This window comes from Actinacidiphila polyblastidii, from assembly GCF_036353415.1.
GTDB classification, from domain to species: Bacteria; Actinomycetota; Actinomycetes; order Streptomycetales; family Streptomycetaceae; genus Actinacidiphila; species Actinacidiphila polyblastidii.
In genome coordinates this window covers 115343-172661 of the sequence record NZ_JAZEWV010000008.1, presented here as the reverse complement: position 1 = coordinate 172661, position 57319 = coordinate 115343, and the positions used below count along the sequence as shown (strand labels likewise).

The following is a 57319-nucleotide window of genomic DNA, read 5'->3' as shown; positions in this document are numbered from 1 at the left end:
CCGATCGGCACCGCGCGGTGCTCGGCTCCGTCGGGCTGCCGCTGACCTACCGCGGCGACCAGTGGCCGCGCCTGGTCGAGGCGATGAAGGTCGACAAGAAGTCCCGCGGCGACCTGCTGCGGTTCATCGTGCTCGACGGCCTCGGCAAGCCGACCGTGCTGGAGGGCCCGGACCCGGCGGTGCTGCTCGCCGCCTACGGCGAGGTGTCCGCGTGACCCGCCGGGTGCTGGTGCTCAACGGCCCCAATCTCGGCCGGCTCGGCTCCCGCGAGCCGGACGTCTACGGCTCCACCTCGTACGCCGGGCTGGTCGAGGCGTGCAGCAAGCTGGGCGCGGAGCTGGGCTTCGACGTCGAGGTCCGCGAGACCAACGACGAGGGCGAGATGATCCGCTGGCTGCACGAGGCCGCGGACGGGCGGCTGCCGGTGGTGATCAACCCCGGCGCGTTCACCCACTACTCGTACGGCATGCGCGACGCCGCCGCCCAGCGCACCGCGCCGCTGATCGAGGTGCACATCTCCAACCCGTACGCCCGTGAGGAGTTCCGCCACAACTCGGTGATCGCCGCGGTGGCCTCCGGCACGGTCGCGGGCTTCGGCATCGGCTCCTACCGGCTCGCGCTGCGCGCCCTCGCCGAGGAGCCCGGCGCCTAGGCCGTGTCCGGCACATCCCGTCTGTCCCGCGGCGCCTGGCACGCACAGTCGCCGCGTTGTCGGCCGTCCGCACGGCCCAGGGCCTGTCGTTCGGATCTCGGCGTCGTCGCCGGTGGCACGGGGTGCGCGGGGCGTGCCGGCCGCCGGCGGGCACGCGGAGGGCCACTCGTGCGTTTACCCACGGACGCCCCGGTGGCGGTACCGTTCGCTGTCGACGGCCCGCCACCGGCCGGCGATGTCGCAGAACCTCCGGTACGGGATGGAGTGGGCCGAGATGCAGCACGCTGTGGGAGCGCCGGGAGCGCCGGGAGCGCCGGGAGCGCCGCAGCCGGGCAGCACCACCGGGCACTTCCCGCTGCCCGCGGCGGCGCCGGTGCACCTGCCCACCGTCGCGCAGGGGCCGATCGCGGTGCTGCTGATCGGCGCGGCCGGCGCGGGCAAGACCACCATCGCCCGGCACTGGGCGGACCACCGCGGCGCACCCACCGCGCACATCAGCCTGGACGACGTCCGCGAGTGGGTGCGGGCCGGCTTCGCCGACCCGCAGGCGGGGTGGAACGAGCACTCCGAGGCCCAGTACCGGCTGGCCCGCCGCACCTGCGGCTTCGCCGCCCGCAACTTCCTGGCCAACGGGGTGTCCTGCATCATCGACGACGCGGTCTTCCCGGACTGGCCGGCGGTCGGCCTCGGCGGCTGGAAGCGGCACGTCGGCCCCGGCCTGCTGCCGGTCGTGCTGCTCCCCGGCCTGGACGTCGTGCTCACCCGCAACGCCGAGCGGTCGGGCAACCGGCGGCTGTCGGACGAGGAGGTCGCCAGGATCCACGGCCGGATGGCCGGCTGGTACGGCTCCGGCCTCCCCATCATCGACAACTCGCAGCTCGACGTGCCCGCCGCCGCCGCGGCCCTGGACCGGGTCGTCGCGCGCAGCCTCCAGGGCCCGCCCACCTGGTGAGCCGCAGCGCCGCGCAGGTCCCGGCGGCCGCGTGATCCGGCCGGGTGCACCCCTGCGGCGGAGCCGAAAGGGCCGAAAAGGGGCAGGGCGCTCCCACCGGCCATAAGCTCGCCGCATGGCGGAGGTGCATGCGACTCGCAGAGCCCGGCTGCGCGAGCGGTGCGCGGCGGCGGGGCAGGGCGCAGCCCTGATCACACTCCCGGCGAACGTGCGCTATCTGACCGGCTGCGCGCCACCCGGCGCGGCCCTGCTCGTCGGCCCGGGGCCGCAGGACCTCCTGGTGCATCTGCGGCCGCCGCCGGACGACCCTCGGCAGGACCCGCACCCCGACGACCTGGAGGCGACGGTGCTGCCCTCGCCGGACGGCGACGCGGCGGTCGCCGCGGCCGACCTCGCCCGGGAGCGGCACGCCGACGGCCTCGCCGTCGAGGAGCACCACCTGACGGTGGCCCGGCACCGGGCGCTGCGCTCGGTCACCTCCGGCATCCCGCTGACCGACCTGGCCAGCGCGGTCGAGCAGCTGCGCCTGGTCAAGGACGAGCACGAGATCGCGGCGCTGCGCATCGCCGCCGAGATCGCCGACCAGGCACTCGGCGAGCTGCTGGAGTCGATCCTGGTGGGCCGCACCGAACGGCATCTGGCCCTGGAGCTGGAGCGCCGGCTGGTCGACCACGGCGCGGACGGCCCGGCCTTCCCCACCTCGGTCGGCACCGGCCCGCACTCCGGCACCGCCCGGCACGTCCCCAGCGACCGCAGGGTCGAGGAGGGCGACTTCCTCACCGTCCGGCTGGGCGCCACCTACCGCGGATACCGCTGCGAGGTGGGCCGCACCTTCGTGATCGGCACCGCTCCCGCCGCCTGGCAGATCGAGCTGTACGAGCAGGTCTTCGACGCCCAGCGGGCCGCCCGAGAGGCGCTCGCACCCGGTGTGGCCTGCCGCGACGTGGACCGGGCCAGCCGTGAGCCGCTCACCGCGGCGGGCCACGCCGAGGGCCTCGCGCCCTGGTCCGGGCACGGCGTGGGCCTGGAAATCGACGAGGACCCGCAGTTGTCACCAGCGGCCATGGGTAAACTGGACGCTTGCGTGCCGGTCACCGTCGAGCCGGGGGTCCACCTTCCGGGCCGTGGCGGTGTCCGGATCGACGACACACTCGTCGTACGTCCCCTGGCGGACGGCGGGCCCGAGCTACTCACCATCACGACCAAGGAGCTGCTCGCCCTGTGACGGGCGTGGGCCTCCGTGGTCCCGAAGCAGCACTTTCAGGAGATTCCGCAACCGTGGCCACCACGAACGACCTCAAGAACGGCCTCGTGCTCAAGCTCGACAGCGGTCAGCTCTGGACCGTAGTGGAGTTCCAGCACGTCAAGCCCGGCAAGGGCCCCGCCTTCGTGCGCACCAAGCTCAAGCACGTGCTCTCCGGGAAGGTCGTCGACAAGACCTTCAACGCCGGGGTGAAGGTCGAGACGGCCAACGTCGACAAGCGCGGCATGCAGTTCTCCTACAAGGACGGCGCCGACTTCGTCTTCATGGACACCGAGACGTACGACCAGATCACCGTCAGCCCCGAGGTCGTCGGCGATGCCGCCAACTACCTGCTGGAGGGGTTCGAGGCGGTCGTCGCCATGTACGAGGGCGCGCCGCTGTACATCGAACTGCCCGCCTCCGTCGAGCTGGTCATCGAGTACACCGAGCCCGGTGTGCAGGGCGACCGTTCCACCGGCGGCTCCAAGCCGGCCCGCCTGGAGACCGGTTACGAGATCGGTGTGCCGCTGTTCATCACCACGGGTGAAAAGGTGAAGGTCGACACTCGTACGGGCGACTACCTCGGCCGGGTGAACAGCTAACCGTGGCTGCCCGCAACAAGGCCCGTAAGCGCGCATTCCAGATCCTCTTCGAGGCGGAGCAGCGGGGGGCCGCCCCGAAGACCGTCATGGCGGACTGGATCCGGCTCGCCCGGACCGACGACCGGCAGCCGCCGGTCACCGAGTACACGATGCAGCTGGTCGAGGGCTACGCGGCGCACGCCGCGCGGATCGACGAGCTGCTCGCGGGCCACTCGGTCGGCTGGACGCTCGACCGGATGCCCGCCGTGGACCGCAACGTGCTGCGGCTCGGCACGTACGAGCTGATCTGGGAGGACGACGTCCCGGACGCGGTCGTGGTGGACGAGGCCGTACAGCTGGCCAAGGAGTTCTCCACCGACGAGTCCCCGTCCTTCGTCAACGGCCTGCTCGGCCGCCTGCTGGAGCTGAAGCCGACCCTGGGACGGTGACCCGGCGCGGAGCCGGGCGCCGTACCACCCCGTGACCAGGCCCGACAGCAGAAGGTGAACAATATTCTGCTTCGGGCCTGGTGTGCGCCCGCACCCCGGCCCTAGATTCCGGCCCATGGACCAGGACCGGCTCCCCGACCCCCTGCTGGCACGGCTGGCCGCGCTGCGCGCCGCCGACCTGCCCGTACGCGGCGGCCGCACGATGGCGTACGTCTACGACTCGGGGCTCGCCGGCCTCGACGAGCTGGCGGCCGCCGCGCAGGCCGCCTTCGCCGGCGTCAACGGCCTGGACATGACCGCCTTCCCCAGCGTCGTCACGCTGGAGAACGACGTGGTGGCGCAGACCGCGCGGCTGCTCGGCGGCGGCCCCGGGACCGCCGGGACCTTCACCAGCGGCGGCACCGAGAGCTGCCTGCTGGCCGTGCTGACCGCGCGCGAGCACGCGCGGGCCGCCCGCGGCGTCACCGCTCCCGAACTCGTGCTGCCGGTCACCGCGCACGCCGCCTTCCACAAGGCCGCCCGGCTCTTCGGGCTGACCGTGGTGAGCGTCCCGGTCGACCCGGCGACCTTCCGGGTCCGCGCGCAGGACATGGCCGCCGCCCTCAGCGAGCGCACCGCCCTCGCCGTGGTCTCCGCGCCCTCCTACGCGCACGGCGTGCTCGACCCGGTCGCCGAGGTGGCCGCGGCGGCCGCCGAGCGGGACGTGCTGTGCCACGTGGACGCCTGCATCGGCGGCTGGCACCTCGGCCATCTGCGGCTCGCCGAGGGGCACGGCACGACGGCGCCCTTCGACCTGTCGGTGCCCGGGGTCAGCTCGCTCTCGGTGGACCTGCACAAGTACGCGTACACCCCGAAGGGCGCCTCGGTGCTGCTGTTCCGCGACGCCGCACTGCGCCGCCACGGCTGGTTCGCCCACGCCTCCTGGCCGGGCTACCCGGTGGTGAACGCGACCCTCCAGGGCACCAAGTCCGCCGGGCCGCTCGCCGCCGCCTGGGCGGTGCTCCAGCGCGTCGGCACCGCCGGCTACGTCCGGCTCGCCGAGCGCGTCCACGCGGCGACGGCGCGGCTCACCGACGGCATCGGGCGGATCGACGGGCTGCGGGTGCTCGGCGCCCCGGACGCCTCCCTGGTGGCGGTGGCGTCCACCGATCCGGCGCTGCACCCCTTCGTGCTCGCCGACGAGATGCGGCTGCGCGGCTGGTACCTGCAACCCCAACCGGCCTTCGGCGGATCGCCGGCCAACCTGCACCTGACGATGACCGCGGCGGCCGCCGACCCCGACCGTGTCGACGCCCTGCTGGCCGAGCTGGCCGCGGCGGCCGGCCGCGCCCGCCGGGCAGGACCCCCCGGCGTCGACCCGGCACTCGTCGAGCTGGCCGCCGCCCTCGACCCCGCCACCCTGGGCCCCGCCGAGGTCGCCCTCGCGCTGGAAGCGGCGGGCGTGGCCGCGGACGGCGCCCTGCCCGCCCGGATGGCGCCGGTCCTGGCGGTGCTTGAGGCGCTCCCCGCGGCCCTGACGGAGCGGCTGCTCCCTGAGGTGGTCTCCCGGCTGTACGCCGTCTGAGCCCGCCGCGCAGGGCCGCTCGGAGCCGCGCCTCGCCGCGCAGAGCAGCCGGGTGCCGCGGGCCCGCACGGGCCCGCGCAGGCAGGCGCCGCGCGGGCTGCCGGCCCGTCCGGGCCACGCAGACCGCCGCCCGGGACGCGGCCGGGAAAGGCCGCGTCCCGGGCGGCGGGACGTTTCTGCAGTTTTCGGGCGAGCCGGTCGTCAGCCCTCGTCGTGCTGGACGGCGCGGCGCGCGTCCGCGTCGAGCACACCCCAGCCGATGAGCTGCTCGGTCAGGACCGAGGGCGACTGGTCGTAGATCACGGCCAGCGTGCGCAGGTCGTCCTGGCGGATCGAGAGGACCTTGCCGTTGTAGTCGCCGCGCTGGCTCTGGATCGTCGCCGCGTAGCGCTGCAGCGGGCCGGCCTTCTCCGGCGGCACCTGGGACAGCCGCTCCAGGTCGAGGACCAGCTTCGGCGGCGGCTCGGCGGCCCCGCCGGGCGTGGTGCCGGGCAGCAGCTCCTGGACCGGGACGCCGTAGAAGTCGGCGAGCTCGGCGAGACGCTGCACGGTCACGGCGCGGTCCCCGCGCTCGTACGAACCGACGACCACTGCCTTCCAGCGGCCCTGGGACTTCTCCTCGACGCCGTGCAGGGACAGCCCCTGCTGTGTGCGGATGGCGCGGAGCTTGGCTCCGAGCTGCTTGGCGTAATCGCTGGACATATGGCTCCCCGGACGGAAACTCGGTGACTCACTGTGAGGTTACGCAGCGTAATCCGGCGTCGTCAAGCCGAATAGGGCCGACCGGTCTCTGACCTGGGCCGTCCGAGCTCCCGGAAGGCCACCTGATAAGGTCGGGTCATACCCCTGACGTCCTTTAATGCCCGTCCTGTGAGGCGGGGAAGGAGGTCCGACGACCCATGGTCGACGACCGCACCACCTCCCAGGCGGCGCCCGGCGCGCCCGCCCGTCCGGTGCTCGAGGCACCGGACATCGCCCGGGTGCTCACCCGGATCGCGCACGAGATCGTCGAACGCGCCAAGGGCGCCGACGACGTGGTCCTGCTCGGCATCCCGACCCGCGGTGTCTTCCTGGCCCGCAGGCTCGCCGACAAGCTCGCCGAGATCACCGGCCGCGCCGCCCCCGTCGGCTCGCTGGACATCACGATGTACCGCGACGACCTGCGCCTGCACCCGCCGCGCGCGCTGGCCCGCACCGAGATCCCCGGCGACGGGATCGACGGCCGCCTGGTCGTGCTCGTGGACGACGTGCTCTTCTCCGGCCGGACCATCCGCGCCGCCCTCGACGCCCTCGGCGACATCGGCCGCCCCCGCGCGGTGCAGCTCGCCGTGCTGGTCGACCGGGGCCACCGCGAGCTGCCGATCAGGGCCGACTACGTGGGCAAGAACCTGCCGACCTCGCTGCGCGAGACCGTCCGGGTCCTGCTGACCGAGGAGGACGGCCGCGACAGCGTGCTGCTCGGCCAGAAGGACGCCCGCAAGGACGACGAGCGGGCCGCCGCGGGCCCGGCCGGCGCCGCCGCGGGACCCGCAGCCGACCGGTAGCGACCGCAGAACCGGGACCCGCCGCGGTCCCGCGCCCGCGCACGCCCCCGACCGTCCGGCCCGACCGCGCCCGGCCCCGGCGCCCGTCCGTGAGGACCCCGCCGGCCACCGCCGCCGCCCGGCCCCGCCCAGCACCCCGGAGTGACCCTTGAAGCGCCACCTGATCTCGGCCGCCGACCTCACCCGCGACGACGCCCTCCTCGTGCTCGACACCGCGGAGGAGATGGCCCGCGTCGCCGACCGTCCCATCAAGAAGCTGCCGACGCTGCGCGGCCGCACCGTCGTCAACCTCTTCTTCGAGGACTCGACCCGCACCCGCATCTCCTTCGAGGCGGCCGCCAAGCGGCTGTCCGCCGACGTCATCAACTTCTCCGCCAAGGGCTCCTCGGTCTCCAAGGGCGAGTCGCTGAAGGACACCGCGCTCACCCTGGAGGCGATGGGCGCCGACGCGGTCGTCATCCGCCACCACTCCTCCGGCGCCCCCCACCGGCTGGCCGGCTCCGGCTGGATCAACGCGTCGGTGGTCAACGCCGGCGACGGCACCCACGAGCACCCCACCCAGGCGCTGCTGGACGCCCTCACCATGCGCCGCCACCTGTCCGCCCCCGGCAGGGACCTGGCGGGCCGCCGCATCACGATCGTCGGCGACGTCCTGCACAGCCGGGTCGCCCGCTCCAACGTGCTGCTGCTCACCACGCTCGGCGCCGAGGTCACCCTGGTCGCCCCGCCCACCCTGCTGCCGATCGGCGTCGAGCAGTGGCCGTGCACGGTCTCCTACGACCTCGACGCGGTCCTCACCACGTCCGACGCGGTGATGATGCTGCGGGTGCAGCGCGAGCGGATGAACGCCGCGTTCTTCCCCACCGAGCGGGAGTACGCCCGCCGCTACGGCCTGGACGGGCTGCGGATGGCGGCGCTGCCCGAGCACGCCATCGTGATGCACCCGGGCCCGATGAACCGCGGCATGGAGATCACCGCCGAGGTCGCCGACTCCCCGCGCTGCACCGCCGTCGAGCAGGTCGCCAACGGCGTGAGCACCCGGATGGCGGTCCTCTACCTGCTGCTCGGCGGCTCCGAGCCGGCCCTCGCCGGCGCGCGCCCCGAACCCGCCGCCGCCGAACCCGCGACCGTATCCGCCGCCGGCTCCGACCCGACCGAGCCGGCCCGGCCGGCCGGCGCGCCGAACGCCACCGCCGCCCGTACCGAGGAGAGCAAGTGACCACGAGCAAGACCCTGATCCGCGGCGCGAGGATCCTCGGCGGCGAGCCACGCGACGTCCTCCTCGACGGCGAGAGCGTCGCGGCGATCGGCTCCGGCCTGTCCGCCGAGGGCGCGGCCGTGATCGAGGCGGGCGGCGAGATGGTGCTGCTCCCCGGCCTGGTGGACCTCCACACCCACCTGCGCGAGCCCGGCCGCGAGGACTCCGAGACGGTGCTGACCGGCACCAGGGCCGCCGCCGTCGGCGGCTACACCGCGGTGCACGCGATGGCCAACACCTTCCCCGTCGCGGACACCGCCGGCGTGGTCGAGCAGGTGTGGCGGCTCGGCAGGGAGTCGGGCTACTGCGACGTGCAGCCGGTCGGCGCGGTCACCGTCGGCCTCGACGGCAAGCAGCTCGCCGAGCTGGGCGCGATGGCCGACTCCGCGGCCCAGGTGCGGGTCTTCTCCGACGACGGCAAGTGCGTGGACGACGCGGTGATCATGCGCCGCGCCCTGGAGTACGTGAAGGCGTTCGACGGCGTCGTCGCCCAGCACGCCCAGGAGCCCCGGCTGACCGAGGGCGCCCAGATGAACGAGGGCACCGTCTCCGGCGAGCTGGGCCTGACCGGCTGGCCCGCCGTCGCCGAGGAGTCGATCATCGCCCGCGACGTGCTGCTGGCCGCGCACGTCGGCTCCCGCGTGCACATCTGCCACCTGTCCACCGCCGGCTCGGTGGAGATCGTGCGCTGGGCCAAGTCCAAGGGCTGGGACGTCACCGCCGAGGTCACCCCGCACCACCTGCTGCTGACCGACGAGCTGGTCCGCACGTACGACCCGGTCTACAAGGTCAACCCGCCGCTGCGCACCGAGGCCGACGTCATGGCGCTGCGCGAGGCGCTGGCCGACGGCACCATCGACTGCGTGGCCACCGACCACGCGCCGCACCCGCACGAGGACAAGGACTGCGAGTGGGCGGCCGCCGCCATGGGCATGGTCGGCCTGGAGACGGCGCTGTCGGTCGTGCAGCACACCATGGTCGACACCGGGCTGCTGGACTGGGCGGGCGTCGCCGACCGGATGTCCGCCCGGCCGGCGGTCATCGGGCGGCTCGCCGGGCACGGCCGCCCGATCGCGGTCGGCGAGCCCGCGAACCTGGTGCTCGTCCACCCCGCATACCGTGGAACGGTCAATCCCGCGGAGTTCGCCTCCCGCAGCCGCAACACCCCGTACGCGGGCCGCGAGCTGCCCGGCAAGGTGGTCGCCACCTTCCTGCGGGGCCACGCGACGGTGAGGGACGGGAAGCTCACGTGACGACTCCTGCGAGCCTGCTGGCGGCTGTGACCGCACAGGGCGACGGCAAGCACTCCGCGAAGGTCACCGACTGGACCGACCGGATCGGCTGGATCGTCGGCCTGCTCCTGGTCATCGGCCTCGTCTACTGGCTGATGCGCCAGGGCTGGCAGTGGCGCCGGACCCTGCAGGGCGGCCTGCCCGAGCTGCCCCAGGCCCCCGCGCAGGCGGGCCCGCCACTGCTGACCCTCGACGGCCGCTACCACGGCTCGACCACCTCGGGGCAGTGGCTGGACCGGATCGTGGCGCACGGCCTGGGCGTGCGCAGCAAGGTCACGCTCACCCTGACCGAGGCCGGCCTGGACGTGGACCGCACCGGCGCCCCCGGCTTCTTCATCCCCGCCGCCGCGCTGCGCGGCGCCCGCCTGGACCGGGCGATCGCGGGCAAGGTGCTGCCCGAGGGCGGCCTGCTCGTGGTCGTCTGGGAGCACGGCGGCACCCTCATCGACTCCGGCTTCCGCTCCGAGCGCGCCGCAGAACACCCGCAGTGGGTGGCGCGCGTCGACGCCCTGGCCGGCGAGACCCTGCACGACAAGGAAGGCGCACGATGACCACCTCCACCCGGGCGGCCGAGCCCGCCGTACTCGTCCTGGAGGACGGCCGCGTCTTCCGCGGCCGCGCCTACGGAGCCGTGGGGGAGACCTTCGGCGAGGCCGTGTTCTCCACCGGCATGACCGGCTACCAGGAGACCCTGACCGACCCCTCGTACCACCGGCAGGTCGTCGTCATGACCGCGCCGCACGTCGGCAACACCGGCGTCAACGACGAGGACCCCGAGTCGTCCCGCATCTGGGTGGCCGGCTACGTGGTCCGCGACCCGGCCCGCACCCCGTCCAACTGGCGCTCCCGGCGCTCCCTGGACGACGAGCTGACCGCCCAGGGCGTCGTCGGCATCAGCGGCGTCGACACCCGCGCGCTCACCCGCCACCTGCGCGAGCGCGGCGCCATGCGGGTCGGCATCTTCTCCGCCGGCGCGCTGGCCGACGACGCCGCGCTGCTCGCCAGGGTCCGGCAGGCCCCCCAGATGACCGGCGCCGACCTGTCCGCCGAGGTCGCCACCGCGGAGCCGTACGTCGTGCCCGCGATCGGCGCGAAGCGGTTCACCGTGGCCGCCCTGGACCTGGGCATCAAGGGCATGACGCCGCACCGGATGGCCCAGCGCGGCATCGAGGTGCACGTGCTGCCCGCCACCGCGAGCGTCGAGGAGGTCTACGCGGCCGGCCCGGACGGGGTGTTCCTGTCCAACGGCCCCGGCGACCCCGCCACCGCCGACCTGAGCGTCATCAAGGCCGTCCTGGAGCGCTCCACCCCGCTGTTCGGCATCTGCTTCGGCAACCAGCTGCTCGGCCGGGCGCTCGGCTTCGGCACGTACAAGCTGAAGTACGGCCACCGCGGCATCAACCAGCCGGTGCAGGACCGCGCCACCGGCAAGGTCGAGGTCACCGCGCACAACCACGGCTTCGCCGTGGACGCCCCGCTCGACGCGGTCAGCGACACGCCGTACGGGCGCGCCGAGGTCAGCCACGTGTGCCTGAACGACGACGTGGTCGAGGGCCTGCGGCTGCTGGACCGCCCGGCCTTCAGCGTCCAGTACCACCCGGAGGCGGCCGCCGGCCCGCACGACGCCGCGTACCTCTTCGACCGCTTCGTCCAGCTCATGGCAGAACAGGGAGCCAAGCGTGCCTAAGCGCACCGATATCCAGTCCGTCCTGGTCATCGGCTCCGGTCCGATCGTCATCGGCCAGGCCGCCGAGTTCGACTACTCCGGCACCCAGGCGTGCCGGGTGCTCAAGGCCGAGGGCCTGCGGGTGATCCTGGTCAACTCCAACCCGGCGACGATCATGACCGACCCGGAGATCGCCGACGCCACCTACGTCGAGCCGATCACCCCCGAGTACGTCGAGAAGATCATCGCCAAGGAGCGGCCCGACGCGCTGCTGCCCACCCTCGGCGGCCAGACCGCGCTCAACACCGCGATCGCGCTGCACGAGAGCGGCGTGCTCACCGAGTACGCGGTCGAGCTGATCGGCGCCGACGTCGAGGCGATCAACAAGGGCGAGGACCGCGAGCTGTTCAAGGGCGTCGTCGAGGCGGTCCGGGCCCGGATCGGCCACGGCGAGTCGGCCCGGTCGGTGATCTGCCACTCCATGGACGACGTGCTGGCCGGCGTCGACACCCTCGGCGGCTACCCGGTCGTGGTCCGGCCCTCCTTCACCATGGGCGGCGCCGGCTCCGGCTTCGCCCACGACGAGGAGGAGCTGCGCCGCATCGCCGGCCAGGGCCTGACGCTCTCCCCGACCACCGAGGTGCTCCTGGAGGAGTCCATCCTCGGCTGGAAGGAGTACGAGCTGGAGCTGATGCGCGACAAGAACGACAACGTCGTGGTCGTCTGCTCCATCGAGAACTTCGACCCGATGGGCGTGCACACCGGCGACTCCATCACGGTGGCGCCCGCCATGACGCTCACCGACCGCGAGTACCAGATCCTGCGGGACGTCGGCATCGCGGTGATCCGCGAGGTCGGCGTCGACACCGGCGGCTGCAACATCCAGTTCGCCGTCAACCCCGAGGACGGCCGGGTCATCGTCATCGAGATGAACCCCCGCGTCTCCCGCTCGTCCGCGCTCGCCTCCAAGGCCACCGGCTTCCCGATCGCCAAGATCGCCGCGCGGCTCGCGGTCGGCTACACGCTCGACGAGATCCCCAACGACATCACCGAGCAGACCCCGGCGTCCTTCGAGCCGACGCTCGACTACGTCGTGGTCAAGGTGCCGCGGTTCGCCTTCGAGAAGTTCCCGGCCGCCGACGCCACCCTCACCACCACCATGAAGTCGGTCGGCGAGGCGATGGCCATCGGCCGCAACTTCACCGAGGCGCTCAACAAGGCGCTGCGCTCGCTGGAGAAGAAGGGCTCGCAGTTCGACTTCGCGACCCCGGTGGACCCCGCGGACAAGGACGCGCTGCTGGTGAAGGCCGGCGTGCCCACCGACGGCCGGATCAACACGGTGATGACGGCGATCCGGGCCGGCGCCACCCCGCAGGAGGTCTTCGACGCCACCAGGATCGACCCCTGGTTCGTCGACCAGCTCTTCCTGGTCAAGGAGTACGCGGACGAGCTGGCCGCCGCCGACCGGCTCGACCCGCGGCTGCTCGCCGAGGCCAAGCGGCACGGCTTCTCCGACGCGCAGATCGCCGGCATCAGGAACCTGCGCGAGGACGTCGTCCGCGAGGTGCGGCACGCGCTGGGCATCCGCCCGGTGTACAAGACCGTCGACACCTGCGCCGCCGAGTTCGCCGCCCGCACCCCGTACTTCTACTCGTCCTACGACGAGGAGAACGAGGTCGCGCCGCGCGAGAAGCCCGCCGTCATCATCCTCGGCTCGGGCCCGAACCGGATCGGCCAGGGCATCGAGTTCGACTACTCCTGCGTCCACGCGTCCTTCGCGCTGCACGACGCCGGGTACGAGACCGTGATGGTCAACTGCAACCCGGAGACCGTCTCCACCGACTACGACACCTCCGACCGGCTGTACTTCGAGCCGCTCACCCTGGAGGACGTGCTGGAGATCGTCCACGCCGAGACGGTGGCAGGGCCGGTCGCGGGCGTCATCGTCCAGCTCGGCGGGCAGACCCCGCTCGGCCTGGCCCAGGCGCTCAAGGACAACGGCGTGCCGGTGGTCGGCACCTCGCCCGAGGCGATCCACCTCGCCGAGGACCGCGGCGCCTTCGGCCGGGTGCTCGCCGAGGCCGGGCTGCCCGCGCCCAAGCACGGCACCGCGACCTCCTTCCCCGGCGCCAAGGCCATCGCCGACGAGATCGGCTACCCGGTGCTGGTCCGGCCGTCCTACGTGCTCGGCGGCCGCGGCATGGAGATCGTCTACGACGAGGCCAGGCTCGCCGCGTACATCGCCGAGTCCACCGAGATCAGCCAGGACCGGCCGGTGCTGGTCGACCGGTTCCTCGACGACGCCATCGAGATCGACGTGGACGCCCTCTACGACGGCCACGAGCTGTACCTCGGCGGCGTCATGGAGCACATCGAGGAGGCCGGCATCCACTCCGGCGACTCCGCGTGCGCGCTGCCGCCGATCACGCTGGGCGGCCACGACATCAAGCGGCTGCGCGCCTCCACCGAGGCGATCGCCCGCGGCGTCGGCGTCCAGGGCCTGATCAACATCCAGTTCGCGCTGGCCGGGGACATCCTCTACGTCCTGGAGGCCAACCCGCGCGCCTCCCGCACGGTGCCCTTCACCTCCAAGGCGACCGCGGTGCCGCTGGCCAAGGCGGCCGCCCGGATCTCGCTCGGCGCCACCATCGCCGAGCTGCGCGCCGAGGGCCTGCTGCCGGCCTCGGGCGACGGCGGCGAGCTGCCGCTGGACGCGCCGATCTCTGTGAAGGAGGCGGTGCTGCCCTGGAGCCGGTTCCGCGACCCGCAGGGCCGCGGCGTCGACACCATCCTCGGCCCGGAGATGCGCTCCACCGGCGAGGTGATGGGCATCGACGCGGCCTTCGGCACCGCCTACGCCAAGTCGCAGGCCGCCGCGTACGGCGCGCTGCCCACCAAGGGCCGGGCGTTCGTCTCGGTGGCCAACCGCGACAAGCGCGCGCTGATCTTCCCCGCCAGGGCGCTGATCGAGCACGGCTTCGAACTGCTCGCCACCTCCGGCACCGCCGAGGTGCTGCGGCGCAACGGCATCGAGGCGCGGGTGGTGCGCAAGCAGAGCGAGGGCGTCGGCCCGCAGGGGGAGCCCACCGTGGTCACCCTGATCCACGAGGGCGAGATCGACCTCATCGTCAACACGCCCTTCGGCACCGGCGGCCGCCTCGACGGCTACGACATCCGCACCGCCGCGGTGGCCCGCGGCATCCCGTGCCTGACCACCGTCCAGGCGCTCGCCGCCGCCGTGCAGGGCATCGACGCGCTGGGCCGCGGCGACATCGGCGTGCGCTCCCTTCAGGACCACGCCGACCACCTGACGGCGGCGAGGAAGCGTTGAGCCACCCCGTGTACGCCCTGTTCTTCCGGCTGTTCTTCCGGCGGATGGACGCCGAGCGCGCCCACCGCCTCGCCTTCGGCTGGCTCCGGCTGGCCGCCGCCGTCCCGGTGCTGCGGACCTTCGTCGCGGCGGCCCTCGCCCCGCGCCACCGCAGCCTGCGGACCGAGGCGTTCGGCCTGCGGATGCACGGTCCCTTCGGGCTGGCCGCCGGGTTCGACAAGAACGCGGTGGCCGTCGACGCGATGGCCATGCTCGGCTTCGACCACGTCGAGATCGGCACGGTCACCGGGCAGCCGCAGCCGGGCAACCCGCCCAGGCGGCTCTTCCGGCTGGTCGCCGACCGCGCGCTGATCAACCGGATGGGCTTCAACAACGACGGCTCCACCGCGGTCGCCGCCCGGCTGGCGGCCCGCAGGGTGGTCTTCAGGACCACCGTCGGCGTCAACATCGGCAAGACCAAGGCGGTCCCCGAGGAGGAGGCCGTCGCCGACTACGTGACCTCCACCGAGCGGCTGGCGGCCCACGCGGACTACCTCGTGGTCAACGTGTCCTCGCCGAACACCCCCGGGCTGCGCGACCTGCAGGCCGCCTCGGCGCTGCGCCCGCTGCTGACCGCCGTGCGGGAGGCCGCGGACCGCGCGGTCACCGGGCGCCGGGTGCCGCTGCTGGTGAAGATCGCCCCCGACCTCGCGGACGAGGACGTCGACGCCGTCGCCGACCTGGCCGTGGAGCTGGGCCTCGACGGCATCATCGCGACCAACACCACCATCGCCCGCGACGGCCTGGGCCTGCGCTCCGCGCCGGCGCTGGTCGCGGAGACCGGCGGCCTGTCCGGCGCGCCGCTCAAGGAGCGCTCACTGGAGGTGCTGCGCCGGCTGTACGCCCGGGTCGGCGACCGGATCACCCTGGTCGGGGTGGGCGGCATCGAGGACGCCGAGGACGCCTGGCAGCGCATCCTGGCCGGCGCCACCCTGGTGCAGGGCTACAGCGCCTTCGTCTACCGCGGCCCGTTCTGGATGCGCGCGATGCACAAGGGCCTGGCCGCGCGCCTGGCGGCCGGGCCGTACGAGACGCTCGCCGACGCGGTCGGCGCCGACACCAGGAAGGCGGCCGCATGAGCCCGCTGGAACCCTTCGGCGCCCGGCTGCGCCGCGCGATGGACGCCCGCGGGCCGCTGTGCGTGGGCATCGACCCGCACGCCGCGCTGCTGACCGGGTGGGGGCTGGACGACGACGTGGCCGGCCTGGAACGGTTCGCGCTGACCGTGGTGGAGGCGCTGGGGGAGAGCACCGCGGTCTTCAAGCCGCAGTCGGCGTTCTTCGAGCGGTTCGGCTCGCGCGGGGTGGCCGTCCTGGAGCGGGCCGTCGCCGAGGCCCGCGCCCGTGGCGCGCTCGTGCTGATGGACGCCAAGCGCGGCGACATCGGCTCGACGATGGCCGCCTACGCCGCCACGTACCTGGACAAGGACTCCCCGCTGTTCAGCGACGCGCTGACGGTCAGCCCCTATCTGGGCTTCGGCTCGCTGCGCCCGGCGCTGGACGCGGCCGAGGTCTCCGGCGCGGGCGTGTTCGTGCTGGCGCTCACCTCCAACCCGGAGGGCGCCGAGGTGCAGCGCGCGGCGCTCGCCGACGGCCGCTCGGTGGCGCAGGCCGTGCTCGACCACGTCGCGGCCGAGAACGCCGGGGCGAGCCCGCTCGGCTCGGTCGGCGCGGTGGTCGGCGCCACCCTCGGCGAGGCGCGGGCCGACCTGGCGGTCAACGGCCCGCTGCTCGCCCCCGGCGTCGGCGCGCAGGGGGCCACCGCGGCGGACCTTCGCGGCGTCTTCGGCGCCGCGCTGCCGAACGTGCTGCCGAGCGTCAGCCGCGACGTGCTGCGGCACGGCCCGGACGCCGGGGCGCTGCGCGCGGCGGCCGCGCGGCACGTGGACGAGGTGCGCGCCGTGCTCGGCTGAAACCCCGTTGCCCCTCCTTCACTCGATCGAGTGAAGGAGGGACGAGGGCGCGGCGCGGGGCGGTGAGCGGCGCGCAGCGGGAACGGCCCAGCGGAAGGGCCGGAAAGGGGCAGCGGAGCTCCCGGAAAAGAGCAGGAAAAAGGGCCGGATTCAACCACCGGCCTCATTGACGGGGAATCCTGTTCCGGTATGCCCCAAATATCCCGCGGGATCAAGGCTGACCAGGACTTTTCAACTGTTCTCGCTGACTTGGGCCGTCCGGACCGCTAGTCTCCGACGAGAGCGAGCCGTACAGATGCGGCGCTCATCGCCCTGCAATGCAGGGCGAGTAGGTACCAGACGGTCCCATATCCGATTGCTCTACATCCGAGGTGACGTAGGCGTGGCTCTTCCGCCCCTTACCCCTGAACAGCGCGCTGCCGCGCTCGAAAAGGCCGCCGCGGCTCGCCGGGAGCGCGCCGAGGTCAAGAACCGACTGAAGCACTCCGGCGCCTCCCTCCACGAGGTCATCAAGCAGGGCCAGGAGAACGACGTCATCGGCAAGATGAAGGTCTCCGCCCTCCTCGAGTCGCTGCCCGGCGTCGGCAAGGTCCGCGCCAAGCAGATCATGGAGCGGCTCGGCATCTCCGAGAGCCGCCGCGTGCGCGGTCTCGGCTCGAACCAGATCGCCTCCCTGGAGCGTGAGTTCGGCGGCAGCGCCGCCTGACGGTCCCGGCACCGTCGGGAAGCAGGGATAATCGCTCCATGAGCCCTGCAGTACATCCGCGGCTGACCGTGCTCTCCGGCCCCTCGGGGGTCGGCAAGAGCACGGTCGTCGCCCATCTGCGCAGCGTCCACCCCGAGGTCTGGCTCTCGGTGTCCGCGACCACGCGCAAGCCACGCCCAGGCGAGCAGCACGGCGTGCAGTACTTCTTCGTCGACGACGACGAGTTCGACAAGCTGATCGCCAACGGCGAGCTGCTGGAGTGGGCCGAGTTCGCGGGCAACCGCTACGGCACCCCGCGTCGCGCCGTCCTCGACAAGCTGGCCGCCGGGGAACCGGTGCTGCTGGAGATCGACCTGCAGGGCGCCCGCCTGGTGCGCGAGTCGATGCCGGAGGCCCAGCTCGTCTTCCTCGCGCCGCCCGGCTGGGACGAACTGGTCCGCCGGCTCACCGGCCGCGGCACCGAGTCGCCCGAGGTGATCGCAGAGCGGCTGGCGGCCGCCAGGGTCGAACTCGCGGCCGAGTCGGAGTTCGACCGCACCCTTGTCAACACCTCCGTCGAGGCGGTAGCACGCGAGCTGCTAGCCTTGATGGAGATTGCATGATCCACGTTCGCAGTCTTCCGTCCACAAGTAGGGGTAGGTAGAGCGTGTCCTCTTCCATCACCACGCCCGAGGGCATCATCAACCCGCCGATCGACGAGCTGCTCGAGGCCACCGACTCGAAGTACAGCCTGGTGATCTACGCGGCCAAGCGCGCCCGGCAGATCAACGCGTACTACTCGCAGCTCGGTGAGGGCCTGCTGGAGTACGTCGGCCCGCTGGTGGACACCCACGTCCACGAGAAGCCGCTGTCCATCGCGCTCCGCGAGATCAACGCGGGTCTGCTGACCTCCGAGGCCGTCGAGGCGCCGCCGGTCGGCTGACCGGCCGGCGCAGCACGCACACCGGCGAACACCGGGCCCGGCGGAGCAACCGCCGGGCCCGTGGTGTGTCCGGGGCCCGGCGTGGTGTGTCATGGGCGCGGAGTGCGAATGGACACGGGTCGGCGCGACCCCACCGGAGGTGGCAGTGACGAACGGCAAGCCCCAGGTCGTGCTGGGCGTGAGCGGCGGCATCGCCGCGTACAAGGCGTGCGAGCTGCTGCGCCGGCTCACCGAGTCGGGGCACGACGTGCGGGTGGTGCCCACCGACTCCGCGCTGCACTTCGTCGGCGAGGCCACCTGGTCCGCGCTGTCCGGCAACCCGGTCGCCACCCGCGTCTGGGCGGACGTGCACCAGGTCCCGCACGTCCGTATCGGCCAGCACGCCGACCTCGTGGTGGTCGCCCCCGCCACCGCCGACCTGCTCGCCAGGGCCGCCCACGGCCTGGCCGACGACCTGCTCACCAACACCCTGCTCACCGCCCGCTGCCCGGTGGTCTTCGCGCCCGCCATGCACACCGAGATGTGGGAGCACCCGGCCACCCGGGAGAACGTCGCGACCCTGCGGCGGCGCGGCGCGGTCGTCGTCGAGCCCGCCGTCGGCCGGCTCACCGGCGTCGACACCGGCAAGGGCAGGCTGCCCGACCCCGCCGAGATCTTCGAGGTGTGCCGCAGGACCCTGGAGCGCGGCCCGGCCGCCCCCGACCTGGCCGGCCGCCATGTGGTGATCAGCGCCGGCGGCACCCGCGAGCCGCTGGACCCGGTGCGCTACCTGGGCAACCGCTCCTCGGGCAAGCAGGGCTACGCGCTGGCACGCACCGCCGTGGCCCGCGGCGCCCGCGTCACCCTGGTGGCCGCCAACACCTCGCTGGCCGACCCGGCCGGCGCCGACGTGGTCACCGCCGGCACCGCGGAGCAGCTCCGGGAGGCGGTGCTGAAGGCCGCGCAGGACGCCGACGCGGTGGTGATGGCCGCCGCCGTGGCGGACTTCCGGCCCGCGCGGTACGCGGCGGGCAAGATCAAGAAGAAGGACGGCGAGGAGCCGCCCGCGCTGGAGCTGGTCCGCAACCCCGACGTCCTCGCCGAGCTGTCCGCGCGCCGGCCGCGCGAGGGCCAGGTGGTGGTCGGCTTCGCCGCCGAGACCGACGACGTGCTGGCCAACGGCCGCGCCAAGCTCGCCCGCAAGGGCTGCGACCTGCTGGTCGTCAACGAGGTGGGCGAGCACAAGGCGTTCGGCTCGGAGGAGAACGAGGCGGTGGTCCTCGGCGCGGACGGCAGCGAGACCGCCGTGCCGTACGGGCCGAAGGAGGCGCTCGCCGACCAGGTCTGGGACCTCGTCGCCGCCCGACTGGCCGACCGCGGCTGAACCGGATCGGCGCCGGGTCCCCGCCGGGTCGCGGCGCCGTCCGCCGGCGGCCGCGGCCCGTGGCACGTCCGGGTTCCCGGCCGGAACTGACCCCTCCGGCGGGGGACAAGGTGCGACAGGTCATGGCATATCCAAGGTGTGGGATGCCCGCCCGCTTGTGCGACGCGAAGGATAAGCTGGCTGCGGAGCGCCGGGCGCAGCCCTGTGCCCTCCGCCACGATCGAGCCAGCAGCCGCTGCAACCCCAGGGAGCGATGTGTCGCGCCGCCTCTTCACCTCGGAGTCCGTCACCGAGGGACACCCAGACAAGATCGCTGACCAGATCAGCGACACGATCCTCGACGCCCTTCTGGAGGCGGACCCCACCTCGCGGGTCGCCGTCGAGACGCTGATCACCACCGGCCAGGTGCACATCGCGGGCGAGGTGACGACGACCGCGTACGTCGACATCGCCACCCTGGTGCGCGCCCGGATCCTGGAGATCGGCTACGACTCCTCGAAGAAGGGCTTCGACGGCGCCTCCTGCGGCGTCTCGGTGTCCATCGGCGCGCAGTCCCCCGACATCGCCCAGGGCGTCGACACCGCCTACGAGAAGCGGGTCGAGGGCTCCGCCGCCGACGACGACGAGCTGAACAAGCAGGGCGCCGGCGACCAGGGCCTGATGTTCGGCTACGCCTCGGACGAGACGCCGGAGCTGATGCCGCTCCCGATCACCCTGGCGCACCGCCTGTCCAAGCGGCTGACCGACGTCCGCAAGAACGGCACCATCCCGTACCTGCGCCCGGACGGGAAGACCCAGGTCACCATCGAGTACGACGGTGACAAGGCGGTCCGGCTCGACACCGTGGTGGTGTCCTCGCAGCACGCCTCCGACATCGACCTGGAGTCGCTGCTCGCCCCCGACATCCGCGAGTTCGTGGTCGAGGTCGAGCTGAAGGCGCTGCTCGACGAGGGCATCAAGCTCGACACCGAGGGCTACAAGCTGCTGGTCAACCCTACCGGCCGGTTCGAGATCGGCGGCCCGATGGGCGACGCGGGCCTGACCGGCCGCAAGATCATCATCGACACCTACGGCGGCATGGCCCGCCACGGCGGCGGCGCCTTCTCCGGCAAGGACCCGTCCAAGGTCGACCGCTCGGCCGCCTACGCCATGCGCTGGGTCGCCAAGAACGTGGTGGCCGCTGGACTCGCCGCGCGCTGCGAGGTCCAGGTCGCCTACGCCATCGGCAAGGCCGAGCCGGTCGGCCTGTTCGTCGAGACCTTCGGCACCGAGAACGTGGACGTGGAGAAGATCGAGCAGGCCATCACCCAGGTCTTCGACCTGCGCCCGGCCGCCATCATCCGCGACCTCGACCTGCTGCGGCCGATCTACGCGCAGACCGCCGCCTACGGCCACTTCGGCCGTGCGCTGCCGGACTTCACCTGGGAGCGCACCGACCGCGTCGACGCCCTGCGCGCCGCCGCCGGCGCGTAGCCCGCGCCCGCCGCACCCACCCGCACACGCCGAGGCCCGGCGCCCCCCTCGGGGGCGCCGGGCCTCGGCGTGAATGCGGCGCTGTCGGCCCCGTCTGGTAGGAAATGAGCGTGAGCAGCGAGAACGGGCAGGAAGGCGACACCGGGGGCCGCGACGCGGCCGCCTCCGGCGGCGAGCAGCTCGCGCTCATCCGCGACACCGTCCGCAAGGCCAAGGAGCCGCGCGCCCGCCCCCGCACCTGGCGCGGCGCCCCCCTCGCCGAAGGGCTGCCGGTGGCCCGCGTGCTGGTCGACAAGGGCCTGCTCCACCTCGACCAGTTCTTCGACTACGCGGTGCCCGCCGCCATGGACGAGCAGGCCCAGCCGGGGGTCCGGGTCCGGGTCCGCTTCGGCGCGCGGGTCGTCAAGGGCCGCCGCGAGGGCGGCACCCTGCACGACGGGTTCATCGTCGAGCGCCGCGCCGACAGCGACTTCCACGGCCCGCTCGCCCCGCTCGCCCAGGTGCTCTCCTCCGAGCAGGTGCTCACCGCACCGCTGCTCGCCCTGTGCCGCCAGGTCGCCGACCGCTACGCCGGCGCGCTCGCCGACGTCGTCCAGCTCGCCGTCCCGCCGCGGATGGCCCGCGCCGAGCGCGACCCCTCACCCGACCCCCGGCCCGACCCTCCGCCCCCCGGGCCCGGCAGCTGGACCCGCTACGCCACCGGCCCCGCCTATCTGCAGGCACTGGCGCGCGGCGACACCCCGCGCGCGGTCTGGCTGGCGCTGCCGGGACCGCACTGGCCGCAGGAACTCGCCGTGGCGCTCGCCACCGCGCTGGCCGCGGGCCGCGGCGCGCTCGCCGTGCTGCCCGACGGCCGCGCCGCCGCCCGCGTCGACGCCGCCCTCACCGCGCTGATCGGCGAGGGCCGGCACGTCCTGCTCACCGCGGACGCCGGACCGGAGGAGCGCTACCGGCGCTGGCTCGCGGTCAGCCGCGGCACGGTGCGCGGTGTGGTCGGCACCCGGGCCGCGATGTTCGCACCGGTCTCCGACCTCGGACTGGTCGCGCTGTGGGACGACGGCGACTCCAGCCACGCCGAGCTGCACGCACCGCAGCCGCACGCGCGCGAGGTGCTGCTGCTGCGCGCCCGCGAGCAGCACACCGCCTTCCTGCTCGGCGGCGTCACCAGCACCGTGGAGGGCGCCCAGCTGGTGGACAGCGGCTGGGCGCTGCCGCTGGCCGCCTCCCGCGAGCAGGTCCGGGCGGCCGCGCCGCTGGTACGCACCGTCTCCGACGCCGACCAGGCGCGCGACGAGGCCGCCCGCGCCGCCCGGCTGCCCACCCTGGCCTGGCGGGTCACCCGGGAGGCGCTGGCCCACGGCCCGGTGCTGGTCCAGGTGCCGCGCCGCGGCTACGTGCCCAAACTGGCCTGCGACCGCTGCCGCGAACCCGCCAGGTGCGCCGCCTGCGCCGGCCCGCTCGAAGTGGGGGAGCAGGGCGGCACCCCGGCCTGCTCCTGGTGCGGCCGGCCCGCAGCCGACTGGTCCTGCGCGGAGTGCGGCGGCTTCCGGCTGCGCGCCCAGGTGGTCGGCGCCCGGCGCACCGCGGAGGAGCTGGGCCGGGCCTTCCCCGGCGTCCCGGTGCGGACCTCGGGGCGCGACACCGTGCTGGCCACGGTCGGCGACGCGCCCGCGCTGGTCGTCGCCACCCCCGGGGCCGAGCCGGTCGCCGACGGGCCCGGCTACGCGGCCGCGCTGCTGCTCGACGGCTGGGCGCTGCTGAACCGCCCCGATCTGCGGGCCGGCGAGGAGGCGCTGCGGCGCTGGGCGCTGGCGGCGGCGCTGGTGCGGCCGGCCTCGGAGGGCGGCGCGGTCGTGGTGACCGCGGAGCCGACGCTGCGGCCGGTGCAGGCGCTGGTCCGCTGGGACCCCGCCGGGCACGCGCTGCGCGAGCTGGCGGAGCGGGCCGAGCTGCGGTTCCCGCCGGTGGCGCGGATGGCGTCGGTGGCCGGGCCGCCGGCGGCGGTCGCGGACCTGGCCGACACCGTGCGGCTGCCGCCGGGCGCGGACCTGCTCGGCCCGGTGCCTGCCACGGCGCCGCCGGGGCGGCCGCGCGGGGAGGTCTGGGAGCGGCTGCTCTTCCGGGTGCCCCCGGGGTCGGGGGCGGCACTGGCCGCCGCGCTCAAGGAGGCGCAGGTGCTGCGCGCCACCCGGGGCGCCCCGGGCCCGGCGCTCGTCCGCATCGACCCCCCCGACATCGGCTGACCGCCGCGCGGCGGCACCGGTCGCACCTGCGGCGCCAGGTGGGCGCGGGGTCAGCCGTTGCGCGGGGAGGGGAGCGGTGTGCGGGCGGCCGGGACCACCGGGGGACGCACGAGGGCCACCTCGTCGGTGGCGGGCTCGGCCCCGGGCTCGGTGGCGGGACCGGCCGCGGCGCCCGCCCGGCGGCCGCCGTAACGCCGGTGCACCGCCTGCTTGGTGACGCCCAGCGCGGAGCCCACCGCGTCCCAGGAGAAGCCGAGCGACCTGTCGAACTCGACCGCCGCGGTGACCAGCGCCTCCACGTTGTCGCGCAGCTCCTGCGCCAGCCGGACGGTCGGCGCGGGCGCCCTCCCGTACACCACGAAGCCGGCCGTCGGGCCGCTGCGCCGCGGCCGGTACACGTTGCCCAACTGGGCGGTCAGGGTGCGCAGTGCGTCCACCTGGCGGCGGACCCTCTCGATGTCCCGCACCAGCAGGTGCAGGCTGGCCCGGGCCTGGGCGTCAGGGGTTGCGTGGTCGGGCATCAACAAGCCTCTCCAACCGGCGGTTACGGGGGACGGACCCTGCGTAGGCGACGTATTGACGTGTGCATTGACCCGATTTCGGTCAATCTCTCTTGACCAACGCGCCACCGCCCCAAGGAGTCACGCCCCCAGGGGCGCGGCCCGCACCGCGGGGGGCGCACGACCACCGCGTGCACTCCCCGCGCGGGCCGCCGCGGACGCCGTAGAATCGGCCCCTGCCCCACACCCGCCCGGTCCAGGAGACGCCCCCCGTGTCGGTCAAGCCCATCCGCCTGTTCGGCGATCCGGTGCTGCGCATGACGGCGCGGCCGGTCACCGCCTTCGACCGGGAGCTGCGCAACCTCGTCAAGGACCTGACCGAGACCATGCGGGACGCGCCGGGCGCGGGTCTGGCCGCGCCCCAGATCGGCGTGTCACTGCGGGTGTTCACCTACGTCGTCGAGGGCGAGCCGGGACATCTGGTCAACCCCGACCTGACGCTCAGCGAGGAGGAGCAGGACGGACCCGAGGGCTGCCTGTCGCTGCCCGGCCTGACGTACGACTGCCGGCGCGCCCACGGCGTGGTGGCCCGCGGCTTCAACATGTACGGCGACCCGGTCACCATCGAGGGCACCCAGCGGCTGGCGCGCTGCATCCAGCACGAGACGGACCACCTGGACGGGGTGATCTTCATCGACCGGCTCGACAGGGAGCAGCGCAAGGCCGCGCTCCGGGCGATCCGCGAGGCGGACTGGGCCGCCGGGGCCGCGCCGCGGGTCAGGATCTCGCCGCACGACACCTTCGGCGGCGCGCGCTAGCGGCCGCTCCCGGCGACCCGGCTCCGTTCCCGTCCCGCCGCCCCCATCTCCCGCCCGCACGCTCGACGGCACGTCAACCGAGAGGCACACCCCGCACGATGAGGCTCGTCTTCGCCGGCACCCCCGAGGTCGCCGTACCCGCACTGGACGCCCTGCTCGCCTCGGCGCGGCACGAGGTCGTCGCCGTCGTCACCCGCCCCGACGCCACCGCGGGCCGCGGCCGCAAGCTGCTGGCCAGCCCGGTCGCGCAGCGCGCCGAGGAGGCCGGGATCGAGGTGCTCAAGCCCGCCAGGCCGCGCGACGAGGACTTCCTCGCCCGGCTGCGGGAGATCGCACCCGACTGCTGTCCGGTCGTGGCGTACGGGGCGCTGCTGCCGGTCAGCGCGCTGGAGGTGCCCGCGCACGGCTGGGTCAACCTGCACTTCTCTTTGCTGCCCGCCTGGCGGGGCGCGGCCCCCGTGCAGCACGCGGTGATGGCGGGCGACGAGGTCACCGGGGCGTCGACCTTCCTGATCGAGAAGGGCCTGGACTCCGGCCCGGTCTACGGCATCGTCACCGAGGAGATCCGGCCCGCCGACACCAGCGGCGACCTGCTGACCCGGCTCTCGCACAGCGGAGCGGCGCTGCTGTCCGCGACCATGGACGGCATCGACAGCGGCGACCTGGTGGCCAGGCCGCAGCCCGCCGACGGCGTCACCGTCGCCCCCAAGATCACCGTCGAGGACGCCGAGGTCGACTGGACGGCGCCCGCACTGCGGATCGACCGGCTGATCCGCGGTTGCACCCCGGCCCCCGGCGCCTGGACGCGCACCGGCGGCGAGCGGCTCAAGCTCGGCCCGGTCAGGCCGGTCCCCGACCGCACCGACCTCGCACCCGGCGAGCTGGACGTGACCAAGAACGCGGTCTTCGCCGGCACCGGCAGCCACGCGGTGCGGCTCGGGGAGGTGCAGCCGCAGGGCAAGCGGCTGATGGCCGCGGCCGACTGGGCCCGCGGCGCCCGCGTCGCCGCCGGCGAGCGGCTGGCCTGAGGCGCGGCCAAGACGCCGCCAAGACGCCGCCAGGACGCTGCGGAGTCGCTCCTGAGGCGCTGCGGAGGCGGTCGCCGGCCAGGCCGTAGGCTGGACGGCGACCACCTTTCAGGATGAAACAGCGGAGCACCTTCCACGTGACCCAAGCACCCGGGCGCCGCCCGCAGGGCAAGCCGTACCGCCGACCCCAGCGGGACCCCGTCCGCATCCTCGCCTTCGAGGCGCTGCGCGCCGTCGGCGAACGCGACGCCTACGCCAACCTCGTGCTGCCCTCCCTGCTGCGGTCCGCCGAGCAGGACGCGGTGAAGAAGGGCCGCACCTTCGACCGGCGGGACGCGGCGCTGGCGACCGAGCTGGTCTACGGCACGCTGCGCCGCCAGGGCACCTACGACGCGGTGATCGCCGCCTGCGTCGACCGGCCGCTGCGCGAGGTCGACCCGCCGGTGCTCGACGTGCTCGCGCTCGGCGCCCATCAGCTGCTCGGCACCCGCATCCCGGCGCACGCCGGGGTCTCGGCGACCGTGGAGCTGGCCCGGGTGGTGCTCGGGGACGGCCGGGCGAAGTTCGTCAACGCGGTGCTGCGCCGGATCGCCGCCCAGGACCTCGACGCCTGGCTGGCGCAGGTCGCGCCGCCGTACGACGAGGACCCGGAGGACCACCTGTCGGTCGTGCACTCGCACCCCCGCTGGATCGTCTCCGCGCTGTGGGACGCCCTCGGCGGCGGCCGGGCCGGCATCGAGGACCTGCTGGAGGCCGACAACGAGCGGCCCGAGGTGACCCTCGTCGCCCGCCCCGGCCGGTCCACCGCGCAGGAGATCGCCGACTCCCTGCCCGCCGACACGACCGAGCCCGGCCGCTGGTCGCCGTACGCGGTGCGCCTCGCCGAGGGCGGCGACCCGGCGGCCGTGGACGCGGTGCGCGAGGGCCGGGCGGGTGTGCAGGACGAGGGCAGCCAGCTGGTGGCCGCCGCGCTCGCCGCGGCCCCGCTGGACGGCAGGGACGAGCGCTGGCTGGACGGCTGCGCCGGCCCCGGCGGCAAGGCAGCCCTGCTGGCGGCTATTGCCGCCGGGCGCGGAGCGCGGCTGGTGGCCGCGGAGAAGCAGCCGCACCGGGCCCGGCTGGTCGGCCGCGCGCTGGCCGGCAACCCCGGCCCGTACCAGGTGGTGGTGGCCGACGGCACCCGTCCCGCGTGGGCGCCCGGCGCCTTCGACCGGGTGCTCGTCGATGTGCCCTGCACCGGTCTGGGCGCGCTGCGCCGGCGCCCGGAGGCCCGCTGGCGGCGCAGGGCCGAGGACGTCGCGGGCTTCGCGCCGCTCCAGCGCGGCCTGCTCGCCGAGGCGCTCCAGGCGGTACGGGTCGGCGGCGTGGTCGGCTACGCGACCTGCTCCCCGCATCCGGCGGAGACCCGCGCGGTGGTCGACGACGTGCTGGGCGCCGCCCGCTCCCTGCGCGCCGAACTCGTCGACGCACGCCCGCTGATGCCGGGCGTGCCCGCCCTCGGCGACGGCCCCGACGTCCAGCTGTGGCCCCACCTGCACGGCACCGACGCGATGTACCTCGCCCTGCTGCGCCGCACCGCCTGAGCCCCGGGCCCGCGCCCTTCAGGAGCGCGGGCCCGGCCCCCACCGCCCCAGCCCGCCGCGCGGCACGCACCGGACCGGACCGGACCGGCCGAGGTGGTCACACCGCGGGTGGCCGCCAGGCGAACGTGCGCATCGGGACACCGGCGGTGCCGGTGCGGCGGCCGATCTGGTTTGCTGGGCGCATGAGCGTGCAGATCAGCCCCAGCATCCTGTCCGCCGACTTCGCCCGGCTCGCCGACGAGGCGCGGGCGGTCGAGGGAGCCGACTGGCTCCATGTCGACGTCATGGACAACCACTTCGTGCCCAATCTCACGTTGGGCGTGCCCGTGGTGGAGGCGCTGCACAAGGCCACCGCGATCCCGCTCGACTGCCATCTGATGATCGAGCAGCCCGACCGCTGGGCACCCGCCTACGTGGAGGCGGGGGCGGGTTCGGTGACCTTCCACGCGGAGGCCGCCGCCGCGCCGGTCCGGCTGGCCCGCGAGATCCGCGCCAAGGGGGCCCGCGCCTCGATGGCGCTGCGGCCGGCCACGGCGATCGAGCCGTACGAGGACCTGCTGCCCGAGCTGGACATGCTGCTGATCATGACGGTGGAACCGGGCTTCGGCGGACAAGGGTTCCTGGACGTCATGCTGCCCAAGATCCGACGTACCCGGTCCCTGATCGAACGCCACGGCCTGCAGATGTGGCTCCAGGTCGACGGCGGCGTCTCGGCCGAGACGATCGAGCGGTGCGCCGAGGCCGGCGCGGACGTCTTCGTCGCGGGCTCCGCGGTCTACGGCGCGGACGACCCGGCCGCCGCCGTCCGCGGCCTGCGCGCCCAGGCCGAAGCCGCCTGCGCCCACTGACCCGCGCGGAGGCGCGCAGAGGCGCGCGGAGGCGCGCACGCGTACGGAGACGGGCCGGACCCGTGCGGACGTGCAGCGTCCGGGGCCGCGCCGCGGAGACGGCTGGACGGGTGCGGTCGCGCACCGCGGAGCGCGGCTGACCTGCGTGGACCGGGGGGCGGGCCCGCACGCGTACGGAGACGGGCCGGACCCGCGTGCGGGCGCGCACCGACCGGCCCCAGCCGGACCTGCACCGGCTGCGCCGGACCCGCATCGCCGACCGGGGCTGACCTGCGTGGACCGGGTGACGGGCGCGCACGCGTACGGAGATGGGCCGGACCCGTGCGGGCGTGCACTGACCGGCCCCGGCCGGAACTGCACCGGCTGTGCCGGAACCGCACCGCCGACCGGGGCTGACCCGCGCGGACCGGGTGACGGGCGCGCACGCGTACGGAGACGGGCCGGACCCGTGCGGGCGCGCACCGACCGGCCCCGCCGGAACCGCACCGGCTGCGCCGGACCCGCACCGCCGACCGGGGCTGACCCGCGCGGACCGCGCGGCTGCGCACCGGTGGGCGAAGCCCACGCGTCGTCCCGGCGAACGTTCGCGCGGGTGTGCGGTCGGAGCGGCACGCTACGCGCCCGTAACCCCGCGGGTCTGGGAGGATGAAGCGGAGCTGATCAGTTGGGCGATTGGGGAGAGCGAGCGACGTGAGCACAGGCCGCACACAGGTACGCATGGGCCCCGGCGAGATGGTCCAGGCGGCGGCGATGGCGCGTCGCTTCTACCTGGAGGGCAAGTCCAAGATCCAGATCGCCGAGGAGTTCGGGGTCAGCCGGTTCAAGGTGGCCCGCGTCCTGGAGACCGCGCTCGAACGCGACCTGGTCCGCATCGAGATCCGGGTCCCGGCCGAGCTGGACGCCGAGCGCTCCGACGCGCTGCGCGCGCACTACGGGCTGCGGCACGCCGTCGTGGTGGAGACCCCCGCCGACCAGGCCGACGCACCGGACCCGGAGAACCTCGGCGCGGTCGCCGCCGGCCTGCTGGGCGAACTCGTCGACGACGGCGACGTGCTCGGCCTGGCCTGGGGCCGCTCCATCATCACCATGGCGAACGCGCTGGAGCGGCTCGCCCCCTGCACGGTGGTCCAGCTGACCGGCGTCTACGACGTCGGCACCGCCGAGCGCGGCTCGGTGGAGGCGGTCCGCACCGCCGCCGCGGTCTCCGGCGGCGAGGCGCACCCGCTGTACGCGCCGATGGTGCTCGCCGACCCGGCCACCGCCGCCGCGCTGCGCGCGCAGAGCCAGATCGCCGCGGCCATGGGCTACTTCGAGAAGGTCACCGTCGCGGTGGTCTCGGTCGGCTCCTGGGAGGCCGGCGTCTCCACCGTCCACGACGCCCTCACCGACGCCGAGCGCGAGCACTACGCGAGCCTGGGCGCCGCAGCCGAGATGTCCTCGCACCTGTTCGACGCGCAGGGCCGCAGGGTCGGCCGGGACCTGGGGGAGCGCTGCATCACGATCGGCGCGGAGCGGCTGCGCCGCATCCCCGAGGTGCTGGCCATCGCCGGCGGCACCCGCAAGGCCGCCGCCATCGACGCGGTGCTGCGCTCCGGGCTGGTCACCAGCCTGGTCACCGACACCGCCGCCGCCGAACACCTGCTGAACGGCACGTCGCCCGCCGCGCGGCCGGCCCTGGACCGCGCCGACCCGGACGGCCCCTGATCCGCGCGGCGGCGCGCCGCTCCCGCCCTGGCGCGCTGCCACCGCCCCGATGATCATGTGTGGCAGCATCGGCGCATGCTCGTGCTCGACCTGAGCGATGTCGGCGACCGGCAGGCGTTCATGGACCGCTGTATCGCAGACCTGCGGCTGCCCGACTGGTTCGGCCGCAACTGGGACGCGCTCGCCGACTGCCTCACCGACCTGTCCTGGTGGCCGGCCGAGAGCGGCGGCCGGCAGCTGTACGTCCGCGGCTGGAGCCAGTACGCCGCCGCGCTGCCCCGCGAGTGGCGGATCGTGAAGGACATCCTGCGCGACGCCGAGCTGTTCTGGCGGCACACCGACACCGAACTGATCGTGGTGCTGGAGGAAGCCACGAACCCCGGCAGCCCAGTGCAGGACGTTCGTCCATAGGCGGCGGCGGCTGCTTCGTGCAAGCATGAAGTACGTGCGTTTCCTCAATGATGTGCAGCCCCCGTACGACCTGACGTACGACGACGTTTTCATGGTGCCGAGCCGCAGCGCGGTCGGTTCCCGCCAGGGTGTGGACCTGCGGTCCCCCGACGGGACAGGCACCACCATCCCTCTCGTGGTCGCGAACATGACGGCCATCGCCGGCCGCCGGATGGCCGAGACGGTCGCCCGCCGCGGCGGCCTGGTGGTCATCCCGCAGGACATCCCGCTGGACGTGGTGGCCGATGTGATCGGCTACGTCAAGCAGCGCCACCTGGTGCTGGACACGCCCATCACCCTGGCGCCCTCGCAGACCGTCGCCGACGCGCTGTCGCTGCTGCCCAAGCGGGCGCACGGCGCGGCGGTGGTGGTCGAGGACGGCCGCCCGGCCGGCGTGGTCACCGAGTCGGACCTGACCGGCGTGGACCGCTTCACGCAGGTCGCCCAGGTGATGTCCAGGGACCTGCTGCTGCTCGACGCCGCGATCGACCCGCGGGACGCCTTCAACCGGCTGGAGGACGCGCACCGCAGGCTCGCCCCCGCGGTCGGCCCCGACGGCCGGCTGGCCGGCATCCTCACCCGCAAGGCCGCGCTGCGCGCCACCCTCTACGAGCCCGCCGTCGACGCGTCCGGACGGCTGCGGATCGCCGCCGCCGTCGGCATCAACGGCGACGTGGCGGGCAAGGCCAAGCAGCTGCTGGACGCCGGCGCGGACACCCTCGTGGTGGACACCGCGCACGGCCACCAGGAGTCGATGCTGGCCGCGGTCAGGGCGGTCCGCGGCCTCGACCCCCAGGTGCCGCTGGTGGCCGGCAACGTGGTGGCCGCCGAGGGCGTGCGCGACCTCGTCGAGGCGGGCGCGGACATCGTCAAGGTCGGGGTCGGTCCCGGCGCGATGTGCACCACCCGGATGATGACCGGCGTCGGGCGCCCGCAGTTCTCCGCGGTGCTGGAGTGCGCCGCCGAGGCCCGCAGGCACGGCAAGCACGTCTGGGCCGACGGCGGTGTGCGGCACCCGCGCGACGTCGCCATGGCACTGGCGGCCGGGGCGTCCAACGTGATGATCGGGTCCTGGTTCGCCGGCACCTACGAGTCGCCCGGCGACCTCCAGCAGAGCGCGGACGGCCGGCTGTACAAGGAGTCCTTCGGGATGGCCTCGGCCCGTGCGGTGCGCAACCGCACCAGCGAGGAGTCGGCGTACGACCGGGCCCGCAAGGCGCTGTTCGAGGAGGGCATCTCGACCTCGCGGATGTTCCTCGACCCGTCCCGCCCCGGGGTGGAGGACCTGGTGGACGCGATCGTCGCCGGGGTGCGCAGCTCGTGCACCTACGCGGGCGCCGGCTCGCTTGAGGAGTTCGCCGCGCGCGCCGTCGTGGGCGTGCAGAGCGCCGCGGGCTACGCCGAGGGGATGCCGCTGCACGCCAGCTGGCAGTGACACCGAGCAGTGACACCGGGCGTGGCCGCCCGGCGCGGGCCGCCGGGTCCGCCCTGACGGGCGGGCGTGGCGGCCCGTGCGACACTCCGCACGTGCCGCTGAACGAACTCGACGAACGCATCGTCCACGCCCTCGCCGCCGACGCCCGGCGCTCCTACGCCGACATCGGCGCCGAGGTGGGCCTGTCCGCGCCGGCGGTCAAGCGCCGCGTCGACCGGCTGCTGGCGGCCGGCGCCATCACCGGCTTCACCGTGCGGGTCGACCCCGCCGCGCTCGGCTGGCAGACCGAGGCGCTGGTGGAGCTGTACTGCCGGCACAACACCTCGCCCTCGGACATCCGGCGCGGACTCGCCCGGTACCCGGAGGTGGCCTCCGCCTCGACCGTCACCGGTGAGGCCGACGCGGTCGTCCAGGTCTTCGCCGAGGACGTACGGCACTTCGAGCGGGTGCTGGAGAGGATCGCCGGCGAGCCCTTCGTGACCCGCACCAAGTCCGTGCTGATCCTCTCGCCGCTGCTGCGCCGCTACGGGGCCGGTAGCCCGGACTGACGCCGCTCGCGGCGGCGCGCGAGGCCGCGACCAGGGCCGCGGAGTCCGCACCCGGAGGTTTGCCGGACCGCCGCGACGTGGGCGATATGTCGTGATTGATGTGGTGCGGGAGGTTTTGCTCACGTCATCGGGGCAATCCGGTCAGGTGAGGCCGGATCGGGAGATCGGCCACGTCAGCCCGAGGAGGCGACAGATGATCACGCGCGAGCAGATATCCCAGGTCGTGGGCCACCCGGTGCACGACTCGGCGGGCAAGAAGATCGGCGACGCGAGGCACATGTACCTCGACGACGCCACCGGCAACCCCGAGTGGGTGACCGTGAAGACCGGCATGTTCGGCAACAACGAGACCTTCGTGCCGACCCGCTCCGCCCGCCTGGTCCAGGACCACCTGGAGATCCCGTACGACAAGGACACCGTCAAGGGCGCTCCGAACGTGGACGTCGACTCGGGTGGGCACCTCTCGGTCGAGGAGGAACGTCACCTCTACAGCTACTACGGCCTGGAGGGCAGCGGCGCCGCCGGCGACGGCCAGGGCGCCGCGGGCACCGGCAAGGACACCGGCATGAGCGGCGGCGAGAAGGCCGGGATGGCCGGCGCCGCGGGTGCCGCGGCCGGCGCCGCGGGCGGGCGTCACGCCCGGTCCGGCCCGCCGGCCGACGCCGGGACGAAGGGCGCCGGCATGTCCGGCAGCGAGGCCGGCGCGGGCGCCGGCTCCGCCGCCTACGCGGCCGGCCGCACCGGCCCCGCGGAGCGCCTCGCCGCCGACCCCGCCAAGGGCGAGGGACTCGACGAGTCGATGATCCGCTCCGAGGAGGAGATGCACGTCAGCGTCGAGCGCCGGGCCACCGGACAGGCCAGGCTGCACAAGTTCGTGGACATCGAGGAGGTCGAGGAGACCGTGCCGATCAGGCACGAGGAGATCAAGGTCGTCCGCGAGCCGATCACCGAGGCGAGCCGCTCCGGGCTGCGCGGCTCGGACATCAACGAGGACGAGCAGATCGTCACCCTCCACGAGGAGCAGGCCGTCATCGACACCCGGGTCGTGCCGAAGGAGCGCGTCCGGATGCGGGTCGAGGAGCACACCGAGCAGAAGACCGTGCACGGCCGGGTCCGCAAGGAGCGGATCGAGACGGACACCTCCGGGATGACGGACACCGGAAAGGGCACCGACGAGATCCGCTGACGCCGGCCCCCACGCGCCAGAGGGAACGGGCGCCCGCTCCCCGCCCGGGAGCGGGCGCCCGGCCGTGCCGTCCGCCCCGGCGTCCTCCGCGCGCAACGAATCGCCGCGAAGCACCGAACAGGCGCAACGAATCGCACCGGAGGGCGCAAGGATCACGCCTTCCGTTCGCCGCGCCTGCGGCCGTACCGTCGAGGGAGTCCCCCGCACCGACCTGACCAGGTGGAAGAGGCCCCATGCCGCCGTTGCGCACCGCGCTGCTGCAAGGTCCCCGCGGCGTGCCCGGCAGCCTGGCCGAGAGCCTCGCCGCGCTCGACGACGCCGCCGCGCGAGCCGCCGCGCAGGGGGCGGAGCTGCTGGTGACCAGCGAGCTGTTCCTGACCGGGTACGCGCTGGGCGACCGGATGGCCGAGGCGGCGCAGGAGGCGGGAGGACCGGCCGCGCAGGCGGTGGCCGCCCTCGCCGCCCGGCACCGGATCGCCGTCGCCTACGGCTGCCCCGAGCGCGACGGCGACGCCGTCCACAACACGGTCCGGCTGGTCGGCGGCGACGGCGCCCCGCTCGCCGCCTACCGCAAGACCCACCTCTTCGGCGACTACGAGCGGAGCGTCTTCACCCCCGGCGCCGAGCCGGTCGTCCAGGCGACCCTCGGCGGACTCCGCGTCGGCCTGCTGGTCTGCTACGACGTCGAGTTCCCCGAGCCGGTACGCGCGCACGCGCTGGCCGGCACCGAACTGCTCCTCGTGCCGACCGCCCTGATGCGGCCGTACGAGATCGTCCCGCAGACCATCGTGCCGGCCAGGGCGTACGAGAACGGCATCCACATCGCGTACGTGAACCGCTGCGGCCCCGAGGGGGAGTACGACTTCGCCGGGCTGAGCTGCCTGGCCGGGCCGGACGGCGTGGTGCGCGCACGGGCCGGCAGCGCGCCGGGACTGCTGGTCGCCGACGTCGACCCCGAGGAGCGGCGCGCGGCCCGCGCGCGGACCCCGTACCTGGCCGACCGCCGCCCGGAGCTGTACCGCTCGCTCGGCTGACCCGCTGCCGCCGCCGCCCGCAACGCCCACCCGGCCCCAGCCGGGCCCCTGTCCCGTACGCCGCAGAGCAGGAGAACCGCCGCATGACGTCCGTGCCCACCGCCGTCCACGACGAGCAGCACATCCAGGCGCAGGCACAGCCGCCCATCACCATGTTCGGGCCGGACTTCCCGTACGCCTACGACGACTTCCTCGCCCACCCCGCGGGCCTCGGCGCGGTCCCCGCGACCGAGCACGGCACCGAGGTCGCGGTCATCGGCGGCGGCCTGTCCGGCATCGTCGCGGCCTACGAGCTGATGAAGATGGGCCTGCGCCCGGTGGTGTACGAGGCCGACCGGATCGGCGGCCGGCTGCGCACCGTCGGCTTCGACGGCTTCCCCGCCCCGGGCCAGGAGGGCGCGCTGACCGCCGAGATGGGCGCGATGCGCTTCCCGCCGTCGTCGACGGCCTTCCAGCACTACGTGGACCTGGTCGGGCTGCGCACCAGGCCGTTCCCCAACCCGCTGGCGCCCGCCACCCCCTCGACCGTCGTCGACCTCAAGGGCGAGACGCACTACGCCACCTCCGTCGAGGACCTGCCCGAGGTCTACCACCAGGTCATGCACGCCTGGAACGCCTGCCTGGAGGACGGCGCGGACTTCTCCGCGATGCAGCAGGCGCTGCGCGCCCGGGACGTGCCGGGGATCCGCGCGATCTGGTCAGCCCTGGTCGAGAAGCTCGACAACCAGACCTTCTACGGCTTCCTGTGCGACTCCCCGGCCTTCCGGTCCTTCCGGCACCGCGAGATCTTCGGCCAGGTCGGCTTCGGCACCGGCGGCTGGGACACCGACTTCCCCAACTCCATCCTGGAGATCCTGCGGGTCGTCTACACCGGGGCGGACGACGACCACCACGGCATCGTCGGCGGCAGCCAGCAGCTGCCGCTGCGGCTCTGGGAGCGCGCGCCCGGCAAGATCCTGCACTGGCCGCAGGGCACCTCGCTGCGGTCGCTGCACGGCGGCGACCCGCGCCCCGCGGTCACCGGACTGCACCGCACGGCCGGCAACCGGATCACGGTCACCGACGCCACCGGCGACATCCGCTCCTACCGCGCGGCCGTCTTCACCGCGCAGAGCTGGATGCTGCTCGCCAAGATCTCCTGCGACGACTCGCTCTTCCCGATCGACCACTGGACCGCCATCGAGCGCACCCACTACATGGAGTCCAGCAAGCTCTTCGTCCCCGTCGACCGGCCGTTCTGGCTCGACAAGGACCCGCGCACCGGCCGGGACCTGATGTCGATGACGCTCACCGACCGGATGACCCGCGGCACCTACCTGCTGGACGACGGCCCGGACCGGCCCGCCACCATCTGCCTCTCCTACACCTGGTGCGACGACAGCTCCAAGTGGCTGCCGCTGAGCGCGCACGAGCGCATGGAGGTCATGCTCAAGTCGCTCGGCGAGATCTATCCCGGCGTCGACATCCGCAAGCACATCATCGGCAACCCGGTGACCGTCTCCTGGGAGGACGAGCCCTACTTCATGGGCGCGTTCAAGGCCAACCTGCCCGGCCACTACCGCTACCAGCGGCGGCTGTTCACCCACTTCATGCAGGACACGCTCCCCGCCGACCAGCGCGGCATCTTCCTGGCCGGCGACGACGTGTCGTGGACCGCGGGCTGGGCCGAGGGCGCGGTGCAGACCGCGCTCAACGCGGTGTGGGGCGTGATGCACCACCTCGGCGGCGCCACCGACCCGACCAACCCCGGCCCCGGCGACGTCTACGACGAGATCGCACCGGTGGTGCTGCCGGAGGACTGAGGACGCCCCCTCAGCCGCCGACCGGCGTGAGCAGGAACCGGCTGACCAGGGCGACGGCGCCGTCCAGCCGCCGCTCGCACTCGGCGTAGGCGCGGGGCGCGGACCGCAGCGTCCACAGCAGCCCGGCCGAGGCCCACGCGGCGTCCCTGGCCCGCGCCAGGCTCCACGTGCCGGCCAGGTGGGTCAGCGGCTCGGCCGCCTCCAGCAGGTCGGGGCCCGGCATCAGCTCCTCGCGGACCCGGGCCTCGATCCGCCCGAGCACCGCGCCGACCCGGTCGAAGTCCGCCTCCAGGCCGGACGGTTCGCAGCCGGTCCGCAGACAGGTGTCCACCACGGCGAGCGGCAGGTCGTGGCCGATGTGGGCGTTGACGCCGGCCAGCGCGAACTGCAGCGGGTGCAGCCCGGGATGGGCGCGCATCCGCAGCAGCGGCCGCCAGCAGGCCGGCGGGCGGCGGGCCCGCACGGCGTCGACGAAGCGGCCGGCGAACAGCGCCGCCAGGGTGGCGGCGGCCTCCGGGTCGGCGAACTCGCCGGCGGCGACGCGCCGCCCGATCTCGTCGGTCACCGACAGGTACACCCCGGCGAACACCCGCACCCCGTCGCGCCGGCCCAGCCCGCCGCCCAGCTCCCGCATCCGCGCGGCCGCCGCCCCCACGTCGCCTGCCGCGGCCCCGGGGCCGTCCGCGGCCCTCCGCGGACCCGCCACCGTGCCTGTTCCCGCCACCGTGCCTGTTCCCGCGGCCGTCCCGGCCCGCGCCGCCGTCGTCATGGGCCCCAGCTTCCGCCGCGCGGACCCGCGCCCGGGCGCGGCGCGCGGAAGGCGCGCGTCGGCACGACCCGCCGGCACCACCGCCGGGACGGCGGGTCGCTGGCGCCGGGTCCTGGGCGCCGCCCCTATCCAGGGAGCAGCGCGCCCTGGATGGGGGCCGCGCGCCGCTGCATGCTGGAGGGGTGAACCGCCCCGAGCTCGCCGACTTCCTGCGCCGCTGCCGCCTCAGGCTCGCCCCCGCCGACGTGGGCCTGGCCGAGGGCGCCAGGCGGCGCACTCCCGGGCTGCGCCGCGAGGAGGTCGCCCAGCTCGCCGGGATGTCGGTGGACTACTACGCACGGCTCGAACAGGCCCGCGGCTCGCATCCGTCCCGCCAGATGCTGACGGCGCTGGCGCGCGCCCTGCGGCTGACCGCGGACGAGCGCGACCACCTGTTCCACCTGGCGGGGGAGGAGCCGCCGCGCGAGTCCGGCGGCGGCGGACACGTCAGGCCGGGACTGCTGCTGGTGCTCGACCGGCTGCACGACACCCCCGCGCAGGTGGTCACCGATCTCGGCGACGTGCTCGCGCAGAACGCCATGGCCGCGGCGCTGCACGGCGACGCCTCGGCCCGCCCGCCGCATCTGCGCAACCTCGCCCGGCGGATGTTCACCGAGCCGGACGCCTTCGCGCGGTTCCCCGAAGAGGACCGCGAGGCGCTGGCCCGCAACCACGTCGCCCATCTGCGGGCGGTGCTCGCCGCGCGGCCCGACGATCCGCGGGCGGCCGCGCTGGTGGCCGAACTGCGCGCGGTCAGCCCGCTGTTCGCCCGGCTCTGGTCCGAGCACGAGGTCGCGGTGCGCCGCTCGGACGTCAAGCGCTTCCTGCACCCGGTCGTCGGCGAACTCGTCCTGGACTGCGAGGTGCTGCTCAGCCCGTCCCACGACCAGCAGTTGATCGTCTACACCGCCCGTCCCGGCACCGCGTCCCACGAGCGGCTGCAACTGCTGCGCGTGGTCGGCCTGCAGGACCTGACAGCGGGCGGCAGGACCTGACCTGCGGCCGTTCCTGCCGCCAACTCCCTTGCCCCGTAGGGAAGATGGCGGCGCGCCCTCGCCATGGCGTATTCGCGCGGCATGAAAAGCCGCACGCCGCGCCCAAGGGGTCGCGGGAGGACGCTACCGTGGTGCCAGGTCCGGCGGGCTCGATTCCCCCGTGCGCGCCCGCCGGACCCCCGTGGCGGGCTGTGGCCCCGCCCCTTCCGCGGCGTGACGCCGACCGCCGTGAATCCCGCCGGCGTCGTTCATCCCGCTGAATCCTGGCAGCCCGCCGTCGGCCGGTGCTTCGGTCCTCCCCGCCGGTCCCAGGCGCCCTACCGCGACCCCGCCGGCGCGAGCATCCGGGACGCGGTGGACCGCCTGCTCCCGGCGGCGACCGGCGAGGCCGCGTGGACCTACCCGGAGCTGGAGTTCCAGCGGTTCGCCACGAGCGACGTCGTGCGGGCGGCCGCCGACGCCGGCGACCCGGCGGCGCGCAGGGCCGTACCGCCGCTGGAGGCGCCGCCCGGCGGCGACCTGTGGACGCTGTGGCCCGCCACAGAGCGGCTCGACCCGATCACCAGCTGAGCGGCCGGCCCGCGTCCCGGCCTCCCGCGTCCACCCCCGGGCGTACGGCCCACGGCGTACGGCCGCCCGCTCGCGTCCGGGCCTCCCGCCGTCAGGACCTCTCGGCGGCGGGGGCCGGGACCGGGGAGCCGGCCGCGACGCGGCGGCCGGCGGGCGGGCGCACCACGCCCGCGCCCACGACCAGGCCCAGCGTGAGCACCGTGACCAGGGTGAACGACACCGTGAGCGAACTCGCCCCGGCGATGCCGCCGATGGCCGCGGGGGCCACCAGCCCCGAGGTGTAGGTGACGGTCGCGACACCCGCTATCGCCAGGCTGGGGACGGGACCGCGGCGCCCCGCGGCGGCGAAGCACAGCGGGACGACCACCGAGATGCCCACGCCTATCAGGCCGAAGCCGGCGATCGCCGGGGCCGGGGCGTGGGCGAGGACCACCAGCAGACCGCCCGCGGTGGCGACCACCCCGCCGGTCCTGATCGCGGCGACCGCGCCGAGCCTGCGCACCACGAGGTCGCCCAGCAGCCGGGTGACCGCCATCGTGCAGGTGAAGGCGGTGTACGCGAGCGCCGCCGTGGCGGGAGAGGCGTGGGTGATGTCGCGCAGGTAGACCGCGCACCAGTCGGCGCTGCCGCCCTCGGCGAACACCCCGCAGAATCCGATCGCGCCGATCACCAGCGCCGCCCGCGGCGGCAGCGCGAAGCGCGGCGGCGCGTCCTCGTCCGCCTCGGGGTGGATGTCCGGTGCGTGCGCGCAGGCCAGGTAACCGGTGACCAGCAGCACCGCGGCCATCGCCGGGAGGTGCACCCGGCCGTCGAGGCCGGCGTGTGCGGCCGGCACGCCGATCGCCGCGCCGACCAGCGTGCCCACGCTCCACATGCCGTGCAGGCCCGACATGATCGACTTGCCCTTGTGCTCCTCGACGGCGACGCCGAGCGCGTTCATCACTACGTCCGCCATGCCCGCGCTCGCGCCGAAGGCGAGCAGGCCCAGGCAGAGCCAGGGCAGGCCGGGCGCCACCGCGGGCAGCACCAGCGACGCGCACCACAGGGCGAGCAGCAGCCGGAGCGCGGTGCGCGAGCCGAGCCGGTGCATCAGCCGGCCGGCCAGCGGCATCAGCGCCATCGAGCCGAGCGCCGGGCAGACCAGCGCGAGGCCCAACTGGCCCGCACTCAGGCCCAGATGGTCCTTGATCCAGGGGATGCGGGTGGCGAAGCTGCCCTGCACGGCGCCGTGCACCGCGAACGCGGTGGCGATGGCGAAGTGGGCCCGGCGGACCCTGGCTGCGGACCAGGTCCGGGCGGCGTCGGTGTCCATGCGCCGTAAACTATCAGGAAGCCTGCCTGAAAGTTAAGGGGATCGACCGCCGCCTCCGCGGCGCCCCGGGCCCGGTCTGGAAGGATCGTCCGCATGACCGTCTCCCGCGCGCACCCCGGGCGGGGCGCCTCGCCCCGTACCGCCCGGGCCATCAACGACCGGCTCGCGCTGCGCCTGCTGCAGCATGAAGGGCCGCTCACCGCCGGGCAGTTGAAGGAGCTGACCGGCATGTCCCGGCCCAGCGTGGCCGATCTGGTGGAACGCCTCCAGGAGTCCGGCCTGATCGAGGTCGTCGGGCAGGCGGGGGCGGCCAACCGCGGGCCCAACGCCCGGGTCTACGGCATCGTCGCGGCACGCGCCCACGTCGCCGGCTACGACGTCCGCATCGAGTCCGTCGGCGTCGAGATCGCCGACCTCCTCGGCCGTACGGTCGCCCGCGCCCGGCTCCCCGTCGCGCCGGACACCCCCGCGGCGCGCACCATCGAGGACGGCATCGAACTGCTGCGCGGCGCGGCCCAGGAGGCGGGCGTCGCCGCCCTGCACACCGTCGCCTTCGGCGCGCCCGGCGTGATCGACCCGGTGACCGGCAGGCTCGGCGCCTCGCACGCGCTGCCGGCCTGGCACGGCGACCTGGTCGACGAGGTCCGCAAGCGGTTCGGCGTCCCGGTGCTGCTGGAGAACGAGGTCAACCTCGCCGCGGTCGCCGAGCAGCGCAGCCGCCCCGACGGCGACGCCGACACCTTCGTACTGCTGTGGCTCGGCGGCGGGGTCGGCGCCGCCGTGGTGCTCGACGGACGGCTGCGGCGCGGCATCTCCGGCGGCGCGGGGGAGATCGGCTTCCTGCCGATCTCCAGGACCGGGGAGCTGCCCACCGCGGTGGACTGCGACAAGGGCTACCACGGCATGGTCGGCAGCCGCGCGGTCCGCGCGCTGGCCCGCGAGCACGGCCTCGCCGCCGCCCCTGCCTCCCGCCCCGCCGTCGCCGACGACGCGGACGCGGCGGCCGCCGCGGTACGGGCCGCGCTCGCCGCGGGCGACGCGGGGGAGGGGTTCCTCGACGAGCTGGCCGAGCGGATCGCCCTCGGGGCGGCCGCGATGTGCACGGTGCTCGACCCCGGCCGCGTCGTGCTGGCCGGCGAGGTCGGGCAGGCCGGCGGAGCCGACCTCGCCGCCCGCGTGGCCGACCGCCTGGCGCGGCTCTCGCCGCTGCGCACGGTGGTGCAGAGCACTGCCGTGGAGAGCGCCCCCATCCTGCGCGGCGCGGTCATCACCGCCCTCGACGCCGCCCAGGACGACCTCTTCGCGCCGCAGGCCTGAGCGGTTGCGGTGCCCCGCAGCCCCGTATCCGCCCGCTCGGCCGTCGCGCCCCCGCCGCGGGCCGAGTCCCGCCGAGCCGATGCGCGCTCGGCGAGCCGAGTCCGGTCAGGCCCGGGCCCGGAGACCCTGCGGGCCTGCGGCGGGCCGCGTCGGTGGCCTCCGCGCTACGGGTCTCGGGCCACTTCAGCCGCCGCGCGGGCCGCAGGCCGGACCGCCCCCCGCCCTGCGGGCGTGGGCCCAGCCGCTCGGCCGCCGCGCCGCCGGTCGCCGAGCCGGCGCCTTCCGCCCTGCGGGTCGGGGCCCGGCGAGCCGTCCTCCGCGGTGCGGGCGCGCACCGCGGAGAACGAGCGCGCCGAGCCGGCGCCCGCGCCGCGGGAATGACCTCGTCCCCGGCCCCGCGGGGGTGGGACCGCGCGGTCGGCCGCCGCGCCCGCTGATCTCCGCGCCCGGGTCCGGGCCCCGCGGGCCCGGGGCGCCTCGGGCCGGTCGCCAGGGCAACCCCGGTGTGAGAGAGCGCACAAAAAGGGGCTGGAGCCCGGGGTGCCGGGCGTGGCAGACTGAGGAGCAGAAGTGATGTTCGCGCACTCCGGGGTCGGTGAAATTCCGAACCGGCGGTTACAGTCCGCGACCCGACCGCAGCCGGCGGCCGGTTGACCAGGTGAAATTCCTGGACCGACGGTTAAAGTCCGGATGGGAGGCAGTGCGCGGCGGGCGTTCACCCAGGGTGTCGTCGCCGCAGGCGGACTCGCGCTCCCCGCGCGAAGTCGCAGGCGTCCCGGCAGCCGTGAGAGCCCCCGCTGAGTCCCAACGCCCCGGAGTCCGTGCCCGATGAGGCAGGAGGACCCGGTGGCCACCACCACGGAAACCGACGCGATGCGCCGCGCGATCGCGCTGTCCGCGCGCGCGCTCGGCGCCACCTCACCCAACCCCGTCGTCGGCTGTGTGATCCTCGACGCGGCCGGCGAGGTCGCCGGCGAGGGCTGGCACCGCAAGGCGGGCGGCCCGCACGCCGAGGTGCACGCGCTGCGTGCGGCAGGCGACCGGGCCCGCGGCGGCACCGCCCTGGTGACGCTCGAACCGTGCAACCACACCGGCCGCACCGGCCCCTGCGCCCAGGCGCTGATCGAGGCCGGCGTCGCCCGCGTCGTCTACGCCGTCGCCGACCCCAGCCCGCAGGCGTCCGGCGGCGCGCAGACCCTGCGCGCGGCCGGCGTCGACACGGCGGGCGGCCTGCTCGCCGCCGAGGCCGAGGCCGTCAACACCGCCTGGCTCACCTCCGTCCGCCTCGGCCGCCCGCACGTGCGCTGGAAGTACGCCGCGACCCTCGACGGCCGGATCGCCGCCGCCGACGGCAGCAGCCGCTGGATCAGCTCCCCGCAGTCGCGCGCCGACGTGCACCGGCTGCGCGCGCGGTGCGACGCCGTCGTCGTCGGCTCCGGCACGCTGCTCGCCGACGACCCGCACCTGGCCGTACGCGGCGTCGAGGACGCCGTCCAGCCGCTGCGCGTCGTCGTCGACACCCGGGCCCGCGTCACCGCCGGGGCCCGCGTGCTGGACGACGCGGCGCCGACCCTGGTCGCCGTCGGCAAGGACGCGGACACCGCGCACCTGCCGGGGGTCGACGTGGTCCGGCTGCCGTACGGGCCGGACGGCACCGGCCTCGACGTGACCGCGCTCCTCGCCGAGCTGCACGGCCGCGGGGTGCGCTCGGTGCTGCTGGAGGGCGGCCCGACGCTGGCCGGCGCGTTCGTCGCGGCCGGCGCGGTCGATGCGGTCACCGGATACCTCGCCCCCGCGCTGCTCGGCGCCGGGCCCGCCGCCCTGGCCGGCGGCGGAATCAGCACCATCGCGCAGGCGTTGCGGCTCGACGTGACCGACGTCGCCCGCCTCGGGCCCGACCTGCGCGTCACCGCCGTCCCCACTGCCCAGGAGAGCTGAAATGTTCACCGGAATCGTCGAAGAACTGGGTGAGATCACCGCCGTCGAGCACCTCGGCGACGCCGCCCCGGCCACCGCCGCGCGGACCTCGGGGCGCGCGGCCCGGTTCACCGTCCGCGGGCCCGTGGTGACCGAGGGCGCCAAGCACGGCGACTCCATCGCCGTCAACGGCGTCTGCCTGACCGTGGTCGAGTTCGGGGACGGCGCCTTCACCGCCGACGTGATGGCCGAGACCCTGGACCGCTCCAGCCTCGGCGCGCTCACCCCCGGCTCCCGGGTCAACCTGGAGCGCCCGATGGCGCTCGGCGGCCGGCTCGGCGGCCACCTCGTGCAGGGCCACGTCGACGGCACCGGCACGGTCCTGGACCGCACTCCCGCCGAGCACTGGGAGATCGTCAGGATCTCGCTGCCCGCCGCGCTGAGCCGCTACGTGGTCGAGAAGGGCTCCATCACCGTCGACGGCATCAGCCTCACGGTGGTCGAGGCGGCCGCGGACTGGTTCAGCGTCAGCCTCATCCCGACCACCCTCGCGCTGACCACGCTCGGCATCAAGCAGGCCGGCGACCCGGTCAACCTCGAGGTCGACGTCATCGCCAAGTACGTCGAGCGGATGATGGCGGGCGGCGAGCCGGTGGGCACACCGCACCCGGAGGCCGTCAAGTGAGCGCGCTGCACTGGCTGGACAGCGAGGCGTTCACCGCCTTCGACCAGCACGTCATATGGTCGGACATGATCGGCAACCTGCTCGGCCTCGGCGCCCTCGCGCTCGGCTGGCGGCGCGCGATGCTCACCTGGCCGGTGCAGCTGCTCTCCGGCGTGGTGCTGGTCGCCGCCTTCTGGAGCGCGCACCTGGGCGGCGGCGTCGGCAAGCAGTTCGTGGTGATCGCCATGGCCGGGTGGGGCTGGGCGCGGTGGCGCAGCGGCCCGCAGGACAGCGGCCGGGTCGCGATCAGCTTCGCCACCTGGCGGCAGCGGGCGGTGCTGGTGGCGGCCACCGCGGCCGGCACCGTCGCGGTCGCCTCGCTCTTCCTGGCCTACCCCACGCTGTCGTGGAACCCGTGGCCGGACGCGTACATCTTCGTCGGCACGCTCGCCGCGATGTACGCCCAGGCCCGCGGCTGGGTCGAGTTCTGGTTCGCGTGGCTCGCCGTCGACCTGGTCGGCGTCCCGCTCAACTTCCACAGCGGCCTGCCCTTCTCCGGGCTGGTCTACATCATCTACTTCGTCCTGGTGATCGCCGGGATGTACGCCTGGTGGCAGCAGACCCGCGGCAGCGCGGGCCCGTCCGGCCAGGACCGCACGGACCGCACGGACCACAACATCCAGGGCACCACCGTCGTGGAAGGAGTGACGGCATGAGCGCCGTGACCGTACTGCAGGACGAATGGTCCGATGCCGCACTCGTCCTCGACCCCGTCGAGCGCGCGATCGCGGACATCGCCGCGGGCCGGCCCGTGGTGGTCGTCGACGACGAGGACCGGGAGAACGAGGGCGACGTCGTCGTCGCCGCGGAGAAGATCACCCCGGAGACCGTGGCGTTCATGATGAACGAGTGCCGCGGGCTGATCTGCGTGCCGCTGGAGGGCTCCGTCCTCGACCGGCTCGAACTGCCGCAGATGGTCGCCGACAACACCGAGTCGATGGGCACCGCCTTCACCGTGTCGGTCGACGCGACCTCCGCGCACGGCGTGTCCACCGGCATCTCCGCCGCCGACCGCGCGGCCACCATCCGGCTGCTCGCCGAACCCTCCTCCACCGCGGGCGACTTCGTCCGGCCGGGACACGTCTTCCCGCTGCGGGCCAGGGCCGGCGGCGTGCTGACCCGCGCCGGCCACACCGAGGCCGGCGTGGACCTGGCGCGGCTCGCCGGGCTGCGGCCCGCCGCGGCGATCGTGGAGATCGCCCTGGAGGACGGCACGATGGCCCGGCTGCCGCAGCTGGTGCCGTTCGCCCGCAAGCACGGCCTGGCGATCATCTCCATCGAGGACCTGATCGCCTACCGCCGCTCCGCGGAGCCGACCGTCCGCCGCGAGGCCCGCACCACGCTGCCCACCGCCTACGGCGACTTCAGCGCGTACGGCTACCGCAGCACCGTCGACGGCGTGGAGCACATCGCGCTGGTCGCGGGGGACCTCGGCGACGGCACGGACGTCCTGGTGCGGGTGCACTCCGAGTGCCTGACCGGCGACGTCTTCGGCTCCCAGCGCTGCGACTGCGGCCCGCAGTTGCAGGCCGCGCTGCGCCGGATCGCCGAGGCCGGCCGGGGCGTGGTGCTGTACCTGCGCGGCCACGAGGGCCGCGGCATCGGCCTGCTGTCCAAGCTGCGCGCCTACGAACTCCAGGAGCAGGGCCGGGACACCCTCGACGCCAACCTGGAGCTGGGCCTGCCCGCCGACGCCCGCGACTACGGGGCGGCCGCGCACATGCTGGCCGACCTCGGGGTGCGCTCGCTGCGGCTGATGACCAACAACCCCGACAAGACCGGCGCGCTGGTACGGCACGGCCTGGACGTGCTCGGCCGCGAGCCGGTGCCGGTGGCCGCGGGCGAGCACAACCTGCGCTACCTGCGCACCAAGCGCGACCGGATGGGCCACGACCTGCCCTGGCTCGACGCCGCCGGCCACTGACGGCGCGGCCCCGGCAGCACCCGCGCCGCCCGTACGACCCGCACCACCCCGTACGACCCGCACGACCCGCACGAAGCAACCCACCTGTACGAGTACCGAGGAGACAAGCACGTGAGCGGTAAGGGCGCCCCCGAGCTGACCGTGAAGAACTGCGGCGACCTGCGGGTCGCGGTGATCGCGGCGCAGTGGCACACCCAGGTGATGGACGGGCTCGTCGACGGGGCCGTCCGCGCCCTGCGCGACCTCGGCATCGACGAGCCGACCCTGCTGCGGGTGCCGGGCAGCTTCGAACTCCCGGTCGTCGCCAAGGTGCTGGCCGGCCGCGGCTACGACGCCATCGTCGCGCTCGGTGTGATCATCCGCGGCGGCACCCCGCACTTCGAGTACGTCTCGCACGGCGTGACCGCCGGGCTGACCCAGGTCGCGGTGGAGAGCGGCGTGCCGGTCGGCTTCGGCATCCTGACCTGCGACACCGAGGAACAGGCCCTGGACCGGGCCGGCCTGCCCGGCTCGAACGAGGACAAGGGCCACGAGGCGGTCACCGCGGCGGTGGCCACCGCGACCATCCTGCGCTCAGTATCTGAACCGTGGCGGTGACCGGGGCCCGCTTCCCCGTACGCTAGGACCACCATGGCGAACAAGACATTCGAGGAGCTCTTCACCGAGCTCCGGCACAAGGCCGCCAACGGCGACCCCCGTACGTCCCGCACCGCCGAACTGGTCGGCAAGGGCGTGCATGCCATCGGCAAGAAGGTGGTCGAGGAGGCCGCCGAGGTGTGGATGGCGGCCGAGTACGAGGGCGCCGACGCGACCGCCGAGGAGATCTCCCAGCTGCTCTACCACGTGCAGGTGATGATGGTCGCCCGGGGAATCTCCCTGGACGACGTCTACGCCCATCTGTAGAGCGCCGACCGCGGTGCGCCGCCCGCGCGGCGCCGTGCCGCACCCCCGCCGATGACGAGCCCGCCGCCGGCATGCCCGCCGATGACGGGCGTGCCGACGACGTGCCGACGGCACGCCTGCCGAGAACAAGAACGCCCGCACTCCAGAGAAGGAACCCGTGCCCATGCTGCGCATCGCCGTCCCGAACAAGGGCTCACTGTCCGCACCGGCGTCGGCCATGCTCCATGAGGCCGGGTACCGCCAGCGCAAGGAGTCCAAGGAGCTGGTGATGGTCGACGCCGCGAACGGCGTCGAGTTCTTCTACCTGCGCCCGCGGGACATCGCGATCTACGTCAGCTCGGGCCGCCTCGACATCGGCATCACCGGCCGCGACCTGCTGCTGGACTCCGGGGCCAACGCCGAGGAGATCCTGCGGCTCGGCTTCGCCCGCTCCACCTTCCGCTACGCCGCCCGGCCCGGCACCGCCGAAGGCGTCCAGGACCTCAGCGGCAGGACGGTGGCCACCTCGTACGAGGGCGTCGTTGAGAAGCACCTCGCCGACAACGGGGTGGACGCCTCCGTGGTCCACCTGGACGGCGCGGTGGAGACCGCGATCAAGCTCGGCGTCGCCGACGTGATCGCGGACGTGGTGGAGACCGGCACCTCGCTGCGCAACGCGGGCCTGGAGACCTTCGGCGAGCCGATCATGGAGTCCGAGGCGGTCGTCGTCCGGCGCACCGGCGCCGACCCGCAGGACCCCAAGGTGCAGCAGTTCCTGCGCCGCCTCCAGGGCGTCCTGGTCGCCCGCCGCTACGTGATGATGGACTACGACATCCGCGTCGAGCAGGTCGAGCGGGCCGTCGCGCTGACCCCCGGCCTCGAGTCGCCGACCGTCTCCCCGCTGCACCACGAGGGCTGGGTCGCGGTCCGCGCCATGGTCCCCACCGCCGACGCCCAGCGGATCATGGACGAGCTGTACGAGCTGGGCGCCCGCGCCATCCTCACCACCGGCATCCACGCCGCCCGGCTGTGAGCGGCCGCCAGGACCTGCCGGTGACCTTCCGGCCGGTCGTCACCCGGGTGCTGCTGCTCTCGCTCGGTGTGGCGCTGCTCGCCGTGCTCAGCACGGTCGCGGTGCTCATGCCGCACGACGGCGCGTCGCCCTGGAAGACCGGCGACCGGGTGACCGTGGTCTGCACCGGTGTGCTGATCTGCGCCGTGCTGGCGCTGCTCGCCCGCCCCAAGGCGGTCGCCGACGCGGACGGGCTCACTGTGGTCAACCTCACCGTGCGGCGGCGGCTGGCCTGGGCCGAGATCCTAGGGGTGCACCTGCGGCAGGGCGACGCGTGGGTGCGCCTCGATCTCGCCGACGGCACCAGCCTTGCGGTGATGGGCATCCAGCCCGGCATCGCGCGCGAGCAGGCGCTGCGCGACGCGCGGCGGCTGCGGGCGCTGGCCGAGGAGCTGGGCGAGGCCCGCGGCGAGCGGGCCGCCGGGCCGCACTGAGACCGGCAGCCGGGCCCGGCACCCGGGCCCGGCACCGCGCGCAGGAGCGGCCGGCAGGGGACCGCCGACCGGAACCGGTGGCGCCGTCCTTCGCGCCTTCGGCCGCAATGACTACCCTGGATGCGAGCCGGGACCGTCCGGCTCGCACCGCCGACCCGCCCCCGCGCCCCCGCGGGGCGCCGACCAGCCGAGGAGTGACACTCACACCCCGATGGACGAACCGTCCTGTAGTACCTGCGCCGCCCCTTCTCCCGGGCCCTCCCGGACGTTCGGAGCGGCGGCATCATGAGCACCTCCCTGCTGCTGCTCGCAGCGGCCTTCGTCCTGATCCTCGCCAACGGCTTCTTCGTCGCCGCGGAGTTCGGCCTGGTGACGGTGGAGCGCCCGGCCGCCGAACGCGCCGCGGCCGAAGGCGACCGCCGGGCCCGCAGCGTGGTGGCGGCCCTGCGCAAGCTCTCCTTCCAGCTGTCCGGCACCCAGCTCGGCATCACCATCACCTCGCTGGTCGTCGGCATGCTCGCCGAGCCCGCCCTGGCCCACCTGCTGACCGGCCCGCTGCGCGCGCTCGGGATACCCCACGGGGCCGCCCCCGGCGTCGCCGTGGTGCTCGGCCTGGTGCTCGCCTCCGCCGTGCAGATGGTGATCGGCGAGCTGGTCCCCAAGAACTGGGCGGTCTCCCGCCCGCTGGCCGTGGCCCGGATGGTGGCGGGCCCGCAGCGGGCCTTCTCCCGCGCCTTCCGCCCGGTGATCGAGGTGCTCAACAGCGCGGCCAACCGCCTGGTGCGGATGCTCGGCGTGGAGCCCGCCGACGAGCTGGCCTCCGCCCGCACGCCCACCGAGCTGGTCTCGCTGGCCCGGCACTCCGCGCTCGCCGGGGTGATCGAGCAGGACACCGCCGACCTCTTCGTGCGCACCATGTCGCTCGGCGACCTCATCGCGGAGAACGTGATGACGCCGCGGGTGCGGGTCAGCGCCCTGGAGGACACCGCCACCGCGGCCGACGTGCTCAACCTCACCCGCGCCACCGGCCTGTCCCGCTTCCCCGTCTACCGCGAGCGGCTGGACGACATCACCGGCATGGTCCACCTCAAGGACGCCCTCGCGGTGCCGGGCGAGCTGCGCGACCGGACCCCGGTCGGCCGGATAGCGGTCGCCCCGCTGCTGGTCCCCGAGACGCTGCCCGCCCAGCTGCTGCTGGAGCTGCTGCGCAGCCAGCAGCCCATCGCGGTGGTCGTCGACGAGTACGGCGGCACCGCGGGGGTGGTCACCCTGGAGGACATCGTGGAGGAGCTGGTCGGCGAGGTCCGCGACGAGCACGACGGCGCCGACCTGCCGGAGCTGGCGCAGGCCCCGGCCGAGCAGGGCAGGCCCGCCTGGGACGCCGACGGCGGCTGCCGGATCGACACCCTGGCCAGGATCGGCCTGACCGCCCCTGAGGGGCCCTACGAGACGGTCGCGGGACTCGTCGCCGACCTGCTGGCGCGGATTCCGGAGCCGGGCGACACCGCGACCCTGCCGGGCTGGCTGCTGCGCGTGGAGGAGGTCGGCCACCATCGCGCCGCCCGGGTGCGGATCGTGCGTACCCAGGAGCCGGCGGGGGAGGAGAACGAGCGATGAGCGCACTCCAACTCCTCTTCGCGCTGCTGCTGGTGCTCGGCAACGGGTTCTTCGTCGGCGCCGAGTTCGCCCTGGTCTCGGTCCGCCGCAGCCAGGTCGAGCCGCTCGCCGCCACGCAGCGGCGGGCCCGTACCGTGCTCTACGGCCTGGAGCACCTGCCGCAGATGATGGCCGCCGCGCAGTTCGGCGTCACCGTCTGCTCGCTGACGCTGGGCGCGGTGGCCGAGCCGACGGTGGCGCAGCTGCTGGAGCCGGTGTTCACCGCCGTGCACGTGCCGGAGGGCCTGGTCCACCCGGCCGGGTACGTGATCGCGCTGGCCCTGGTGGTCTTCCTGCACCTGGTGATCGGCGAACTCGTGCCGAAGAACCTGGCGATGGCCGACCCGGAGAAGGCCGCGCTGCGGCTGAGCCCCGGACTGGTCGGCTTCGCGCGGGTGTTCCGCCCGGTGATCGTGGTGCTGGGGGCGAGCGCCCGGCTGATCCTGCGGGCCTGCGGCGTCGAGCCCAAGGACGCGATCGACGCGGTCTTCACCAGCGCCGAGCTGACCGACCTGATCGAGGACGCCCGGCAGGCCGGCCTGCTCGACTCCGACGAGCAGGAACGGCTGGAGGACGCGCTGGAGCTGGGCACCCGCCCGGTCACCGAGGTGCTGCTCGCCCCGTCGGAGCTGGTCACCCTCGAACCGTCGGCGACCCCGCGGGAGATCGAGGAGCTGACCGTGCGGACCGGCTACTCCCGCTTCCCGGTCGTGGGACCCGCCGCCGACGGGCCCGGCTACCTCGGCTACCTGCACGTCAAGGACGTGCTGGACGTGGAGAACGCGGACCGGCCGGTGCCGCAGCGGCTGTGGCGGCCGATGACCACGCTGCGCGCGGACCTGCCGCTGGACGACGCGCTCACCGCGATGCGCCGTGCGGCCACCCACCTGGCGGTGGTCGCCGACGCCACCGGCCGGGTGCTCGGCCTGGTCGCCCTGGAGGACGTGCTGGAGATGCTGGTCGGCGAGGTGCGCGACCCGGCGCACCGGGACCCGCAGGTGCCGGCCCCCGCGGCTGAGCCGGCCCGGCCGGGCCCGGAGGGGCTGGTGCGCTCGGACCGGGCCTCCGCCTGACCCGCCGGCCGGGGACCCGGCTGAGGCCGTCCGCCGGTCGGGTCGTCCGTCGGTCCGGTCGTCCTACTCGGCCGGGTCCGGCGGCACGCCGGGCCCCCGCCCGGAGAGGACCTCGCCGTACGCCTGCATCAGGTCCGGCAGGCGCAGCGTGGCGAGCTCCTCGCGGGTCGGGGTGGCCGGGTACTCCGACAGCCGCAGGTCGCGGTAGGCGCAGCTCTTCTCGTACAGGGTGCGCAGCAGCCGGCCGTTGCCCAGTTCGTCGACCCAGCCCTGGTCGACGACGTGCCCGCTGATCGCGTGCAGCTCGTCGAGCGCCTCCTCGTCCCAGTGGTCGCCGTTCTCCGCGGCGAGCACCTCGCCGATCCGGGTCAGCTCCACCGGCCGGTAGCTGGGGAAGTCGACGCGGGTGGTGAACCGCGAACTGAGCCCGGGGTTGGCGGCGAGCAGCCGGTCCATGCCCTCCGGATAGCCGGCCAGGATCACCACCAGCCGGTCCCGGTTGTCCTCGGCGCGCTTCAGCAGCACCTGCAGCGCCTCGTCGCCGTACGCGTCGCCCTTGCTGTAGCCGGTGTTGGACAGCGCGTACGCCTCGTCGACGAACAGCACGCCGCCGAGCGCGGAGTCGATCAGCTCATTGGCCTTCACCGCGGTCTGGCCGAGGAACTCGCCGACCAGGTCGGAGCGTTGGGCCTCGACGAGATGGTCGCCGCCGAGCAGCCCGAGCGCGTAGAAGACCCGGCCGAGTATGCGTGCGACGGTGGTCTTGCCGGTTCCGGAGGGGCCGGAGAAGACGAAGTGGCGCTTGGGCGGCTGCACCGGCAGGCCCTGGGTGGCCCGCAGCCTGGCCATCCTCAGCTGCGCGGAGAGCGCCTTGACCTGCCGCTTGACCGGCTCCAGGCCGACCATCCGGTCGAGTTCGGCGAGCGCCTGCGCGAGCAGCACCGGATCGGCGCCGCCCAGCGGCAGTTGGGGCGGCGGGGCGGCGCCGAAGGACGACTGCGACCGGTCGCGGATGCCGTCGCCGAGCGGTCCCGGCGAGATCAGCGGGTCGTCGAGGTCCGGTCCCGCGCCCGCGCCGCCGCCGGCCGGGTCGGCCAGCAGCGCCGACTCCAGGTCGCCGGCGCCCTCGGGGACCGCCTGCCCGGCGCCGGCCAGCGACACCGCGGCCAGACCCACGCCCTCGTCCAGCCCGTCGTCCGTCTCGTGGATCGCGGCCAGCCGGGCCGCGGTGTCCATGAAGGCGGGGTCCACCCGGTGCACGGCCCGGTAGAGCGGCACCGCCGCCGCGGTGCGGCCGGTGCCCTCGTAGGCGCGGGCCAGCCAGTAGCGCAGCTCCTTGCGCTGCGGCTGCTCGCTGCGGCAGCGCATCAGCGCGGCGGCCAGCAGCGGTTCGGCCTGCCCGCACATCTCCAGCCGGACCCGGGCCATGCCGCCGAACAGCCCGGCCTCGATGCCCAGCACCGGATCGCCGAGCAGCGGCTCGGTGTGCCGGACCAGGTGGTCCCAGTCCTTGACCAGGTAGGCGCGGCAGGCGTGCAGGAAGCGGACCTGCGGGTCGGTGTCGACCGGCGGGCAGTCGGCCAACGCCTGGTCCAGCTCGGCGACATGGCGGCCGTCCAGCCAGTGCGAGGCGTGCGCGAGCAGCAGGTCGCGGCTGGTCTCCAGTACCGGCTGCACCCACCAGCCGAGCCAGTACCAGGAGTTGAGGGTGCGCCGGTGGCCCGCGCGCTGCTCCCCGAAGCGGTCCCGGTGCCGGTACATCTGGAGCAGCGCGGTGGAGGTGTCGGCCCGCAGCGCGTGCAGCCCGAGCCAGGCGTCGGCCATCCCCGGGTCCATCCGCACGGCGGCCCTGAACTCCTCCTCGGCCTGCACGTAGGCACCCATGGTGTACGCGTCGACGCCGCGCAGCCAGGCCAGATCGGCCGGGGAACCCGGACGGTCGGTGCCGAAGTCCATCAAGTCCCCACCTATCCGTGCCCCGCCACGCCGACACCCTCGTTCCAACCCGATGGGACCGGGCGGGAGTTGGGGCAGGCAGCAGCACTCCCCAGGCGCTGTCCGACCCCGTTTCGCATCGTACCCGCGATGGTCGCGGCGCCGTAGGGTGCCGCAGCCATCGCCGATGCGCGACGGGGTGCGCGGGGGTGTGTCCGGGGCGCGGGGGAGCGCACCGGCCGGGCGGCGGACGGACGGCCGACGGACGGCCGCCGGATGATCACGGTGGGTGACGACTTCCGGGCGCGAGACGGCCGTCGGGGTCACCAGGGCAGAGCAGAGCCCCCGGTCACGGGGGAACAACCGGGGGCTCCGCGTCTTCTGAGCGGCCGCTTCCGCCGCTGGTTGAAAACGTAATTGCTTGATGCCCGGCCGGTCAAGCGGTGTCGCGGCGGCGGCCTTCGGCGCCTCGGAGGGGATACCGCGGGTCACCGCGCCCCGCCGCCGGGTGATCACTCCCGGTGATCGCCGGCCGCCGGCAGAGCGCGTGCGGCGCGGCCGCCGGGAGCCGCCGCGGCCCGGTATCCGTCGGCGTCGTCGGTCTGACGCACCAGCAGGTCGGCGAACGGCCGGGTGGGATCGGCGGCGAAGTGCGCGTCCTCCGCACGGCTCCAGCCGGTCCAGAAAGGCGCCAACAGCGGTCCGTCCCTGCGCAGTCCGCGCTCCCTGGCGGTGGCCGGGCCGACCTCCAGCCACAGCACCAGGGCGAGCAGCGGGCGCAGTTCGGCGCGGCCGGCGCCGACGCCCTCCAGCAGCACCACCGGCGCCGCAGGGATCTCCCGCTCGCCGCGGAAGGCGTGCGCCGTCCAGTCGTACACCTCGTGGCGTGCGGCGCGGCCCGCGCGCAGCGGGTCCAGCACCTGCCCGGAAAGCCGCCGGGTCCAGCCGAACGGCTGCTCGTGGGTGGCCAGGTCGTCGGTGTGCACCACCGGCGCGCCGTCCAGGGCCGCCGCGAGGCGGGCGGCCAGCGTCGTCTTCCCCGATCCCGCGTGCCCGTCGACCGCCACCAGCCGCACCGGCCCGCAGGAGGGCGCGAGCGCGGGCAGCAGCCCGGCCAGCGCCGGCAGCGTCAGTTCGTCCATGCGCCGAGGGTACGTGCGCCGCCCGCGCCCACCCGCCGCCTGCCCGCTCCGCCGCCTGTCCGCGCGGCCCCCCGGGGGCGGGCCGCGCCGACCTGGGAAGGTACCGGCGGCGACGGCCGCGGGCGTCTACCGTGGGAGGCGTGACCGACTCAGAACCCGCCGCCGGGCCCGACCTCGCCGAGCGGCTCGCACGTGCCCGCAGGGCGGCCGGGGACGCCGGCCTCGACGCCCTGCTGATCGCCCCCGGCGCCGACCTGCGCTATCTGACGGGCTACCAGGCGCTGCCGCTGGAACGCCTCACCTGCCTGGTGGTGCCGGCCGGCGGTGAGCCGTTCCTCGTGGTGCCCGCACTGGAGAAGGCCGCCGCCGAGGCGTCCCCGGCCGGCGGGCTCGGCATCGAGATCGCCGGCTACGCCGAGACCGAGGACGCCTACGCGACGATCGCCCGCCGGCTGCCGCCCGGCACCCGGAACTTCGCGGTCGACAACCACATGTGGGCCGAGAAGCTGCTCGCCTTCCAGGCCGCGCTGCCCGGCGCCCAGGCCGCGCTCGCCGGCGACGTGCTGTCGGTGCTGAGGATGCGCAAGAGCGCCGCCGAGATCGACGCGCTGCGCCGGGCGGGCGCGGCGATCGACCGGGTGCACCGCAGGATCGGCGAGTGGCTCAGGCCCGGCCGCACCGAGCGCGAGGTCGCCAAGGACATCGCCGACGCCGTCATCGCCGCCGGCCACGTCACGGTGGACTTCGTGATCGTCGGCTCGGGGCCCAACGGGGCCAGCCCGCACCACGAGGTCTCCGACCGGGTGATCCGCACCGGCGACCCGGTGGTCGTCGACATCGGCGGCACCACCGCGGACGGCTACTGCTCCGACTCCACCCGCACGTACGCCGTCGGCGAGCCGCCGGCCGCCTTCCGCGAGCTGTACGAGGTGCTGCTGCGCGCCCAGACGGCGCAGACCGACGCGGTCCAGCCGGGCATCACCGCCGAGCAACTCGACGCGATCGGCCGGGACATCATCACGGCCGCAGGGTACGGCGAGCACTTCATCCACCGCACCGGCCACGGCATCGGCATGGAGACGCACGAGGAGCCGTACATCGTGGCGGGCAGCAAGCGGCCGCTGGAGCCGGGGATGGCCTTCTCGGTCGAGCCGGGGATCTATCTGCCCGGCGCCTTCGGCGCGCGCATCGAGGACATCGCGGTGTGCACCGAACACGGCGGCGAACGGCTCAACCTGACCGGGCGTGACCTGGTGGTTCTTCCCGGGTGAGCGCCAGTGGTCGAGACCAATGTTGGTACCGCTGACGCCCCGTAAAGCCTGGTGGAAACGGCAGGCGAACGACGATAGTGGTGCGCATCGCGCCGCGTCCGGCCCTCGGACCCGGCAGACCTCTCCCGTTCACGTCGAGGGAAACCGAGGGGAACTCATGACCCACAACGCGCCCCGGCGTGCCGTTCTGACCGCCGCGCTCGCGGCGGCGGCGGCCACCGCGACCTCGCAGTCCGCGTCCGCCGCCCCGGCCGCCGCGGCTGCCGCCCCGGCGGCGGGCTCCGGCGCCGCCCCGCAGTCCCGGCCGGGCGCCGCCGCGCCCGACGACGCACCGGTCGACTACCACGGCTGGACGTCGCTGCCCGACTGGCTGTTCGGCACCCACGCCGGCACCGTGCCGGTGCCCGGCAGGCGTCCGGGCCTGCGGATCGGCCGGGCCACCGGCACGCTCGACTACACCGACCCGCACACCGGCACCACCGCCGCCTGGGAGTACGCGACGTGGACCTCCCCGGTCCACCACGTGCCCCACCCGGCGAGCGAGCTGATCTCGTCCTGGAACGCACACACCCCGGCCGGCACCTGGCTGCAGGTGGAACTGCTCGGCACCTACACCGACGGCACCGCCACGCCCGCCTACATCATGGGCCGCTGGACCGCGGGCGACGGCCCGGAGGACATCCGGCGCACCTCGGTGGACGACCAGACCGACGGCAAGAGCAGCATCTGGACCGACACCTTCTCCATCGACGACGCCGCCGCGGGCCCGCTGCTGGCCTCCTACCGGCTCCGCCTCACCCTGCTGCGCAAGCCCGGCAGCGGGCTCAGCCCGACCGTGTGGCGGCTGGGCGCGATGGCGTCGAACATCCCGGACCGCTTCACCGTCCCGGCCTCGGTGCCGGGCGCCGGCGCGGGCGTCGAACTGCCGGTGCCGCGGTACTCGCAGAACATCCACAAGGGCCAGTACCCGGAGTACGACAACGGCGGCGAGGCGTGGTGCAGCCCGACCTCGTCCACCATGGTCATCGAGTACTGGGGACGCGGCCCGAGCGCCGCCGACATGGCCTGGGTCGATCCCTCCTACGCCGACCCGCAGGTCGACCAGGGCGCCCGGTACACCTACGACTACCAGTACGAAGGCTGCGGCAACTGGCCCTTCAACGCGGCCTACGCGGCCACCTACCCCGACCTGCAGGGCGTCATCACCCGGCTGCACTCGCTGGACGACGTCGAGCGGCTGATCAAGGCCGGCATCCCGGTGATAACGTCCCAGTCCTTCCTGGCCTCGGAGCTGGACGGCGCCGGATACGGCACCTCGGGGCACCTGATGTGCATCGCGGGCTTCACCCCCGAGGGCGACGTGGTGGCCAACGACCCGGCCAGCTCCAGCGACGACGCGGTCCGCAACATCTACAAGCGCGCCCAGTTCGAGACGATCTGGCTGCGTACCAAGCGGATCAACGCCTCGGGCGGCGTGAGCGGCGGCACCGGCGGCGTCTGCTACCTCTACTTCCCGGCCCAGCCCAGTCCGGGCCAGCGCAGGGCCCTCGCCTCCGTCGGCGTGGTCTGAGCGCGGAGGCGGCCCCCCGGCAAGCCTTGTTGCACGCGGCCGCGCCGCCTGCAACGCGCCCACCGCGGGGCCGCGCGGCCGCCTAGCTTCGGTTCCGGCCGGCACCCGCCGGCCGGAACCGAAGGGGGTCCGATGAAGAGGTTCACGAGGGGGCTCGGCGCCGTCGCCGCGGTGCTGGCGCTGGGCGGCGGAACCGTGGTGCTGGCGTCCGCGCCGGCCGGGGCCGCGCAGGTGAACAACACCATGCTCTGCGAGCCCGACACCGGCTGGTGCTACCAGACCAACCCGCCGTACAACCCCGCCTTCCCGCACGCCTGCCGGTGGGACTACCAGCTGCACAACCTGCACAGCGGCATGTACTACACCGGCTGCACCCCGGGCTACTGGGGGACCGACATCCACTAGGCCGTGTCTGACGCCTCGCCGGTGGTCTGATACCGCGCCGTCCGCCGGCCCCGTCCCCGCACGCAGGGGGGCGGGGCCGGCGGTGCCATGTGGTAGAGACCAATTTTGTGGGTTGCTCTAAAGGTCTGGACCAACTTATTGACGGGTTCGTGTCAGGGCAGGATTCTGACGCCACGTTCCCCCACA

At 74.5% G+C, this 57319-nt stretch carries 53 protein-coding genes, 1 pseudogene and 1 riboswitch (1 of these 55 only partly in view); of the genes and pseudogenes, 48 read left to right on the top strand and 6 right to left on the bottom strand.

What is annotated here, in order from left to right:
- The 7 genes from aroB to V2S66_RS13015 all read left to right on the top strand — a co-directional run.
- Positions 1-215, top strand: the 3' end of a protein-coding gene (aroB, locus tag V2S66_RS13045; RefSeq protein ID WP_330794822.1) for a 3-dehydroquinate synthase. The gene continues 952 nt to the left of window position 1, outside the view; 215 of the gene's 1167 nt are visible here — the last part of the coding sequence; its start codon lies beyond the left edge, outside the window; the stop codon is at positions 213-215.
- Positions 212-652, top strand: a complete 441-nt coding sequence (gene aroQ / locus V2S66_RS13040) for a type II 3-dehydroquinate dehydratase (protein WP_330794821.1) — start codon at positions 212-214, stop codon at positions 650-652. The genes aroB and aroQ overlap by 4 nt, the downstream gene beginning before the upstream one ends.
- A gap of 235 nt (positions 653-887) precedes the next feature.
- Entirely contained in the window at positions 888-1604 is a 717-nt protein-coding gene (locus V2S66_RS13035) for a P-loop nucleotide/nucleoside kinase family protein (protein WP_330794819.1), read from the top strand.
- A 115-nt stretch (positions 1605-1719) separates the two neighbouring features.
- Entirely contained in the window at positions 1720-2829 is a 1110-nt protein-coding gene (locus V2S66_RS13030) for an aminopeptidase P family protein (RefSeq protein ID WP_330794817.1), read from the top strand.
- A 53-nt stretch (positions 2830-2882) separates the two neighbouring features.
- Positions 2883-3449: an elongation factor P gene (gene efp / locus V2S66_RS13025; protein ID WP_330794815.1), complete on the top strand. Its 567-nt coding sequence runs from the start codon at positions 2883-2885 to the stop codon at positions 3447-3449.
- A 2-nt stretch (positions 3450-3451) separates the two neighbouring features.
- Positions 3452-3877, top strand: coding sequence for a transcription antitermination factor NusB (gene nusB / locus V2S66_RS13020; RefSeq protein ID WP_330794814.1), 426 nt, complete (start codon positions 3452-3454; stop codon positions 3875-3877).
- 115 nt (positions 3878-3992) lie between these two features.
- A complete protein-coding gene (locus V2S66_RS13015) occupies positions 3993-5441 on the top strand; it encodes a pyridoxal phosphate-dependent decarboxylase family protein (RefSeq protein WP_330794813.1) in 1449 nt (482 codons plus the stop codon).
- A gap of 201 nt (positions 5442-5642) precedes the next feature.
- On the opposite strand, the gene bldD is transcribed toward V2S66_RS13015, so the two are convergent.
- Entirely contained in the window at positions 5643-6143 is a 501-nt protein-coding gene (gene bldD, locus V2S66_RS13010; RefSeq protein WP_329180771.1) for a transcriptional regulator BldD, read from the bottom strand.
- A 197-nt stretch (positions 6144-6340) separates the two neighbouring features.
- Between bldD and pyrR the strand changes: the two genes are divergently transcribed.
- From pyrR to V2S66_RS12940, 14 genes are all read left to right on the top strand, one after another.
- On the top strand, positions 6341-6985 hold the full coding sequence (gene pyrR / locus V2S66_RS13005) for a bifunctional pyr operon transcriptional regulator/uracil phosphoribosyltransferase PyrR (protein WP_330794812.1): 645 nt from the start codon (positions 6341-6343) through the stop codon (positions 6983-6985).
- Positions 6986-7133: 148 nt separating this feature from the next.
- Positions 7134-8204: an aspartate carbamoyltransferase catalytic subunit gene (locus tag V2S66_RS13000; RefSeq protein WP_330794811.1), complete on the top strand. Its 1071-nt coding sequence runs from the start codon at positions 7134-7136 to the stop codon at positions 8202-8204.
- Complete coding sequence (locus V2S66_RS12995) at positions 8201-9496, top strand: dihydroorotase (RefSeq protein WP_330794810.1); 1296 nt, start codon at positions 8201-8203, stop codon at positions 9494-9496. Before V2S66_RS13000 ends, V2S66_RS12995 begins: the two co-directional genes overlap by 4 nt.
- On the top strand, positions 9493-10086 hold the full coding sequence (locus V2S66_RS12990) for a PH-like domain-containing protein (RefSeq protein WP_330794809.1): 594 nt from the start codon (positions 9493-9495) through the stop codon (positions 10084-10086). The genes V2S66_RS12995 and V2S66_RS12990 overlap by 4 nt, the downstream gene beginning before the upstream one ends.
- A complete protein-coding gene (gene carA / locus V2S66_RS12985; RefSeq protein WP_330794808.1) occupies positions 10083-11222 on the top strand; it encodes a glutamine-hydrolyzing carbamoyl-phosphate synthase small subunit in 1140 nt (379 codons plus the stop codon). The genes V2S66_RS12990 and carA overlap by 4 nt, the downstream gene beginning before the upstream one ends.
- Positions 11215-14532: a carbamoyl-phosphate synthase large subunit gene (gene carB, locus V2S66_RS12980; RefSeq protein ID WP_330794807.1), complete on the top strand. Its 3318-nt coding sequence runs from the start codon at positions 11215-11217 to the stop codon at positions 14530-14532. The genes carA and carB overlap by 8 nt, the downstream gene beginning before the upstream one ends.
- Before the next feature lie 8 nt (positions 14533-14540).
- Positions 14541-15650: a quinone-dependent dihydroorotate dehydrogenase gene (locus tag V2S66_RS12975; protein WP_330795049.1), complete on the top strand. Its 1110-nt coding sequence runs from the start codon at positions 14541-14543 to the stop codon at positions 15648-15650.
- Positions 15647-16483 (top strand): orotidine-5'-phosphate decarboxylase, encoded by an 837-nt coding sequence (gene pyrF, locus V2S66_RS12970; protein ID WP_330794806.1) that lies wholly within the window; start codon positions 15647-15649, stop codon positions 16481-16483. Before V2S66_RS12975 ends, pyrF begins: the two co-directional genes overlap by 4 nt.
- Positions 16484-16865: 382 nt before the next feature.
- A complete protein-coding gene (locus V2S66_RS12965) occupies positions 16866-17189 on the top strand; it encodes an integration host factor (RefSeq protein ID WP_014157387.1) in 324 nt (107 codons plus the stop codon).
- Positions 17190-17227: 38 nt separating this feature from the next.
- Entirely contained in the window at positions 17228-17791 is a 564-nt protein-coding gene (gmk, locus tag V2S66_RS12960; RefSeq protein WP_330794805.1) for a guanylate kinase, read from the top strand.
- Between the two features lie 44 nt (positions 17792-17835).
- Positions 17836-18111, top strand: coding sequence for a DNA-directed RNA polymerase subunit omega (gene rpoZ / locus V2S66_RS12955; protein ID WP_330794804.1), 276 nt, complete (start codon positions 17836-17838; stop codon positions 18109-18111).
- Positions 18112-18202: 91 nt separating this feature from the next.
- Positions 18203-19474, top strand: a complete 1272-nt coding sequence (gene coaBC / locus V2S66_RS12950) for a bifunctional phosphopantothenoylcysteine decarboxylase/phosphopantothenate--cysteine ligase CoaBC (protein ID WP_413966379.1) — start codon at positions 18203-18205, stop codon at positions 19472-19474.
- 255 nt (positions 19475-19729) lie between these two features.
- Positions 19730-20947 carry a methionine adenosyltransferase gene (gene metK / locus V2S66_RS12945; protein ID WP_330794802.1) on the top strand — a complete coding sequence of 406 codons (1218 nt, stop codon included), beginning with the start codon at positions 19730-19732 and terminating at the stop codon, positions 20945-20947.
- Between the two features lie 110 nt (positions 20948-21057).
- Positions 21058-23190 (top strand): primosomal protein N', encoded by a 2133-nt coding sequence (locus V2S66_RS12940; protein WP_330794801.1) that lies wholly within the window; start codon positions 21058-21060, stop codon positions 23188-23190.
- Positions 23191-23240: 50 nt separating this feature from the next.
- On the opposite strand, the gene V2S66_RS12935 is transcribed toward V2S66_RS12940, so the two are convergent.
- Entirely contained in the window at positions 23241-23711 is a 471-nt protein-coding gene (locus V2S66_RS12935) for a hypothetical protein (RefSeq protein ID WP_330794800.1), read from the bottom strand.
- Positions 23712-23962: 251 nt separating this feature from the next.
- Here V2S66_RS12935 and def point away from each other — a divergent pair, with 251 nt between their 5' ends.
- The 11 genes from def (at position 23963) to V2S66_RS12880 (ending at position 36126) form a co-directional block, all read left to right on the top strand.
- Positions 23963-24508, top strand: a complete 546-nt coding sequence (def, locus tag V2S66_RS12930) for a peptide deformylase (protein ID WP_330794799.1) — start codon at positions 23963-23965, stop codon at positions 24506-24508.
- A gap of 98 nt (positions 24509-24606) precedes the next feature.
- Positions 24607-25536 (top strand): methionyl-tRNA formyltransferase, encoded by a 930-nt coding sequence (fmt, locus tag V2S66_RS12925; RefSeq protein WP_330794798.1) that lies wholly within the window; start codon positions 24607-24609, stop codon positions 25534-25536.
- 137 nt (positions 25537-25673) lie between these two features.
- The gene (locus V2S66_RS12920) at positions 25674-27119 is read left to right on the top strand and encodes an RsmB/NOP family class I SAM-dependent RNA methyltransferase (protein WP_330794797.1); all 1446 of its coding nucleotides are present in this window, start codon (positions 25674-25676) and stop codon (positions 27117-27119) included.
- 182 nt (positions 27120-27301) lie between these two features.
- Positions 27302-27967 carry a ribulose-phosphate 3-epimerase gene (gene rpe, locus V2S66_RS12915; protein ID WP_330794796.1) on the top strand — a complete coding sequence of 222 codons (666 nt, stop codon included), beginning with the start codon at positions 27302-27304 and terminating at the stop codon, positions 27965-27967.
- Between the two features lie 717 nt (positions 27968-28684).
- Positions 28685-29671 carry a sugar-binding transcriptional regulator gene (locus V2S66_RS12910; RefSeq protein ID WP_330795048.1) on the top strand — a complete coding sequence of 329 codons (987 nt, stop codon included), beginning with the start codon at positions 28685-28687 and terminating at the stop codon, positions 29669-29671.
- 75 nt (positions 29672-29746) lie between these two features.
- On the top strand, positions 29747-30082 hold the full coding sequence (locus tag V2S66_RS12905) for a barstar family protein (RefSeq protein WP_330794795.1): 336 nt from the start codon (positions 29747-29749) through the stop codon (positions 30080-30082).
- 25 nt (positions 30083-30107) lie between these two features.
- Positions 30108-31556 (top strand): GuaB1 family IMP dehydrogenase-related protein, encoded by a 1449-nt coding sequence (locus V2S66_RS12900; RefSeq protein WP_330794794.1) that lies wholly within the window; start codon positions 30108-30110, stop codon positions 31554-31556.
- A 92-nt stretch (positions 31557-31648) separates the two neighbouring features.
- The gene (locus V2S66_RS12895) at positions 31649-32104 is read left to right on the top strand and encodes an Lrp/AsnC family transcriptional regulator (RefSeq protein ID WP_330794793.1); all 456 of its coding nucleotides are present in this window, start codon (positions 31649-31651) and stop codon (positions 32102-32104) included.
- 193 nt (positions 32105-32297) lie between these two features.
- Positions 32298-33290 (top strand): PRC and DUF2382 domain-containing protein, encoded by a 993-nt coding sequence (locus tag V2S66_RS12890; RefSeq protein ID WP_330794792.1) that lies wholly within the window; start codon positions 32298-32300, stop codon positions 33288-33290.
- A gap of 233 nt (positions 33291-33523) precedes the next feature.
- Positions 33524-34324, top strand: a complete 801-nt coding sequence (locus tag V2S66_RS12885; RefSeq protein WP_330794791.1) for a carbon-nitrogen hydrolase family protein — start codon at positions 33524-33526, stop codon at positions 34322-34324.
- A gap of 83 nt (positions 34325-34407) precedes the next feature.
- Positions 34408-36126 carry a flavin monoamine oxidase family protein gene (locus V2S66_RS12880; RefSeq protein WP_330794790.1) on the top strand — a complete coding sequence of 573 codons (1719 nt, stop codon included), beginning with the start codon at positions 34408-34410 and terminating at the stop codon, positions 36124-36126.
- Positions 36127-36136: 10 nt separating this feature from the next.
- Here the strand turns inward: V2S66_RS12880 and V2S66_RS12875 are convergent, their stop codons facing one another.
- Positions 36137-36895, bottom strand: coding sequence for a DUF5995 family protein (locus tag V2S66_RS12875; protein WP_330794789.1), 759 nt, complete (start codon positions 36893-36895; stop codon positions 36137-36139).
- A 182-nt stretch (positions 36896-37077) separates the two neighbouring features.
- Between V2S66_RS12875 and V2S66_RS12870 the strand changes: the two genes are divergently transcribed.
- Positions 37078-37929, top strand: coding sequence for a helix-turn-helix transcriptional regulator (locus V2S66_RS12870; RefSeq protein WP_330794788.1), 852 nt, complete (start codon positions 37078-37080; stop codon positions 37927-37929).
- Positions 37930-38247: 318 nt separating this feature from the next.
- Positions 38248-38499, top strand: a pseudogene (locus tag V2S66_RS12865) (alginate lyase family protein); the annotation flags it as partial.
- A gap of 91 nt (positions 38500-38590) precedes the next feature.
- Here the strand turns inward: V2S66_RS12865 and V2S66_RS12860 are convergent.
- Positions 38591-39811 (bottom strand): MFS transporter, encoded by a 1221-nt coding sequence (locus V2S66_RS12860; protein WP_330794787.1) that lies wholly within the window; start codon positions 39809-39811, stop codon positions 38591-38593.
- A 93-nt stretch (positions 39812-39904) separates the two neighbouring features.
- Between V2S66_RS12860 and V2S66_RS12855 the strand changes: the two genes are divergently transcribed.
- From V2S66_RS12855 to V2S66_RS12805, 11 genes are all read left to right on the top strand, one after another.
- Positions 39905-41128 carry an ROK family transcriptional regulator gene (locus V2S66_RS12855; RefSeq protein WP_330794786.1) on the top strand — a complete coding sequence of 408 codons (1224 nt, stop codon included), beginning with the start codon at positions 39905-39907 and terminating at the stop codon, positions 41126-41128.
- Between the two features lie 577 nt (positions 41129-41705).
- Positions 41706-41836, top strand: a riboswitch (FMN riboswitch).
- 120 nt (positions 41837-41956) lie between these two features.
- Positions 41957-43066, top strand: coding sequence for a bifunctional diaminohydroxyphosphoribosylaminopyrimidine deaminase/5-amino-6-(5-phosphoribosylamino)uracil reductase RibD (ribD, locus tag V2S66_RS12850; RefSeq protein ID WP_413966378.1), 1110 nt, complete (start codon positions 41957-41959; stop codon positions 43064-43066).
- A gap of 1 nt (position 43067) precedes the next feature.
- A complete protein-coding gene (locus tag V2S66_RS12845) occupies positions 43068-43730 on the top strand; it encodes a riboflavin synthase (protein WP_330794784.1) in 663 nt (220 codons plus the stop codon).
- Positions 43727-44425, top strand: coding sequence for a nicotinamide mononucleotide transporter family protein (locus V2S66_RS12840; protein ID WP_330794783.1), 699 nt, complete (start codon positions 43727-43729; stop codon positions 44423-44425). Before V2S66_RS12845 ends, V2S66_RS12840 begins: the two co-directional genes overlap by 4 nt.
- Entirely contained in the window at positions 44422-45693 is a 1272-nt protein-coding gene (locus V2S66_RS12835; protein WP_330794782.1) for a bifunctional 3,4-dihydroxy-2-butanone-4-phosphate synthase/GTP cyclohydrolase II, read from the top strand. The genes V2S66_RS12840 and V2S66_RS12835 overlap by 4 nt, the downstream gene beginning before the upstream one ends.
- Before the next feature lie 111 nt (positions 45694-45804).
- On the top strand, positions 45805-46290 hold the full coding sequence (gene ribH / locus V2S66_RS12830; protein WP_330794781.1) for a 6,7-dimethyl-8-ribityllumazine synthase: 486 nt from the start codon (positions 45805-45807) through the stop codon (positions 46288-46290).
- 33 nt (positions 46291-46323) lie between these two features.
- Positions 46324-46596 (top strand): phosphoribosyl-ATP diphosphatase, encoded by a 273-nt coding sequence (locus tag V2S66_RS12825; RefSeq protein ID WP_330794780.1) that lies wholly within the window; start codon positions 46324-46326, stop codon positions 46594-46596.
- A 163-nt stretch (positions 46597-46759) separates the two neighbouring features.
- Entirely contained in the window at positions 46760-47608 is an 849-nt protein-coding gene (hisG, locus tag V2S66_RS12820; RefSeq protein WP_330794779.1) for an ATP phosphoribosyltransferase, read from the top strand.
- Positions 47605-48081 carry a PH domain-containing protein gene (locus tag V2S66_RS12815; protein WP_330794778.1) on the top strand — a complete coding sequence of 159 codons (477 nt, stop codon included), beginning with the start codon at positions 47605-47607 and terminating at the stop codon, positions 48079-48081. The genes hisG and V2S66_RS12815 overlap by 4 nt, the downstream gene beginning before the upstream one ends.
- 285 nt (positions 48082-48366) lie before the next feature.
- Positions 48367-49698 (top strand): hemolysin family protein, encoded by a 1332-nt coding sequence (locus tag V2S66_RS12810; RefSeq protein WP_330794777.1) that lies wholly within the window; start codon positions 48367-48369, stop codon positions 49696-49698.
- Positions 49695-50810, top strand: a complete 1116-nt coding sequence (locus V2S66_RS12805; RefSeq protein ID WP_330794776.1) for a hemolysin family protein — start codon at positions 49695-49697, stop codon at positions 50808-50810. The genes V2S66_RS12810 and V2S66_RS12805 overlap by 4 nt, the downstream gene beginning before the upstream one ends.
- A gap of 63 nt (positions 50811-50873) precedes the next feature.
- On the opposite strand, the gene V2S66_RS12800 is transcribed toward V2S66_RS12805, so the two are convergent.
- Both V2S66_RS12800 and V2S66_RS12795 read right to left on the bottom strand, forming a co-directional pair.
- Positions 50874-52766 carry an AAA family ATPase gene (locus tag V2S66_RS12800; RefSeq protein ID WP_330794775.1) on the bottom strand — a complete coding sequence of 631 codons (1893 nt, stop codon included), beginning with the start codon at positions 52764-52766 and terminating at the stop codon, positions 50874-50876.
- A gap of 491 nt (positions 52767-53257) precedes the next feature.
- On the bottom strand, positions 53258-53887 hold the full coding sequence (locus V2S66_RS12795) for a uridine kinase family protein (protein WP_330794774.1): 630 nt from the start codon (positions 53885-53887) through the stop codon (positions 53258-53260).
- A 140-nt stretch (positions 53888-54027) separates the two neighbouring features.
- On the opposite strand from V2S66_RS12795, the gene V2S66_RS12790 reads away from it, so the two are divergent.
- From V2S66_RS12790 to V2S66_RS12780, 3 genes are all read left to right on the top strand, one after another.
- A complete protein-coding gene (locus V2S66_RS12790) occupies positions 54028-55158 on the top strand; it encodes a M24 family metallopeptidase (RefSeq protein ID WP_330794773.1) in 1131 nt (376 codons plus the stop codon).
- A 157-nt stretch (positions 55159-55315) separates the two neighbouring features.
- On the top strand, positions 55316-56728 hold the full coding sequence (locus V2S66_RS12785) for a C39 family peptidase (protein ID WP_330794772.1): 1413 nt from the start codon (positions 55316-55318) through the stop codon (positions 56726-56728).
- Positions 56729-56860: 132 nt separating this feature from the next.
- Positions 56861-57133 (top strand): hypothetical protein, encoded by a 273-nt coding sequence (locus V2S66_RS12780; RefSeq protein WP_330794771.1) that lies wholly within the window; start codon positions 56861-56863, stop codon positions 57131-57133.
- The last annotated feature ends 186 nt before the right edge of the window (positions 57134-57319 follow it).

Coding starts and splice junctions, on each gene's coding strand:
- V2S66_RS13035 (WP_330794819.1), top strand. CDS start 888: ATGTCGCAGAACCTCCGGTACGGGATGGAGTGGGCCGAGATGCAGCAC.
- V2S66_RS13030 (WP_330794817.1), top strand. CDS start 1,720: ATGGCGGAGGTGCATGCGACTCGCAGAGCCCGGCTGCGCGAGCGGTGC.
- V2S66_RS13015 (WP_330794813.1), top strand. CDS start 3,993: ATGGACCAGGACCGGCTCCCCGACCCCCTGCTGGCACGGCTGGCCGCG.
- bldD (WP_329180771.1), bottom strand. CDS start 6,143: ATGTCCAGCGATTACGCCAAGCAGCTCGGAGCCAAGCTCCGCGCCATC.
- pyrR (WP_330794812.1), top strand. CDS start 6,341: ATGGTCGACGACCGCACCACCTCCCAGGCGGCGCCCGGCGCGCCCGCC.
- carA (WP_330794808.1), top strand. CDS start 10,083: ATGACCACCTCCACCCGGGCGGCCGAGCCCGCCGTACTCGTCCTGGAG.
- pyrF (WP_330794806.1), top strand. CDS start 15,647: ATGAGCCCGCTGGAACCCTTCGGCGCCCGGCTGCGCCGCGCGATGGAC.
- gmk (WP_330794805.1), top strand. CDS start 17,228: ATGAGCCCTGCAGTACATCCGCGGCTGACCGTGCTCTCCGGCCCCTCG.
- coaBC (WP_413966379.1), top strand. CDS start 18,203: ATGGGCGCGGAGTGCGAATGGACACGGGTCGGCGCGACCCCACCGGAG.
- V2S66_RS12935 (WP_330794800.1), bottom strand. CDS start 23,711: ATGCCCGACCACGCAACCCCTGACGCCCAGGCCCGGGCCAGCCTGCAC.
- fmt (WP_330794798.1), top strand. CDS start 24,607: ATGAGGCTCGTCTTCGCCGGCACCCCCGAGGTCGCCGTACCCGCACTG.
- rpe (WP_330794796.1), top strand. CDS start 27,302: ATGAGCGTGCAGATCAGCCCCAGCATCCTGTCCGCCGACTTCGCCCGG.
- V2S66_RS12910 (WP_330795048.1), top strand. CDS start 28,685: ATGGGCCCCGGCGAGATGGTCCAGGCGGCGGCGATGGCGCGTCGCTTC.
- V2S66_RS12905 (WP_330794795.1), top strand. CDS start 29,747: ATGCTCGTGCTCGACCTGAGCGATGTCGGCGACCGGCAGGCGTTCATG.
- V2S66_RS12900 (WP_330794794.1), top strand. CDS start 30,108: ATGAAGTACGTGCGTTTCCTCAATGATGTGCAGCCCCCGTACGACCTG.
- V2S66_RS12890 (WP_330794792.1), top strand. CDS start 32,298: ATGATCACGCGCGAGCAGATATCCCAGGTCGTGGGCCACCCGGTGCAC.
- V2S66_RS12885 (WP_330794791.1), top strand. CDS start 33,524: ATGCCGCCGTTGCGCACCGCGCTGCTGCAAGGTCCCCGCGGCGTGCCC.
- V2S66_RS12880 (WP_330794790.1), top strand. CDS start 34,408: ATGACGTCCGTGCCCACCGCCGTCCACGACGAGCAGCACATCCAGGCG.
- V2S66_RS12875 (WP_330794789.1), bottom strand. CDS start 36,895: ATGACGACGGCGGCGCGGGCCGGGACGGCCGCGGGAACAGGCACGGTG.
- V2S66_RS12860 (WP_330794787.1), bottom strand. CDS start 39,811: ATGGACACCGACGCCGCCCGGACCTGGTCCGCAGCCAGGGTCCGCCGG.
- V2S66_RS12855 (WP_330794786.1), top strand. CDS start 39,905: ATGACCGTCTCCCGCGCGCACCCCGGGCGGGGCGCCTCGCCCCGTACC.
- ribD (WP_413966378.1), top strand. CDS start 41,957: ATGAGGCAGGAGGACCCGGTGGCCACCACCACGGAAACCGACGCGATG.
- V2S66_RS12845 (WP_330794784.1), top strand. CDS start 43,068: ATGTTCACCGGAATCGTCGAAGAACTGGGTGAGATCACCGCCGTCGAG.
- V2S66_RS12835 (WP_330794782.1), top strand. CDS start 44,422: ATGAGCGCCGTGACCGTACTGCAGGACGAATGGTCCGATGCCGCACTC.
- V2S66_RS12825 (WP_330794780.1), top strand. CDS start 46,324: ATGGCGAACAAGACATTCGAGGAGCTCTTCACCGAGCTCCGGCACAAG.
- hisG (WP_330794779.1), top strand. CDS start 46,760: ATGCTGCGCATCGCCGTCCCGAACAAGGGCTCACTGTCCGCACCGGCG.
- V2S66_RS12810 (WP_330794777.1), top strand. CDS start 48,367: ATGAGCACCTCCCTGCTGCTGCTCGCAGCGGCCTTCGTCCTGATCCTC.
- V2S66_RS12805 (WP_330794776.1), top strand. CDS start 49,695: ATGAGCGCACTCCAACTCCTCTTCGCGCTGCTGCTGGTGCTCGGCAAC.
- V2S66_RS12800 (WP_330794775.1), bottom strand. CDS start 52,766: ATGGACTTCGGCACCGACCGTCCGGGTTCCCCGGCCGATCTGGCCTGG.
- V2S66_RS12795 (WP_330794774.1), bottom strand. CDS start 53,887: ATGGACGAACTGACGCTGCCGGCGCTGGCCGGGCTGCTGCCCGCGCTC.
- V2S66_RS12785 (WP_330794772.1), top strand. CDS start 55,316: ATGACCCACAACGCGCCCCGGCGTGCCGTTCTGACCGCCGCGCTCGCG.
- V2S66_RS12780 (WP_330794771.1), top strand. CDS start 56,861: ATGAAGAGGTTCACGAGGGGGCTCGGCGCCGTCGCCGCGGTGCTGGCG.